The organism is Campylobacter sp. RKI_CA19_01116 (assembly GCF_025771405.1).
GTDB lineage: Bacteria > Campylobacterota > Campylobacteria > Campylobacterales > Campylobacteraceae > Campylobacter_D.
Genome location: NZ_JAKMQF010000005.1, coordinates 55,170 through 111,575, shown reverse-complemented (window position 1 = coordinate 111,575; position 56,406 = coordinate 55,170). Strand labels below are relative to the sequence as shown.

Here is a 56,406-nt window from a genome sequence, read left to right as displayed (position 1 = left end):
TTAGTAGAAATTTTTAAAAAATTCATACAAGTTTCAAAACTCCCTCATAGTGTATTTTTTGGGCCAGCAGGTTGTGGGAAGACTTCTTTTGCAAGAGCGATAGCGTATGAGTATAAACTAGATTTTTATGAGTTTGATGGAGGGAATTTTAAACTTGAAGAGCTTAGAAAAATACTAAGTAATTATGAAAATTCTTTATATAAACCTTTGATATTTATCGATGAGGTGCATAGGCTTTCAAAAACCCAACAAGAAATGCTTTTAATCCCTTTGGAAAATCAAAAATGCCTTTTCATAGGCGCAAGCACTGAAAACCCTTACTTTACTTTAACTTCAGGCATAAGAAGCAGAAGTATGCTTTTTGAATTTAAAGGTTTAGAGTATAAAGACTTAGAAAAACTTGCCACAAAGGTACAAGAAAAACTCCAATGTAAAATCGATGATGATGCCAAAGACTTTTTAATCACTTCTAGTGCAAATGATGCAAGAAGCTTTTTAAATTTATGCGAGTTTGCTTTGGCTTTAGATAGCACTCATATCACGCTTGAAACTTTGAAAAAATTAAGAGCAAATGTTTTAAGTGATGGCACTTCAAGTAAAGATACACACTATAGACTAGCTAGTTCTATGATAAAAAGCTTAAGAGGAAGTGATGTAGATGCGAGTTTGTATTATCTTGCGAGGTTGATTGATGGGGGTGAAAGTGCGGATTTCATCGCTAGAAGATTAGTAATATTTGCAAGTGAAGATATCTCAAATGCAAACCCACAAGCACTTAATCTAGCCACAAGCACACTCATAGCAGTAAAAAACATAGGCTATCCTGAAGCTAGGATCATCTTAGCTCAATGTGTGGTATTTTTAGCAAGTTCGCCCAAGTCAAACTCAAGCTATCTTGCTATAAATGAAGCGCTAAATTATGTGCAAAACAATCCTGCGTTAAAAATACTTCCTTATCTTGATAATAACAACCCTCAAAGAAAAAACTACCTTTATCCACATGATTTTGGTGGCTGGGTTAAGCAAAGATACCTAGAAAAAGATTTGAAATTTTATCATAGTAAAGGCATAGGTTTTGAAGCGCAGCTAGACTTATGGCTAAATGATATGAAAAAAGTTAAAAAGTGATTTTAAGCACAATGTAAAAATATTTTTATATAATTTTCATTTTTTGGTTCCGTAGCTCAGTTGGTAGAGCACCACCTTGACATGGTGGTGGTCGTTGGTTCAAGTCCAATCGGAGCCACCATTTTTTATTTCTTGCGATTAATTCACTACATATATTTTAGCAAATTCGTAAATTCTTGAATTTCTTTTTCTTGATCTAAGATGATTTTTTTCGCAATATCAGTGATAGTTTTATCTTTAGAGTAAAATAAAATTTGTTTTGAAGCATCTACTGCACCTTGATGATGTGCTATCATCGCTTCTAAAAAGTCTTTATTGATGTTTTTGCTTTCTTTAACCGAGCTCATTAAAATCATCATTTTTTGCATTAACTCTTTTTCTTCTTGAACGAATTTTTTATAAGTTTCTTCATCAATTTGAGTTTTTGTATAAAGATTTTTATCTAGAATTTCTTGAAATTCTTGGATTTCTTTTTCTTGAGCTTTGATGATATTTTGAGCGATTTTTTTCATCTCTTCACTTTTTGTATGTTCTAACAAAATCTTAGATGAGTCAATAGCACCTTGATGATGTGGGATCATATTAGCTAAAAAATCTCTTTCTATGTCATTGCTTTGTACTAAAGGATTTTTCATCATAGGTTCATGCATACTCATCATGATTTGTGATGAAATACTTCCAGAAGCTCCATGATGAGCATGATGAGAATTTGCAGCAAATAAAGCACTTGCTAAAACTAAACTTGAAACTATAGTTTTTATTTTCATTTTTTTCCTTAAATTTTTAATTTAAAATCAAAAATATATAAAAATATCACAAACTAAAATTAACAAAAAAATTCAATTTTTTTTTGTTATAATTTATTTAAAAATACACAAGGATGGAAAATGCTTAGAGAACTACTTGAGATAAAAAAAGAAATGGAACCTATAATTCATGATTGTTCAGTAAAAATTCAAGTAGCCGCAAGAGAAGTAATCGTAAGAAAAAGAGAATATGAAATTTATGGGCCTATGATAGATAGAGTATATCTTGATAATGCCATTTATATTAAAATTTTTGGTAGTGGGCGTGATACAAAAAGCACTAAAGTAGATATTAAAAACGGCTTATATATGGTGTATGTAGCTCCTGATAAACCAACTAATCAAGAAATCATGAATAAACTAAAAATCGCATTTGAAAGTATAGATAATAAATTCATTTCAAGAATTTTAGAACTCAATAGAAGAATGAAAGAAGTGATTAATAAAACCCAAGCAACCCTAGCAAAAGCATCAAATATGAATGTTTTAATAGAAACTAATCTAGGCGAAGCAAGTGCTGCACATAAGTTTGTAATAACCATCAAATACCTAAAAGATAATCAAAAATTAGAATTAAAAAATTCAAAATCTGCAGGTAGCTTTAGAGATACCAAAAATCACATCAATCTAGTAGTAGAAAAAAGTACTGATTCAGCTGTATGTGAAAAACTTTTACATGATGTTGAAATTTATTTTATAGGAAATGGAAAATAAAATTACTTTTTCACTCTCAAATTTGCTAAATGCGTCAAAGCCACTGCGATAGCATCTGTGATATCGAGTGGCTTAATATCTTTTGAAATTCCAAGCAATCTTTTCACCATAAAAGCTACTTGTTCTTTAGTAGCTTTTGCTTTACCTGTTACGGTTTTTTTTACTTGCAAAGGTGTGTATTCTGCAAATTCTCCATGGGTTTGTAAGATTTTTAAACTCAAAGCTCCACGAAATTGTGCTAGTTTTAAAACCGTTTTTGGATTATAAGCAAAAAATATATCTTCTATAGCTACCTCATCAAATTGATACTTTTTAAAGATTAAATCAAGTCCTTCGCATAACTCTGTGATTTGATACTGTAAATCATTGGGTTTGATTTTGATAAGCCCTGCTTCTATGAGTTGATTTTTATTATTAATCCTTTCTACAATAGCGTATCCACAATACCTAGAACCAGGATCTATCCCTAAAACTTTCAAACTTTTCACCTTTTTATTCACATAGATGTGAAATTTAAATTTTTATGTGAATAATTTTAACCATTTTTTATAAAAAATAAGCTAGAATTTTAAGTTTTACATCATAATTTATAAGAAAAATAATGAATATAAAAGATTTTTTACTTGAGTTTAAAACTGAAATTAGCAATAACGAATATAATACTTACATTTCTCACTTACAATTTAGTGAAAAATTAAGTAAAAATAATATCTTAGTATTTATAGCACCAAATCATTTTTTGGCTAAATTTATACAAACAAAATACGCACAAAAACTAGCTTATTTTTATGAAGTAAAAACAGGAATTAATCCTCAAGTTAAAATCATCACAAATGATCAAAAGATAGAAAAAAAACATTTTTCTACAGATATTTCACAGATTAAATTTCAAAGCACTATTTTAAATCCTTCTTTTACTTTTGAAAGTTTTGTTGTAGGAGATTCTAATCAATTTGCCTATGCAACTTGCAAAGCCATTACCGATAAAAGCAAACTTGGAAAATTATACAATCCTATCTTTATCTATGGCCCCACAGGACTTGGAAAAACTCACTTGCTCCAAGCTGTAGGAAATGTATGTTTAGATAATGGATATAAAGTTATTTATGCTACAAGTGATAATTTTATCAATGATTTTACCATGCATTTAAATAACAAAACTATGAATAAATTCCATGAAAAATACAAAAATTGCGATGTTTTACTCATCGATGATGTGCAGTTTTTAGGTAAAACAGATAAAATTCAAGAGGAATTTTTCTTTACTTTTAATGAAATCAAAGAAAAATTTGGACAAATCATCATGACAAGTGATAATCCTCCAAATATGCTAAAAGGTATAACAGAACGCCTAAAAAGTCGCTTTGCAAACGGGATCATCGCAGATATCACTCCACCTCAACTTGATACAAAAATCGCAATTATCAAAAAAAAATGTGAATTTAATGCTATTTATCTCAAACCTGAAGTTATAAGCTACATCGCTACTTCAATGGGAGATAATATCCGAGAAATAGAAGGCATGATTACAAATTTAAATGCTCAAGCAAGGCTTTTTAACCAAGAAATCACTTTAGAAATTGTTAAAAGCTTTATGAAAGATCACATTAAAGAAACAAAAGAAAATATTAGTGTTGAAGACATACTTGCTGATGTTTCAAAAAGCTATAATCTTAAACCTAATGATATAAAATCAAACAAAAAAACACAAAATATCGTTATGGCAAGAAGGGTTGTGATATTTTTAGCAAGAGAACTTACGACTATGTCTATGCCTCAACTTGCTAGATTTTTTAATATGAAAGATCACACCGCCATTTCACATAATATTAAAAAAATCCAAGAACTAATGAGTGAAAATGAAAACTTAAAAGCCATAGTAGAAGAATTAAGAAATAAAATTTTGACAAAAATAAAAAGCACCCTGTGAATAAAAGTGAAAAACAAAAAATTTTATTCTATAAGTAAAATTTCTATAAAAAAAGACTTTTAAAAAGCATTTCACATTTTCACATTGCCTATTATTATGATAAAATAAATTTAAAAAATAAAGGAAGTAAAAATGAAAATTAGCATTAACAAAAACACTTTAGAATCTGCCATAGTTTTAACTAATTCTTATGTAGATAAAAAAGACTCAAGCAATATCGCTTCTCACTTACTTTTTGAAGTAGTTGAAGATAAATTAATCATAAGAGCAAGTGATTATGAAATAGGTATTAATTATAAAATCAAAAAAATCAAAGTTGAAAGTGCAGGTTTTGCAACTGCTAATGCTAAAAGTATTTTAGATATTATTAAAAGTTTAAATAATGAAGATGTAGTCTTAGAAACTATAGAAAATTTCCTTTTTATTAGACAAAAAGGAACTAAATATAAACTTCCTATGTTTAATTATGAAGATTTCCCAAATTTCCCAAGTACTGAAGGAAAAGATAAATTTGATATTGATTCAAGTGATTTAAGTAGATCTTTGAAAAAAATCCTACCTGCGGTTGATACAAATAATCCAAAGTATTCTTTAAATGGTGCTTTACTTGATATAAAAACTACTCACATTAGTTTCGTAGGAACAGATACAAAACGCTTAGCAGTTTTCACACTTAATAAAACAAATGAAAAAGAATTTAACCTTTGCATTCCTAAAAAAGCTATTTTAGAAATGCAAAAAATCTTTTTTGAAAAAATTGAAATTTATTATGATGAAAATATATTAATTGCAAAAAATGATAATTTTGAGTTTTTTACAAAACTTATCAATGATAAATTCCCTGATTATGAAAGAGTAATTCCAAAAAATATCACAAAAGAATTTATTTTTAAAACTGAAGAATTTATGGATGCATTGAAAAAAATCAATGTAATTACTGAAAAAATGAAATTAAATTTCCATAAAGATAAACTTGTATTTGAAGGTATCAGTTTAGATAATATGGAAGCAAAAACTGAACTTGAAATGGAACTTAATATAGATGAAGAATTTAATCTTTGCATTAAAAATAAATTCATCACTGACTTTTTAAATTCTATTGAAAGTGAAACATTCAAACTTAGCATAAATGAACCTCATATGGCATTCTTAGTTTCAAGTGAAGAATTAAAAACTGTAATTATGCCAGTTATTTTATAAGGAAAATAAATGCAAGAAAATCAAAATTACGGCGCAGGAAATATTAAAGTTTTAAAAGGCTTAGAAGCTGTTAGAAAACGCCCTGGTATGTATATAGGTGATACCAATATAGGCGGTCTTCATCATATGATTTATGAAGTAGTAGATAATTCTATCGATGAAGCTATGGCAGGTTTTTGTGATACGATTAATGTAGAAATTACCACAGAAGGTTCTTGTATAGTAAGTGATAATGGTAGAGGGATCCCTGTGGGAATTCACCCTACTGAAAATATCCCTACTTTAACTGTAGTTTTAACCGTACTTCATGCAGGTGGAAAATTTGATAAAGATACTTATAAAGTTTCAGGTGGTTTACACGGGGTTGGTGTGAGCGTTGTAAATGCTTTATCAAAAAAATTAGTTGCTACAGTACATAGAGATGGAGAAATTTACAGACAAGAATTTTCAGAAGGTAAAGTTACAAGTAATTTTGAAACCATAGGTAAAAGTAAAAAAACAGGAACAATCATAGAATTTTGGCCAGATGATCAAATTTTTGAAGTGACTGATTTTGATTATGAAATTTTAGCTAAAAGATTTCGTGAACTTGCATATTTAAATCCAAAAATTACTATAAATTTTAAAGATAATCGTATAGGAAAAGCAGAAAGCTTTCATTTTGAAGGTGGTATAAGTCAGTTTGTTACAGATTTAAATAAAAAACAAGCTTTAACTAAGGCTATATTTTTCAATGTAGATGAAGAAGATGTAAATGTTGAAGTAGCATTGCTTTATAATGATAGTTACAGTGAAAATTTACTTTCTTTTGTAAATAATATCAAAACTCCAGATGGTGGAACGCACGAAGCAGGTTTTAGAATGGGCTTAACTCGTGTTATAAGTAATTACATTGAAGCAAATGCTAGTGCTAGAGAGAAAGACTCTAAAATCACAGGTGATGATGTAAGAGAAGGTTTGATAGCGGTTGTAAGTGTTAAAGTACCTGAACCGCAATTTGAAGGACAAACTAAAGGAAAATTAGGTTCAAGCTATGTTAGACCTATAGTTTCTAAGGCTTCTTTTGAGTATTTGACAAAATACTTTGAAGAAAATCCTATCGAAGCAAAAGCTATCATGAATAAAGCTTTAATGGCAGCTCGTGGTAGAGAAGCAGCTAAAAAAGCTAGAGAGCTAACAAGAAAAAAAGAAAGTTCAAGTGTAGGGACTTTGCCAGGAAAATTAGCTGATTGTCAAAGTAAAGATCCAAGTGAAAGCGAAATTTATTTAGTTGAGGGTGATAGTGCAGGAGGTTCTGCAAAACAAGGTAGAGAAAGAACTTTCCAAGCGATTTTACCTTTAAGAGGTAAAATACTCAATGTTGAAAAAGCAAGACTTGATAAAATTTTAAAAAGTGAACAAATTCAAAATATGATCACAGCTTTTGGTTGTGGGATCGGCGATGAGTTTGATATAGAAAAATTAAGATATCATAAAATCATTATCATGACTGATGCTGATGTGGATGGTTCTCACATACAAACTTTGCTTTTGACATTTTTCTTCCGCTTTATGAATGATCTTGTAACAAATGGACATATTTATTTAGCTCAACCACCTTTATACCGCTATAAAAAAGGCCAGAAAAAAGAAATTTATCTAAAAGATGAAAAAGCTTTAAATGATTATTTGATTGAAACAGGTATAGAGAGTTCTACTTATGAGGGTATAGGATTAAATGATTTAAAAGATTTTCTAAAAATCGTTGCAGCTTATAGAAGTGTTTTAAAAGAATTAGAAAAAAGATTTAATGTGATTTCAGTGATTAGATATTTGATAGAAAATCCTGATTTGATAAAAGCTTCTAATGAAGAATTATTTAAAGTCATAAAAGAATTTTTGGAAAAACAAAATCATAATATCTTAAATTCATATATCAATGAAAATGAAATTCGTGTTTATGTGCAAACTGAAAATGGTTTAGAAGAGCTTATCATCAATGATGATTTATTTGCTAATCCTTTATATGAAGAGGCAAATTATATTTATCAAAAAATCAAAGATAGAGATTTAAAATTTGATAAAGATATTTTAGAAATTTTAGATGAAGTTGAAAAAAATGCTAAAAAAGGTGCTTATATACAACGCTATAAAGGTCTTGGTGAGATGAATCCTGAACAACTTTGGGAAACAACTATGGATCCAAGTAATCGTCGTTTGTTAAAGATCACCATAGAAGATGCTCAAAGAGCAAATGATACTTTCAACCTTTTCATGGGTGATGATGTAGAACCACGCCGTGAGTACATACAAGCTCATGCTAAAGATGTTAAGCATTTAGATGTTTAATTTTTAAAATGAAAACTTTTTTACAAAATATCCCAAAAGTAGAATTACACTTACACATTGAAGGCTCATTAGAGCCTAAAATGATGTTTGAATTAGCTAAAAGAAATAATATTGTTTTAAAATATAAAAGCGAAGATGAGATAAAAAAAGCTTATGATTTTTCAAATTTACAAGATTTTTTAGATATATATTATCAAGGTGCAAATGTCTTACAAACCAAGCAAGATTTTTATGATTTAACCTTTGCTTATATGAAAAAGTGTAAAGAACAAAATGTAGTTCATACTGAAATTTTCTTTGATCCTCAAACTCATACTACTAGAAATATAGCTTTAAAAGATGTTATAGAAGGAATTTGGCAAGCTTTACAAAAAGCAAAAGAAGAATTTGGAATTTCAAGTTTTTTAATCGCTTGTATTTTAAGGCATTTAAGTGAGGATGAGGGTTTAAAAACTTTAGATGAGCTTTGTTTATATAAAGATAAGATCAAAGCCATAGGACTTGATAGTTCTGAAATCAATAATCCTCCTTTTAAATTTAAAAATTTATTTCAAAAAGCCAAAGAAGAAGGCTTTTTATTAGTTATGCATGCGGGTGAAGAAGGAAGTAGTGAGTATATCAAACAAGCTTTAGATCTTGGTGTAAGTAGAATAGATCATGGTGTAAGATGTGAAGAAGATTTAGAGCTTGTAAAACAATTAGCAAAAAGTCAAATTCCACTAACAATGTGTCCTTTATCAAATATAAAATTAAAAGTTTTTCAAAATATGCAAGAACATAATATTTTAAAACTTTTAAGACAAAATCTTTGTGTTTGTGTAAATTCAGATGATCCTGCGTATTTTGGTGGATATATCTTAGAAAATTTTATAGCCTTAGATGAAACTTTTAAGCTTAGTAAAGATGAGGTTAAAAAACTTTGTATTAATGCTATTAATGCTTCTTTTTTACAAAAAACAGAGAAAGAAAAAATTAAAAATTTAATAAAAGAACAAAATTAATTTATAAGGATAAAAAATGAGATATGGCGAAAAAGAAATTAAAGAATTTAGTGTAGAAAATATGGAAGTTTGGCCAAATGATGCTAAAAATGATTATGTAATTAAAATCACTTTGCCTGAATTTATGTGTTGTTGTCCACGTAGTGGATATCCTGATTTTGCTACGATTTACTTAGAATATATTCCAAATAAATTAGTAGTAGAACTTAAAGCAATCAAACTTTATATTAATACCTTTATGTATAGAAATGTTTCACATGAAGCAAGTATTAATGAAATTTACAATACTTTAAAAGAAAAACTTGATCCAAAATGGATAAAAGTAGTAGGTGATTTTAACCCTCGTGGTAATGTGCATACTGTGATTGAATGCAGATCTGATTTAGTAGTACCACAAAATTAAATTTTTATTAAAATTAAAAAGATATATTTAATCTTGTTTTAAGGAGCAAAATATGAGATTAAAATTATTTAGTCTAGTTGCAAGTGTTGCTTTGGTTTCAAATTTAGCTTTAGCAGATGAAAATTCAGGTTTACTTTTAGGTATTGATGCAGGATGGTTTCATACTAAGGTAAAATCTGATCTTGAACATACTAAAAATAACAAAAAATTTAATGGTGATTTAGAAGGTGATATTCCTGTTTTTGGTTTAAGAGTTGGTTATCGTTTTAGTGAAAATCATAGATTTTATGGTGCTTATAATTATTCAAGTGAATTTAGTGATGTAATCAATACTACAAGATTAAAAATTGATGGAGAATTTACCACACATAAGTTTTTACTTGGTTATGATTTTACTCCAAAAATTTTTGAAAAAACAAGAGCAGTTTTAGGTGTATATGGTGGTTATGCAAGAACAGATATGACTTTAAAAACAAGCTTTTTATCTTTATCTCAAGATTTTGATGGTTATACGTATGGAGCAAAAATCGGTGCTTTATATGAGTTAAATCAAGCAAACGAAATTGAGTTTGGTTTTAAAGCTGAACAAAGTCATTATAATACAAGAAATTTTAGTACTGCTAATTCATCAAACTTTTACGATCCTAAACAAACAAATTATGGTTTATATCTAGGATATACTTATAAATTTTAAGGAGAATATATGCCAAAAGATGCAAATGGAACTGAGCTTAATGCAGGTGATAGTGTAAGTGTTGTGAAAGATTTGAAAGTAAAAGGTGCAAGCACTACTTTAAAGCGTGGCACGACTATAAAAAATATTAAACTTACAAACAAAGACACCGAAATTGAAGCTAAAGTAGATAAATTTGGTGTGATTGTTTTAAAAACTGAATTTCTTAAAAAAATATAGTAAAAATTCCCAATCAATCTTGGGAATTTTCTTCTTGATAAACACAATGTTTAAAAATAAATTGATGTTCCTCAGGCAAATTTTCAAATAAAGCATTTGCGAGTTGTCTTATCTCCCAAAGGGCTGATTTTGAGCTTCTTAGAGTGATAAAATTTTGCAAACTTCTTGCATTAATCGTTAAAGTTAATTCTGTTTTATAGCTTTCTGGTAAGCAGTATTTTGCTATATCTAAGCTAATGCTATTTTGCAAAATCAAACGCAAATTTTCTAAAGCTTTAATACTTGCATTATCCACTACTTCATTTCCAGTTAATACCAAGTATCTTTTAGCATTTTCAAAGTCATTTTCTTTAAATTCACTTTCATTTCTTAGTTCTTTTAAAGTATATCTTGTGCTTTTTACACTAGGACTAGTGTGGCGGTGTCTTGCAACTTCTTGTAAGCATGCTCTTGAAATACCTTGTATATAAAAAGTATAGTTTAAATGCTCTAAGGTTGAAGCATGTTTGAATTTATTTCCCACACGATCTATTAATTCTTTATCTTTTTCGCCACCACAATCGCCTTTGTCAAAACTTTGCCAACATGTTCTTGTCGCATGAGAGCATACAGAAAGTGGAGTATGGTTTAATAATGTGATTTTCATCGAAAAATTCCTTCAAAAATAATTGAATTTTACACAAATGTTTATAAAAATAAAATTTTTTATTCGTTATAATTTCAAAAAAAGAAATTAAGGTTATTTTATGAAATTAAAACAAACTAAGTATATTTTTGTAACCGGTGGTGTTTTAAGCTCATTAGGAAAAGGTATAGCAGCAGCTTCTATAGCTACGATTTTGAAAAATTCAGGTTTAAAAGTAAGTATTTTAAAAGCAGATCCTTATATCAACGTAGATCCTGGTACGATGAGTCCTTTAGAGCATGGAGAGGTGTTTGTTACAGATGATGGAGCTGAGACAGATTTAGATTTAGGACATTATGAGAGATTTTTAAATGAGAGCTTATCTCAGGATAATAACTTCACAACAGGTAGAGTTTATCAAAGTGTTATAGAAAAAGAAAGAAGAGGAGATTACTTAGGAAAAACTATACAAGTAATCCCTCATATAGTTGATGAGATAAAAGATCGCATTAAAAAAGCTGGAGTTGATAAAGATATTTTAATCGTTGAAATAGGTGGTACAGTAGGAGATATAGAAGGTTTACCATTTTTAGAAGCCATTAGAGCTTTAAAGCTTGAAGTAGGTAAATATAATGCTATTAATATTCACTTAACTTTAGTGCCATTTATCAAAGCAGCAGGAGAACTTAAAACAAAACCAACTCAACATAGTGTGGGAGAATTACGCCGTATAGGTATAAGCCCTGATATGATCATTTGTAGAAGTGAAAAATCTTTAGATAGAGAGTTAAAAGACAAAATTGCAATTTCATGTGGAGTTGAAAAAAACTGCGTTATAGAAAGTGTGGATGCAGCTAGTATTTATCAAATTCCACTAAATTTCTTAAAACAAGATATTTTAAACTCTATTGCAAGTTTATTAGATCTTCAAAATTTAAAGCCAAATATGAATGAATGGGATTCTTTAGTAAAAAGAGTCATCGCTCCAAGTAATGAACTTAGCATTGCTTTTGTAGGAAAATATGTAGATTTAAAAGAAAGCTATAAAAGTTTAACAGAAGCCATTATCCATGCAGGTGCAGCACTTGATGCGAGAGTAAATTTAAAATGGATCGATAGTGAAAAATTAGAAAATGCAAATATCGAAGAAAGTTTTAAAGATGTAAGTGGGATTTTAGTAGCAGGTGGTTTTGGTTACCGCGGGGTAGAAGGAAAAATCAAAGCCATACAATATGCAAGAGAAAATAAAATTCCATTTTTAGGAATTTGTTTGGGTATGCAACTTTCTTTAGTGGAATTTGCACGTAATGTTTTAAAACTTGAAGATGCAAATTCTCATGAGTTTAATCCAAATTGTAAAAATCCTATCATCTTTTTGATTGATGAATTTATTGACGCAAGTGGGGAAAAGCAAATTAGAACAAGTAAAACTCCACTTGGTGGAACTATGCGTCTTGGGGCTTATGAGTGTCATATCAAGCCAAATACACTTTTAAGTAAGGTTTATGATAATCAAAAAAGCGTAAAAGAACGCCACCGCCACCGTTATGAAGCCAATCCAAAATACAAAGAAATGTTTGAGAAAAATGGGCTTATTATAAGTGGGGAAAATGAAGGTTTAGTTGAGGCTGTGGAACTTAAAGATCATCCATTTTTCTTAGCAGTGCAGTTTCACCCTGAATTTACTTCACGCTTAGTTAGGGTTAATCCGGCTATTTTTTCTTTTATCAAGGCATCTTTAACAAATCATGCTAAATAAAGCCAAAATAAAAGAAATTTTACACCAGCGTTTTATCAATGATACACATGTAAAGCTTTGTGATTTACCTATGCCATCTTGTTTAAAAGATGTCTATAAGGGTGCTTTACGTATTAAAGAAGCGATTGAAAAAAATCAAAAGCTTGCTATTGTTGGAGATTATGATGTAGATGGGGTGATTTCTTGTGTGATTTTATCTGAATTTTTTGATGATATCGGATATGACTATGTGGTAAAAATTCCAAATCGTTTTAAAGATGGATATGGTCTAAATGAAGAAATCATCAATGAACTTAATGGGGTAGATTTAATCATCACTGTAGATAATGGTATAGCAGCTTTTGATGCAGCAGAGCTTTGTTTGCAAAAAGGAATTGATTTAATCATTACTGATCATCATATGCCTCCAGCTACTTTACCAAAAGCTTATGCGATCATTAATCCTAAACAACAAGATTGTGATTTTCCTGATATTGAAATTTGTGGGGCTCAAGTGGCTTGGTATTTAGTCGCTGCTATAAAAGAAGTATGTAAGATTAATTATAATATGTGTAAATTTATAGAGCTTTTATCTATCGCAATTATCGCAGATATGATGGAGCTTAGAGATTTAAATAGAGCCTTAGTCAGAAAAGGTATAGAGTGTATTAATGATTCAAAACGAGTGGCATTTAAAGCGATTAAGCAGTATTTTGGTAAGGATAAATTTGAACTTGACAATATCAGCTTTTTAATCGCACCTTTGATTAATAGTGCAGGTAGAATGGATGATGCGATTATTTCTTATAAATTTTTACATTCTAAAAATATTGATGAGGTTATGGGTTATTTAGAACAAATCATTACTTATAATAATAGCCGTAAAGATGAAGAACGTGAGCTTTTTAAGCAGTGTTTAGAACAAGTTGATGAAAATGATCCTGTGATTATTGTCAATGGCCAAAATTGGCATGAGGGTGTTTTGGGTATAGTTGCAAGTCGTTTAGCAAAGCATTTTAACAAGCCTGCCTTTGTTTTTTCAGAATGTGAGCAAAAGGCTAAAGCTAGCGTTAGAAGCGTGGGTAGGATAGATATTTTAAATGTTATAGAACAAGCTAAAGAATTTGTTTTAAGCTATGGCGGGCATAAAGGTGCAGCTGGAGTTTTAGTAGAGCTTGAAAAATTTGGTGTTTTTAAAAGTAGGCTTTATGAAATTTGTCAAAATATCCCTAAAGATGACTTTTATAATGCTGATGAGGTTTTAGGTAGTATTGATCCAAATGAAGTTGATTTTGAACTTTTAGAGATATTAGAATTTTTTGAGCCTTTTGGGCATAAAAATCCAAGGCCATATTTTAAATTTGACAAGCTTTTTGTAAAAAATAAAAGAAAGCTAGGTAAAGATGAAAATCATATGAAGCTTATTTTAACTCAAGGAAATAAAACTCTAGAAGCTTTATTTTTTAATTTTGACTATGAGCCAGAACTTGGAGAAAGCATTGATCTTATAGCTAGTGTTTCTAAAAATAATTTTAGAGGATTAATCACCCCACAACTTACTATAAAAGAAATTCTTAGATAATTCATTAACTTAGCTACATAGTTTTTATTTATAAATTTGCTATAGTATAAGTAATATAAAGGAGTAAAATGTTAAAAAAAATTTTATTATTAGTAGTATTTTTTAATTTTACTTTTGCTTTTGATACCAAAATTTTTATAGGCGATACTTATATACCTGAAGATTTTTATAAGTACGATAAAGACTTTAAAACTGCAGCTAGAAAGTACAATATACCGACGGCTTTACTCAAAGCCATAGCTTTAACAGAAAATGCAGCTTATAAGCATAATATCACTAGTAAAAATAAAAATCAAACAAGAGATTATGGCTTAATGCAAATTAATAGCATTCATTTAAAACGCTATGGGATTAGTGAGAGTGAGATTGTAAAAGCTAGTGTAAATATTGACATAGCCGCAAGATTACTTCATGAGATTATACAAAAACATGGCTTTAGTTGGAATGCCATTGGAAGGTATCATTCAGCAAATGATAAATATAAAAATATTTGGCTTGATAAAGTGATGAAAAATTTAGTTGCTATAGTTTTAAAAGATAGTAAAGATCTTTTTATAATGGAAAAATTCAGAGCTTTTAAACTTGCTTCTCTTTTGATAAATGTGGATAAAAAACAATATAGAATTTTATTAGCAAGTAATAATTAAAACAAGAAATTATAAATTTTCTTGTTTTAAAGCTTCTGCTTGGTAATAAGCGATTAATGGCTCGATGATCTCATCAAAAAGACCACCTTCTAAAATCGCATCAAGTCTATATAAAGTAAGATTTATTCTATGATCGCTAATTCTATTTTGAGGGAAATTATAAGTGCGTATGCGCTCACTTCTATCGCCACTTCCAACTTGTGATTTTCTTGCCTCGCTTTCTTTTGCTAAGCGTTCTTGTTCTTGCATTTCAAAAAGTCTTGCTTTTAAGACTTTCATAGCACTTTCTTTGTTTTTATGCTGGCTTTTACCATCTTGATTTACCACAACTATACCTGTTGGAATATGAGTAATTCTTACAGCACTATCTGTGGTATTAACGCTTTGTCCTCCATGGCCACTACTACGCATTACATCGATTTTTAAATCATTTGGATTGATTTGAATTTCAACATCATCAACTTCTGGCATAATAGCCACTGTAATAGCTGAAGTATGAACTCTACCTTGAGATTCTGTTTCAGGTACTCTTTGAACTCTGTGCGTTCCACCTTCGTATTTTAATCTTGAATAAGCTCCATTTCCTTTGATGAGAATGATAATTTCTTTAAATCCCCCTACACTACCCTCACTAGAACTTACGATTTCGTATTTGTAATCACGATTTTCAGCATAGCGTATGTAGGCTTTTACTAAGTCCCCAACAAATAAAGAAGCTTCATCTCCTCCTGTTCCAGCACGAATTTCTAAAAATATATTTTTATCATCGTTTGGATCTTTAGGCAATAAAAGAATTTTTAATTCTTCTTCAAGTTGTGGCTTTAAGACTTCGAGATTTTTAAGCTCTTCTTTTGCAAGCTCCCCTAGTTCCGCATCAGATAAAAGAATTTTATTTTCTTCGATTTCATCTAAAGTTTTAAGGTATTCTTTTGCTTTTTCTACTATGGGTTCTAAATTCTTTTGCTCTTTAGATAGAGCTGTCATTTTAGAAATATCATTAGAGATATTAACATCGCTAAGAAGAGTATTTAGCTCATCAAAGCGTGTTAAAAAAGGTTTGAGTTTATCAGCTAACATTAAAAATTATGCTAATTTATTTACCAATAATGCTAATCTACTCACACGGCGTGATGCAGTTTGTTTTTTCAAAAATCCACGGCTTACCATAGCGTGAATACTTTTATTAGCTACTTTTAGTGCATTTTGTGCAGCTTCTTTGTCATTGTTTGCTGCTGCTTCGCGAACCGCTTTTGTAATGTTTTTTAATCTTGTTCTATAAAATCTATTTCTTTCAGTTCTTTTGATAGTTTGTCTTGCTCTTTTTTCAGCAGATTTATGGTTTGCCATAATTTTCCTTTTTTATATAAATTAAATTGCTAATTATACAAGATTAAAATTAAAATTTAATTAATTTAAGTAATTTTAAAGTATCAATTAATCATATTCATGGCTTTTACTATGCAAGATTTTTGATCTTGACATTGATTTTCTAATTTTTCCGCAAGAGTTTCTTCATGTGTGACTGCAATAAAAACCATAATTGCACTAAAAAGAGTAGTTAGAATTTTCATTAATTTTTCCTTTTTTAAATATTTTGAAAAATTATAAAAATTCTTTGTGGAAATAATGTGAATTTAATATTTTATATTATTTGTCTTTAAAAAATCGCGTAGTTTTTCGTACTCACCATTTTCCAAATAACGATATTTTCCTGCTTTTAACATACCAAGATCTAATGCTCCAAAAGCTACTCTTTTAAGATCCATCACTTCTAAATCAAAATGCCCAAAAAAGCGTCTTAGTTCTCTATTTTTACCTTCATTAATGATTACTTTTAGCTTTGTATAGCCACCACTTGAGCCAAAAATTTCAAAGCCTAAAAATGGAGCAAAACTCATTGAGGTTATTTTAGTTTTAGCATGAGCTCCTTTTTTTTCATTTTGAATTTCTAAGCCATTTTGCATTGCTTCGATAACATTTTTATCTATATTACCTTTTACTTTTAGGTAATATTCTCTTTCTAAATCACTATGCATAAGCGCATCTGCTATCACAGGTGAATCAGTTAACAAAAGCAATCCCTCGCTTGCAAAGTCAAGCCTTCCCACACTAAGCCAAGTGCTAAATTGTTTTGGCAGGGTATGATAGATGGTTTTTCTACCTCTATCATCTTTTTTACTAACTATTTCACCTTTTTGTTTGTGATAAATAATGACTGAAAATTGTGTTTTTTTATGGAGTTTTTTACCATTGATAAAAACTTTATCTTCAGCATTTACACTATCACTTAGTAAGGCTGTTTTTTTATTGATTTTTACTAAGCCTTGCTTGATTAGCTCATCAGCCTCACGGCGAGAATATTTGCTATTGTGTGAGATGAATTTATTAATTCTCATAATTTTTCTTTACATTACAAAAATAGTTGGTACTATGGTTGGATATTTTTTGATTTTTCTAAAAATATGTTTTCTTAGTACTTGTCTAATTTGAGCTTCTAAAACTTTTGGATTATCTAAAATTTCATCTTTTACATTTGGGAAAAATTGACTTAAAACATCACTCATTTCTTTTGAGAATGCTCCATCTTGTTTATCAGCTACCAAGCCATAGCTAAATACTCTTGGTTTATTAATTAGTGTTTTGCTTGCTTTATCAAGCTGGGCGATGATGACAACTATACCGCTATCTGCTAGTTTTTGTCTATCAATTACCACATCATCTGCGATTTGTTTGTTGATTTGATTGTCTACAAAGACTTTTCCTGTTTTAACTGTTTTAACGCGTTTGATGTATTTTTGGCAAAGCTCTACTTGATCCCCATCACTCATTAAGTAAATATTTCTTTCAGGTATACCACATTTTAGAGCAGTTTCTTTGTGTTTATTGATATGATTATACTCTCCATGCACTGGTAAGAAAAATTTAGGTTTTACCAAAGTTAGCATGAGTTTTTGCTCTTCTATACTAGCATGTCCGCTTACATGGATTTCGCTAAATTCTTGATAAGCTACTTTAGCCCCTGCTTTTAAAAGAAAATCAAGCACAGCAGAAACATTTGCTTCATTGCCTGGTATTGCTTTAGCTGAAATGATAACTTGATCGCTAGGTTTGATTTTGATAAATTTATGCTCATCTGTAGCCATTCTATATAAAGCACTCATGGTCTCACCTTGACTTCCTGTGGTAACAATTAGCACTTCGTTGTCTTTGTATTTGCTTACTTCATCAGCGTCAATGAAAATTTTTCTATCAAGTTTGATATAGCCAAGTTCCATAGTGGTATAGAGATTTCTTTCCATAGAACGCCCTATAACACATACTTTTCTGCCGTATTTTAAACCATAGCTAATAGCTTGATATACGCGGTGGATATTAGAACTAAAGGTGCTCATGATCACCCTGCCTTTAGTTTTAGCAAAAATTTGATCAAAAGTAGGACCTACGGAGCTTTCACTTTTTGTATAACCTTCTTTATATGAGTTTGTACTATCACTTAAAAGACAAAGCACACCTTCTTCGCCATATTGAGCTAAACGACTTAAATCCGTTGGATAGCCATCAATTGGTGTTTGATCTATTTTAAAATCGCCAGTGTGTATGATGGTTCCTGCTTTAGTTTTAATAGCCAAAGCACAAGCATCGATGATAGAGTGGGTTATGTGAATCCATTCTAAGTTAAATTCACCTATTTCATAAATTTGTCTTTTTGTTATAGGTCTAAACCATTTACGCTCAGATTTTAAACCATGTTCTTCAAATTTATTTGAAATCATGCCTAGTGCCAAAGGTGTTGCGTAGATAGGAAATTGAAATTCTTTGAAAAAATACGGCACAGCACCGATGTGATCTTCATGAGCATGAGTGATGATGATAGCACGAATTTTATTTTTAATTTTTCTTACATAGTCAAAATCAGGTATGATAATATCTACTCCATGCATGGTTCCATCTGGAAAACTCATGCCTATATCAACGATAATCGCATCGTTGTTGGTTTCAAAAACAGTAATATTTCCACCGATTTCTCCAAGTCCACCCAAAGGTGTAATACGAATTTTATGTTCGCTTGAGTTGTTGTGTTTTAAAGGGTGGAGTCTTAGCTCGTGCATGATTTTATTAGCTTCTATACTTTTGGCAAGTTCTATTTGCCATTCTTCATTGCCACTTAATTTAGAAGGTAAATTTCTATTTTTTTTCTTTTTCTTTTTTTCTTCACTAGCTTCAGTTTGAGTATTTTCTATTTTTGTCCCGTTTTTAGTTTCACTATTTTGATCTTGATTTTGTGAATCTTTTTTTCTTTTGTTTCTGAATTTATTAAATCTTTTAGTTTTGTTTTGCTCTTGAGTTTTGTTTTCTTCGCTCATAGTCATCCTTTAAATAGTCATAAATTTTAAGGTATGAATCAACGCTAATTTCATGAGCTCTTGAGGTAGAAGAGATATCTAGTGCTTCAAATGCTTTTAAAATTTTTTCTTTTTTATTTTTAAAATTAGATAAGAGTTGTTTTCTAGGATTTTGAAAACAAGCTCTAAGAAATTCTTTAAAAGCTTCTATATTTTCGCATTTTTGCTGATAATGAGTAGTTTTTATTAACTTCATTACAGCTGAAGTAACTTTTGGTGGAGGATTAAAGCTTTGTGGTTGTATATCAAAAAGCATTTGTCTTTGGCATATCAATGCACAAAGCACCCCTAAAGCCGAAAAATTACTTTCTTTTTCATTTGCACAAAATTTCTGTGCCACTTCTTTTTGCACCATTACTATAAGCCCAAGACAATTTTGATCTTCTAGGGCTTTTAAAATCAAATTTGTAGCAATATAATATGGTAAATTTGCTACCAAAAAGTACTCTTTATCGCTTAAACTTCCTTGATCAAAAGCATCACTTGCATTTTGATGAATAAGCTCAAAATTTCCACCTTCAATCTCATTTTGAAATTTTTTATTTAAAATAGGAATCAAATCTTTATCAATCTCATAAGCTCTAATATGAGCTTGTGAGATTTTCAAAAGTTCTTGCGTTAAATCACCTAAGCCAGGCCCAATCTCAACTATATTTTTAGTATCTTTGGGTATGGCTTGGATGATTTTATCTACCACGCTTTTATCACATAAAAAATTTTGTCCAAAATGTTTTTTTGCTTTTATCATAAATTTATTTTATCTAAAAAATATTAATTATAGCATTATTTTAAGCGCTAATTAGATAAAATTTGAATTATTTTTTATAAAGGTTAATTTTTGAAAAATCTTATAGTATGTGCAGGAGGAAATGAGGATTTTAAATTTGCACAAAGTATAGGCATAGGTTTAGTTAATTCTGCTTTTTCTCTAGGTAAAATTTTAAGTCAAATAAAAGCAGATAGAGTGATTTTTATAGGTACATGTGGAATTTACCAAGAAGGAAAAATTTTAGATATTTATGAAAGTTCTAACGCAGCGAATTTAGAATACGCAGATTTATTTGATAGTTTTTATACGCCTATAGCAAATGAGATTAGATTAAATGTTTCACATGAAACTATGATTAATTCTTCAAATTATATTTGTAAAGATGAAAATATTGCCCAAGAATTTTTTAAAAAGGGTGTACATATAGAAAATATGGAAGCATACGCAGTGCTTTCTTGTGCAAAAATGCAAGGGATAGAAGGAATTTGTTATTTATGTGCGACAAATTTTTGTAATGAATTTGCACATGAGGATTTTTTAAAAAATCACCAAAAAGCAAAAGAATTATTAAAAGATTTTTTGTTAGATAAAAAACTTATATAGGAAAAAAATTGAGTGAATTAAAAAATATATTAGACTTTACTAAAGAAGAATTAGAAAATTTAGTCCAACCAAAATTTAGAGCAAAGCAAATTTTTGAATGGGTGTATAAAAAATATGCAGATGATTTTTTACAAATGTCATCTTTGCCAAAAGATTTTAGAGTGTACTTGCAAGAAAATTTTCATTTTTCACCTCTAAAATGTGTGAAAGATGAAAAAAGCAAAGATGGTAGTATAAAATATCTTTTTGAGCTTTTAGATGGTAAAAAAATAGAAGCTGTTTTGCTACCAATGAAAGAAGAACTTGTAGATGAAAATGGAAAAATCATCAAACATGCAAGATATACTATTTGTGTTTCCTCTCAAGTAGGGTGTAAAAGTGGGTGTAGTTTTTGTCTTACTGCTAAAGGCGGTTTGAAAAGAAATTTAAGCGCAGGAGAAATAGTAGGACAAATTTTGTGGATTAAAAAACATAACAACATACCTTATGAAAGAAGGGTTAATATAGTCTATATGGGAATGGGTGAGCCTTTGGATAATCTTAAAAATGTTTCTAAAGCAGTTAAAATTTTAGCCGATAATGATGCCTTAGCGATAAGCCCTAGAAGACAAACTATAAGTACAAGTGGTTTAGCAAAACAGATCAAAGAACTTGGCGAGATGAATTTGGGCGTGCTTTTGGCTATTTCGCTCCATGCTGTAAATGATGAGCTTAGAAGTGAATTAATGCCTATTAATAAAGCTTATAATATAGCAAGTATTATGGAAGCAGTGAGAAATTTTCCTATAGATCAGCGTAAAAGAGTAATGTTTGAATACCTTTTAATTGATGGGATAAATGACAAAATAGAACATGCAAAAGAACTAGTCAAGCTTTTAAATGGTATAAAAGCTAAAGTGAATTTAATACTTTTTAATCCACATGAAGGAAGTTTATATAAAAGACCAAGTGTTGAAAATGCGGTTAAATTTCAAGATTATTTAAGTGCCAAAGGTGTTACTTGTACGATAAGAGAAAGTAAGGGACTTGATATTTCAGCTGCATGCGGACAGCTTAAAGAAAGGCAGAATAAACAATGACTTTTTTAGATATAGCTCAGCTTATTTTTATAAGTATAGTGGTGATCATAGGACTTGGTGGGATTATTTATGTATTAAAAAATGAAAACAAGAATGATTAGTTTGGTTAGTTTTAGTCTTTTATATATTGTTCTATTTTAATTATAGTTTGATTTATTATCTCATCAAAGTTTTTTTCATTTAAATCATCTATAAAAACATAATTTTTATCGTAGGTAGACCATAATATACTGTCTTTTTTTGTATATAATCCTATAGTTGGAATTTTTAGATTGCTTGCTATATGTATAGTACCTGTTGAAGGGCTTATTAGACATTCTGTTTTCGAAATAATTTCTACTAAATTTAAAAGGTCATCATCGTTTTTAAATATAAAAATTTTATTTAAAAGTTCTTTATCAAATTTTTGAATTTGAACTATGAAATTATCATGAACTTTGTCATATGTTGGAACAACTATATTAATGTTTTTAGTATTTAAAATTTTTTTTATCATCTTTAAATAAAAAATTATACTATTCTTATTAAATTGACTTATTGCAAAAGGATTTATTGTTATAAATTTTTTTATTTTATATTCTTTTAAAAAATTATTTACTAAATCTTTGTTTGATTGTTTTGTTGTTAAAGTTACATTAAATTCTAAGCTTTTTATTTTTTTGTCAAATATTTCTGGATTAATCTTTCTAGCGTAATAGAGATTTATATTTTCTATATTTTCATTTTTAATTTTTTTTAATAAACTAATCCATACAACCTTGCATTTTAAGCAACAAAATATAGTTTTAAATTTAGATTTTATTATAATATTTTTTACATTTGTTTTTTTTAGTATTTTGATTATATGTTTTGTTGAAATGTAACTTATAAGATAGTCTAATTTATATTTGTTTATCATCTCTATAATGTTTTCTTCATTTATTATTTCTATTTTATCTACAAAATTAAATTCTAAAATATTTTTTAGATAAGGATTTGTAATAAATACTGTAATTTTGGCTTTATAAAGATGTTTTATAGCATAGAGCATTTTAAGAGATAATATATTATCTCCTATTTGAGTAGAACAAAAATATCCTACATTAAAATTTTTATTTTTCATGTTTTTCCTGCATTTTCAAAAATTCACCTTTTATATCTTTTTGAGATTGTATCAAAAATTTTTGATTTTTATATGTAAATTCTAAGCTAAAAGAGTGTAAAAGCAGTCTTTTAGCACCTGTGATTTGAGCTCTTTCGATATCACTCATTTTTCCATCAAGTATTTGCTCTATTTGTGTTTTTTCTAAACCATATAAAGGTTCACCTAAAATTTTATGTTTCACATGAAACAAATGTAGTCTTATTTGGTGTTGTCTTCCTGTTAGAGGTTTAGCTAAAATTAAACTGGCATCTAAATTTTCAAAATATTCCAAAGTGTAAAATTGCGTTAAAGCTTCTTTGCCATTTTCACAAATTTGCATCCTAGTTTTGACTACATCATAGTCTTTAGCTAAATTCATGCTTTTATCTACTATAAATTCTTTTTCAGTTTTTCCTTTTACTAGAGCAAGATAGCTTTTTTGCACTAATCTTTTTTCAAACATAGTTTTTAACTCAATTTGTGCATTTTTATGTTTTGCTATGAGTAAAAGTCCGCTTGTTTCTTTATCTAGTCTATGAGCCACGCAAGCTTTTTCACCCCATAAATGCCAAATTTCATCACAAAGACTATAAGCACAATTGCGCCCATTAGGATGAGTTAGCACTCCACTTGGTTTTTCTACGATGACAAAATCTTCATTTTCAAAAACTATTTCTAATCCTTTGGGGTTATTTTCATATACGATTAATTCTACTAAACCATTTAAAAATTTATTTTTTTCTTCTACCAAATTTCCATCACAAAATAGTCTTTTTTTATCAATGAGTTTTTGTGCTTCACGCATAGAGATTTTTAACTCATCCATAAGTAGTCTAAATGCCTTTTTTCCATTATTTGCTAGTTTCTTTTTTATATATGCCATTTAATAACTTTCTTAGGTAATTTATAATAAAATTCAAACTATTTTTTTTCATAAAAATTATATAAAAAAAGGTCTTGAAAATGGTTGAAAGATATAGTAGAGAAATCATGGCTAAAAAATGGGACATGCAAGCAAAATATGATGCATGGTTAAAAGTGGAATTAGCTGCTGTGAAAGCGTGGAATAAACTTGGTCTTATTAAAGATGATGATTGTGAAAAAATTATAAAAAATGCAAAATTTGATATAGCAAGAATAGATGAGATAGAAAAAACTACCAAACATGATGTTATTGCTTTTTTAACTAGTGTAAGTGAAAGTTTAGGCGAGGAAAGTCGTTTTGTGCATTATGCGATGACAAGTTCAGATTGTATTGATACTGCAGTTGCTTTGCAGATTAAAGATAGTTTAGAACTAATCTTGCAAGATTTAGATCAAGTTTTAGCAGCGATTAAAACAAGAGCGTATGAGCATAAAAACACCTTAATGGTAGGAAGAAGTCATGGAATTCATGGAGAGCCTATAACTTTTGGCTTAGTTTTGGCTATTTGGTATGATTCGCTAGTTCATGCAAAAGATTTAATCATTCATGCAAAAGAAGTGATTAGCTATGGAAAAATCAGCGGTGCTATGGGAAATTTTGCTCATGCTCCGCTTGAATTTGAAGAAGAAGTTTGTAAAAACTTAGATTTAAAGCCAGCACCAGTTTCAAACCAAGTTATACAAAGAGATCGTTACGCACAAGTTATCTCGGCTTTAGCTATTTTAGCTTCAAGTTGTGAGCAAATCGCTGTTGCTATCCGCCATTTTCAAAGAACAGAAGTATATGAAGCTGAAGAATACTTTTCTCAAGGACAAAAAGGAAGTTCAGCTATGCCTCATAAAAGAAATCCTGTTTTGAGTGAAAATATCACCGGTCTTTGTAGGATGATAAGAGCTTATGTAACACCTGCTTTAGAAAATGTAGCATTGTGGCACGAAAGAGATATATCACATTCTAGCGTAGAAAGATTTGTATTACCTGATGCTTTTATCACGACTGATTTTATGCTTTCAAGATTATGTGGTGTGATAGAAAAGCTTTTGGTGTATCCAGAAAATATGATGAAAAATTTAAATTTAACCGGAGGACTTGTATTCTCTCAAAGAGTGTTGCTTGAACTTCCATTTAAAGGTATAAGTAGAGAAGAAGCTTACAAGATCGTTCAAAGAAATGCTATGAAAGTTTGGGCTGATTTACAAAATGGCAAGCCTGCGTTAAATGAAAAAGGCGAGAGTCTGTTTTTGCTAGCTTTATTAGCTGATGAGGATTTGAAAAAATCTTTAAGTGAAGCAGATATTAGAAATTGCTTTGATTATAACTACTATACCAAAAATGTAGATAAAATTTTTGCAAGAACTTTTAAATAATAAACTAGGGGTTGTGAGTGAAAGTATTAAAAAGAAATGGTAGAACTGAAGAATTGGATGTTTCCAAGATTAAAAAATATACCACCGATGCAGTGGCAAATTTAGAAAATGTTAGCCAAAGTGAGCTTGAAGTAGATGCAAAAATTCAATTTCGTGATGGCATAACAACAGAAGAAATCCAACAAACTCTCATAAAAACAGCAGTAGATAAAATAGATATTGATAGACCTAATTGGACCTTTGTTGCTGCAAGATTATTTTTATATGATTTGTATAAAAAAGTAAGTGGTTATAGTGGTTATAAACATTTAAGAGAATACCTTGAAAAAGGTGAAAAAGAAGGTAGGATTTTAATCGGCTTAAAAGAAAAATACGATTTAGATGATCTTAATGCTTATATCAAGCCAGAACGCGATTTGCAATTTACTTATCTTGGTATAAAAACTTTATATGATAGATATTTGATTAAAGATTCTAAGGGTATGCCTATAGAATTACCACAACAAATGTTTATGGCTATTGCGATGTTTTTAGCGCAAAATGAGTTAGATTCTCAAACTTGGGCTAAGAAATTTTATGATTTAATCTCAACTTTTGAAGTAATGCTTGCAACTCCAACCCTTTCAAATGCAAGAACCACAAGACATCAATTAAGTTCATGTTATATAGGAAGCACGCCTGATAATATAGAAGGGATTTTTGATTCTTATCAAGAAATGGCACTTTTATCTAAATTTGGTGGTGGTATAGGCTGGGATTGGTCTAAGGTGCGTGCTATGGGCGGAAGCATAGATGGGCATAAAAACGCAGCAGGTGGGATCATACCATTTTTAAAAATTACCAATGATATAGCAGTAGCTGTTGATCAACTTGGTACTAGAAAAGGTGCAATTGCTGTATATATTGAACCTTGGCATATGGATATTAATGACTTTTTAGATTTGCGTAAAAACTCAGGTGAAGAAAGAAGAAGAGCACATGAACTTTTCCCTGCTTTGTGGATTAATGATTTATTCATGAAAAGAGTAAGAGCAAATGATAAATGGACGCTTTTTGATCCTGCTGATACGGCAAGTTTATGCGATTTATACGGTGAAGAATTTGAGAAAAAATACGAAGAATTTGAAAAAGATGAAAGCATAGCTAAAGAAATTATAGATGCAAAAGAGCTTTGGAAAAAAATACTTTTATCTTATTTTGAAACAGGTATGCCATTTTTATGTTTTAAAGATAGTGCAAACAAAACAAATCCAAATTCTCACGCAGGGATTATAAGAAGTTCAAATTTATGCACAGAAATTTTTCAAAATACAGATCCAAACTATTATCAAATTAAAATCGTATTTGATGATAAAACAGAACTTCATTTAGATGAGGATGAAGAGCTTACAATAGATGGAGGATATAAAAAGCTTGCTAAAAAAGTTTCTACTTTAGATAGTATCAATGGTAAAAAAGTCTATATAGTAGAAAAATACAAAAACGAAGGAAAAACCGCAGTTTGTAATCTTGCAAGTATAAATTTAAGTAAAATCAATACCAAAGAAGATATTCAAAGAGTAGTGCCAACAGCTATAAGAATGCTTGATAATGTGATTGATTTAAATTTTTATCCTCATGTAAAGGTTAAAAATACCAATTTAAAATCACGCGCTATAGGGCTTGGTGTAATGGGTGAAGCGCAAATGGTGGCTGAAGCTCAAATTTATTGGGGTTCTAATGAGCATTTTGAAAAAATTGACCATATTATGGAAATGATTAGTTATGAGGCTATTTTAGCTAGCTCAAATTTAGCCTTAGAAAAAGGAAGTTATCCTGACTTTGAAGGATCAAACTGGAGTAAAGGTATAGTGCCAATTGATGTAGCAAATGAAAATGCTAAAAAACTTACCGCAAGTGAAGGTTTGTTTGATCAAAGCGAGTGTGATTGGGAAAAATTAAGAGAAAAACTAAAAAGAGATGGCATAAGAAATGGTTATTTAATGGCTATAGCACCAACTTCTTCTATTTCTATTTTAGTGGGTACTACTCAAACAATTGAGCCTGTATATAAAAGAAAATGGTTTGAGCAAAACTTAAGCGGTATGATACCAACTGTAGTACCAAATTTAAGTGCTAATACTTGGCAGTATTACACTCCTGCTTATGAGCTTGATCAAAAAATCTTAGTAAAAGCAGCAGCGATTCGTGGTAAATGGATTGATCAAGGTCAGTCTTTAAATATCTTTGTTTCTTTAGATAAAGCAAGCGGTGGATATTTAAATGAAATTTATCAACTTGCTTGGGAATTAGGTGTTAAATCAACTTATTATCTAAGAAGCGAAAGTCCTGATAGTCAAAAAGTAAATGATGATGTGGTTGATAGAACTATAGAATGTGAAGGTTGTCAATAAAAATGGAGAAGCAAAATGCATACAAAAAACTCACTACCGGAGCTTACGCTTAGGGGTATAATACTAGGAAGTATTTTAACGATTATTTTTACCGCCTCAAATGTATATTTGGGGCTCAAAGTTGGTCTTACTTTTTCTACTTCTATTCCTGCTGTTGTGATCGCAATGGCTGTTTTAAAAATCTTTAAAGACTCTAATATTTTAGAAAATAATATGGTTCAAACTCAAGTTTCAGCTGCAGGTACGCTTTCGGCTGTGATTTTTGTTATACCAGGTCTTTTTATGTGTGGATATTGGTTTGAATTTCCACTTTGGCTTACTTTTATGCTCTGTCTTTGTGGAGGTGGATTAGGCGTGCTTTTTACTATACCTTTGCGTAGAGCTATGGTGGTAGAGAGTAAATTAGCTTATCCTGAAGGAAGAGCTGCTGCTGAAATTTTAAAAGTGGCCAATAAAGATCAAGCTGATAAAAAAGGAAAAGTAGGCTTAAAAGAAATCACACTTGGCGTGGCTTTTGCTTCTGTGATAAGTCTTTTTTCAAGCGGTTTTAAACTACTTTCAAGTGGAAGCAGTTTTGCATTCATTTGGCAAAAAATGACTTTTGGTTTTTCTATGGGTTATTCAGTGGCACTTTTGGGTGCTGGATACTTAGTAGGTATAGCCGGAGGTGTTGCATTGCTTGCGGGTATGGTGCTTGCTTGGATGGTTTTTGTGCCATATTTTTCTGCTAAAGAAAGTTTTGATGTGAGTTTAAGTGCGCTTGATATAGCTAATCAAATTTGGGCTCAAAAAGTACGCTTAATAGGTACAGGAGCTATTGCTATAGCAGCATTATGGACTTTAATAGAGCTTGCAAAGCCTGTTTATGATGGCATGAAAAATATGCTTAAAAAAACCTCATTAAACCTCTCACAAGATCCTAAAGATATGGATTTATCTTTAAAAGCTATGCTAGGTTTATTTGTGCTTATGTGTATAGGTTTGTTTATTTCATTTTATGCTTTTGTGGCTGATTCAAATTTAGCAAGTGGTTATCAAATTCTTTTTGCTTTGGTAGGAACTTTAGTAGCTATTTTCATAGGCTTTTTTGTAGCTTCTGCTTGTGGATATATGGCAGGTTTGGTGGGTTCATCATCTTCTCCTATTTCGGGTATAGGACTTATTGGGATTATGATTTCTTCTTTGATTATTTTGCTTTTGGGTTATCAAGTAGATTTATTTAGCGATCCTTTGATGTCTAAATTTGCTATTGCTTTTGCTATATTTACTACTAGTGTTATTTTGGCAACTGCTGCTATTTCTAATGATAATTTACAAGATTTAAAAACTGGCTATTTAGTGGGTGCAACTCCTTGGAAACAGCAAGTTTCTTTGATTATAGGTTGTGTGTTTGGAGCTTTGGCTATCGCTCCTGTGTTAAATTTGTTATATCAAGCTTATGGTTTTGTGGGTGCAATGCCAAGAGAAGGAATGGATGAGGCAAATGCACTTGCTGCACCACAAGCAAATTTGATGAGTACTATTGCACAAGGCATTTTTAACGCTAATATCGATTGGAGTTATATTATAGCGGGAGCTTTTGTGGGCGTTGGTATAATTATCGTCGATCGTTTGTTAAGAAAGAAAAATATGTCTTTGCCACCTTTAGCTGTGGGTATAGGTATATATTTACCACCTGCTGTTAATATGCCTTTGTTTATAGGTGGATTATTGGCATATTTAATTAAAAAACGTTTGGAGCAAAGATATGCTAAAAATGCTCATAAAAAAGAACTTATTCAAGAGCATGAGCAAAAAGGAACCTTATTTGCCTCTGGTTTGATAGTGGGTGAGAGTTTGTTTGGAGTGTTAATAGCTGGTTTAACTGTGCTTTCTATTAGTAGAGGTGGGGCTGAAGATCCACTTGCTATTGTAACTTCATTTAAAGACGATGGGATTATAGGTTTTGTAGTTTTTGTAGCGATCATGCTAATTTTTGCAAGAAGAGTACTTAAAAAATGAATTTAGATTATTATTATGCTTTGATTTTAGGAATCATTGAGGGTTTGACAGAATTTTTACCTGTTTCATCTACAGGGCATATGATTTTAGGTGCTGAAATTTTGGGTTTAAATATAGATGATTTTTGGAGAAGTTTTTTCATCATCATTCAGCTTGGTTCTATACTAGCGGTGATTTTTATTTTCAAAGATAAACTAACTCAAAAACTTGATATTTGGTTAAAACTTGCTGTGGGCTTTTTGCCCGCAGGTGGGGTGGGTTTTATAGCATATAAGTTTTTAAAAGAAATATTTAATGGCTATACCGTGGCTACTATGCTAATCATTGGTGGGATTATTTTTATCATTATAGAACTTAAACATAGAAAAAAAGACTATACAATTCACTCTTTAGATGAGGTAAGTTATAAGCAAGCTTTTTTGATAGGTTTAACTCAAGCTCTTGCTATCATACCAGGTACTTCAAGAAGTGGAGCAAGTATTATAGGTGGCTTATTGCTTGGGCTTGATCGTAAAGTGGCTTCTGAATTTTCATTTTTACTTGCAATTCCTACCATGATTATTGCAACAGCTTATAGCATTTATAAAGAACCACAGGTTTTAAGTAATATGAATAATTTCGTTCCTTTAGCCATAGGTTTTGTAACAGCTTTTATAGTGGCTTTTGTGGTAATTAAAATATTTTTAAAATTAATTAGCAAGATAAACTTTATACCTTTTGGAATTTATAGGATAATTTTAGGTTTTGTATTTTTATACCTTTTTATGAGTGGTGCTTTAGATATATCAAGAACGGGTGTTTGAAATATAAAAATATCCTTTATTTAAAAAAAGTTTAAGTTTTTCATAGCTAAAATTAGTCTTATATTTTAATTTAAGCTCACAAGGTTAGTGAGTGTTAAGGGTAGAAATGACAAAAGATATAATTGCATATGCAAATAATGAAGCTTTGGTAGATACTCAAAGTTTTAACAATGATACAAATTTAACTCCGATTTATTTTGATAACTCTAAAGAAAGTTTAGAAGTTATCCGCCACTCTTGTGCGCATTTAATGGCTCAAGCGATTAAAAGTTTATATCCAGAGGCTAAATTTTTCGTAGGACCTGTGATAGAAGATGGGTTTTATTATGATTTTAGGGTTGATAGTAAGATTTCAGAAGAAGACTTAAGCAAAATCGAAAAGAAAATGAAAGAACTAGCAGAAGCAAAGCTAGACATCATAAAATACGAACTTTCAAAGACTGAGGTTAAAGAAAAATTTGCTAATGATGATTTAAAACAAGAAGTTTTACTAAGAATTCCTGATGGAAAAGTAAGTATTTATAAGCAAGGCGAATTTGAAGATTTATGCCGTGGGCCTCATGTGCCAAATACTAGATATTTAAGATTTTTCAAGCTTACTCGTGTAGCTGGTGCGTATTTGGGTGGCGATGAAAAAAGAGAAATGCTCACAAGAATTTATGGTACTGCTTTTGCAGATAAAGAAAGTTTAAATGAATACTTAAAAATCATTGAAGAAGCTAAAAAAAGAGATCATAGAAAACTTGGTAATGAAATGAAGCTTTTTGCCTTTGATGATGAAATAGGCGGTGGGCTTCCTATATGGCTTAGCAATGGTGCAAAATTAAGAAGCAAATTAGAGCATTTGCTATATAAAGCACATAGATTAAGAGGTTATGAGCCTGTACGTGGGCCTGAGCTTTTAAAAGCTGATGCGTGGAAAATCAGCGGACATTATGCAAACTATAAAGAAAATATGTATTTTACGCAAATTGATGAGCAAGAATATGGCATTAAGCCGATGAATTGTGTAGGACATATTAAAATTTATCAAAGTGATGTTAGAAGTTATCGTGATTTACCTTTGAAATTTTTTGAATACGGTGTGGTACACCGCCATGAAAAAAGTGGAGTTTTACACGGGCTTTTTAGAGTAAGAGAATTCACTCAAGATGATGCACATATTTTTTGTATGCCAAGTCAGATAAAAGAACAAGTTTTAGAAATTCTAAGCTTTGTTGATACTTTGATGAAGGCTTTTGAGTTTGATTATGAAATGGAAATTTCAACACGCCCAGTAAAAGCAATAGGCGATGATGAAATTTGGGACATAGCTACAAAGGCTTTAAAAGAAGCTTTAGATGAACAAGGTTTAAAATATGGCATTGATGAGGGTGGTGGAGCTTTCTATGGTCCAAAAATCGATATTAAAATTACCGATGCGCTAAAAAGAAAATGGCAGTGTGGAACTATACAAGTAGATTTTAACTTACCAAGCCGTTTTAAACTCGAATACACAGATGCAGATAATGAGAAAAAACAACCTGTAATGCTTCACCGTGCTATTTTGGGTTCTTTTGAAAGATTTATAGGAATTTTAGTAGAGCATTGTGCGGGTGAGTTGCCATTTTTTATAGCACCAACTCAAGTAGCTATAGTGCCTATTTCGCAAAATCATCATGATTATGCAAAAGAAATAGCAAGAAAACTTTTAGAACTTGGCATTGATAGTGAAGTGTATAATAAAAATGAAAGCTTAAATAAAAAAATCCGCACCGCCGAAAAAGCACATGTGCCTATGATACTTGTTTTAGGTGATGAAGAAGTAGCAAACAAAAGTGTGGCTTTAAGAGATAGAAGAGCAAAAGAGCAAAAAACAATGACTTTAGATGAATTTATAACCCTAACAAAGGAGAAATTAAGTGAGGTACGCTTTTGAGTAAAGAAAAAGAAGTATTGCTAAATGAAGAAATTCAAGCAGATGAGATCAGATGTATAGGTGATGATGGCAAGGTTTATGGCATTATTAGTAGTGATGAAGCGCTAGATATAGCAAATAGACTAGGGCTTGATTTGGTGATGATAGCCCCCGAAGCCAAACCACCTGTATGTAAGATAATGGATTATGGAAAATTCCGTTATCAACAAGAAAAGAAACAAAAAGAAGCAAAGAAAAAACAAAAAGTTATTGATATAAAAGAAATCAAACTTTCTGTGAAAATCGCTCAAAATGACATTAATTATAAGGTCAAACATGCAAGTGAGTTTTTAGAGCAAGGCAAGCATGTTAAATTTAGAGTGTTTTTAAAAGGTCGTGAGATGGGCTCTCCTGAAGCAGGGGTGGCGTTGCTTGAAAAAATTTGGCAAATGGTTGAAGATATAGCAGATAGAGACAAAGAGCCTTTACTCGAAGGACGCTATGTAAATATGCTAGTAACTCCTAAAAAGAAAAAATAATCACAAGCCTTTCTAAGGCTTGTATTTTAAACTTATGCTAGAAGAAAATCCACAATTTTTAAAAGAACAAATCATAACTTACCTTGGTAATAAAAGATCCTTGCTTGATTTTTTAAATCAAGGCTTTAAATTCGCACAAAATGAGCTTAAAAAAGACAAATTTAGTTTTTGTGATGTATTCAGTGGCTCTGGGGTAGTTTCGCGTTTTGTGAGGCCTTATGCGAGTTTTATCATGGCAAATGATTTGGAAGATTATTCTAAAATCATCAATGAGTGTTATTTAAGCAATCAAAATGCACAATTTTTACAAGAATTACAAAAATATTATAATTTTTTAATTTCTGATTTAAAACTCAAAAAAGGCTTTATAAGTAAGCTTTATGCGCCAAATGATGATGAACATATCCAAAAGAATGAAAGAGTTTTTTACACGCTTAAAAACGCTATGTATTTAGACTCTATGCGAGAAAAAATTTCAAGCCTGCCAAGTAATATACAAAAATACTTCATCGCACCGCTTATCTATGAAGCAAGTGTACATGCAAACACAAGCGGGGTTTTTAAGGGCTTTTATAAAGATAAAAATGGCATTGGTAAATTTGGAGGAAATGGAGCAAATGCGCTTAGTCGTATAAAAGGCGATATAGCTTTAAAAATGCCTATTTTTTCAAATTTTACTTGTGAGTATGAGGTTTTTCAAAAAGACGCAAATATTTTAGCTAAAGAGCTTGATAGCTTTGATATGGCGTATTTAGATCCACCTTATAATCAACACCCTTATGGGTCAAATTATTTTATGTTAAATTTAATTGCTAATTACAAAAAGCCAAAGGAAATTTCAAAGGTTTCTGGCATACCAAAAGACTGGAACCGCAGTGCTTTTAACAAAGAAAAAAAAGCCGAAGATGCTTTGTTTGATTTGATAAATGATTTAAAAGCCAAGATTGTATTGCTTTCTTATAATTGTGAGGGTTTTGTAAAAAAAGAAAATTTCACAAAAAGACTTCAAAGTCTTGGAGAATGCTTTGTGCTTGAGCAAAAGTATAATGCCTTTAGAGCTAGTAGAAACCTTTCTAAACGCTCTATGCATATACAAGAACAACTTTATATATTAAAAAAGAAGAATTAGAATTTAATTTTTCTAAAGCATAGTTGTAGTAAAATGATAGCTTTCTTTTATGAAAAAATTTATCCAAAGGATACACATGCCAAAAATGAAAAGCGTTAAAAGTGCTGTTAAACGCTTCAAAGTAGGTAAAAATAAAATCAAAAGAGGTGCTGCTTATAGAAGCCATATTTTGACTAAAAAACCTGCTAAAAGAATGCGTGATCTTCGCACTTCTAAGTATGTTCACTCAACCAATGTTAAAGCGGTTGAAAAAATGTTAGGAATTTAAGCTCGCTTAAATTTAGTTTTTGACGAAAGTCATTCAAACTCCCCTTATTTTAAAGGGCAAGATTCGTTTAACGAACGCCAATTTGTGAAAGGATAAATATGGCAAGAGTAAAAACAGGTGTTGTAAGACGCCGCAGACATAAAAAAGTTTTAAAACTTGCGCGTGGTTTTTATAGTGGTCGCCGCAAACACTTTAGAAAAGCTAAAGAACAATTAGAAAGAAGTTTGGTTTATGCGTATCGTGATAGACGTCGCAAAAAACGTGATTTCCGTCGTCTTTGGATAGTACGTATCAATGCAGCTTGCAGACTAAATGATATTAGTTATTCAAGATTTATAAATGGTCTTAAAAAAGCAGGCATTGAGCTTGATAGAAAAATCTTAGCTGATTTAGCGATGAATGACGCAGCTGCTTTTGCTAAAATAGCAGATGCTGCTAAAAAAGCACTTTAATCTTATGACAAGGCTTTTTATAAGCCTTGTTTTTCTCTTTACTCTCTTTTTAAATCCTCTTTTTGCAAAAGATATTTTACTTTTTAAAGTTTATGATGAAAAAGCATTTAAAGATATAAATTTAAGCCATTATCTCATGAGCGAAAAACTCGATGGCGTAAGAGGGCTTTGGAGTGGTAAGTCTATGCAAACAAGAGCAGGAAATGCCATAAAACTCCCTTTATTTTTCACAAAAAACTTTCCTAAATTTGAGTTAGATGGAGAACTTTGGATAAAAAGAGCTTCTTTTGAAGAAATTTCATCTTTAATACGCCAAGAAAATCCTGATGAAAAACTTTGGCAAAAAGTAAGCTATAGTGTCTTTGATGTGCCAAATGCTTGCGAGGAATTTAAACTTGATCCTTGTACTTTAGAAGCAAGATTAGAAGTTTTAAAAAAGTATTTGGTTAAAAATCCAAATGATTTTATAAAAATCATCCTACAAATTCGCATTAAAGATAAAAATCATTTAAAGCAGTTTTACCAAGATATCATTTCGCATAAAGGCGAGGGCGTGATCATAAGATTAAACAACGCACCTTATGAAAAGAAAAGATCAAACAATGCTTTTAAGCTAAAACCTTTTGATGATACAGAATGTGTTGTAAAAAAGCATTTTGAAGGTAAAGGAAAATTTGAAGGTAAAATGGGATCTTTGCTTTGTGAAGCAGTGATTGAGGGTAAAAAAGTAAGTTTTAAGATAGGCTCGGGATTTAAAGAAAGTGATCGCTTAAACCCTCCGCCAGTTGGTGTCATCATCACTTTTAAATACAATGGCTTAACCAAAAATGGCAAGCCAAAATTTGCTAGTTTTTTAAGAGTACATGAAAGTAGTACTTTGCGATAAGCCCGCAAAGTATGTTAAATTTTCTTTATAAAAACTCTAAAACAAAGATAAAACACAAAAGCTATACAAGCGCTAGCTATGATACAAGCTCCACTTGCAAGATTATAATAAAAACTCACAAAAAGCCCTATCACGCAAAAACTTATGCTCAAAAGCGTAGAGATGATCATCATTTGCCCAAGCTTTTTAGAAAAGCTCTCAGCGATAAATGCAGGTATGCTAAGCAAAGCTATCACAAGTATAAGTCCTACTACTTTGATACTTATAACGATACAAAAAGCCATCATTGCGATTAAAAGATAGTGAAAAAGATTGGTTTTAACCCCTCTTAAGCTTGCAAATTCTTTATCAAAGCTTAGAATTTCAAATTGACGATAAAAAAGCAATACTAAAATGATAAAAATCACATCAATCACTGCAAATAAAACTATATCTTGCGTAGGTACAGACAAAATACTACCAAACAAATACCCCATTAAATCTCCATTATAACCAGGGGTTAAGTCTATGAGTATGATACCAACAGCCATTCCAAAAGCCCATATAACACCGACTATATTGTCACTTCTAAAAGGATATTTTTGTACTAAAAACGCTACAAGCAAGGCTAAAAAAAGAGTAAATAAACTCGTACTAACAAGTACTGGCAAACCAAAATAAAATGCTATACCTATACCCCCAAAAGCCCCATGTGTAATACCTCCTGCCATAGAACTTAAGCGGTTGATCATGATCAAAGTCCCCATAATCCCACAAGCAATGCTAGTTAAAAATGCTGCTAGAAAGGCATTTTGTATAAAAGAGCTAGATAAAAGTTCAAGCATGGTTTTTTCCTTCACAGCAACACTGCTCCAAGCTAAGCTCCACATCACAAAAATGCGTGTGATTTTGGCTTAAATGTGCTAGTAAATGTGCCTTTTTTTCAGGGGTATTTTCATGCAAGAATAATTCTTTATTTAAATATGCGATTTTATTTGCATAAGCTAAGCTTACATTTAAATCATGGCATATTACTATCACGCCAACTCCACTTTCGTGTAATTTTTTCAAAAGCTCAAAAATCTGCACCGAGCCTTTGGTATCTATACTTGCAGTAGGCTCATCAAGGATTAAAAGTTTGCATTCGCTTGCTAGGGCTCTTGCTATATAAACTCTTTGTCTTTGACCTCCGCTTAGTTCGTTGATTTTTTTATCCCAAAAATTTCTCATACCTACTTTTTCTAAAGCTAGCAAGGCTTGTTCTTGATCTTTTTTGGTATAAAAACCAAAGAATTTTTTATCCACCCTTCCCATCATCACCACTTCTAGCACGCGCACTGGAAAGTTTGGATTAGCTAAAGTATTTTGTGGGACATAGCCTATATCTTTTAAACTCAAGTTTTCAAAGTTTATATTTTTATGACTATTTAGCAAGCCTAGTATGAGTTTTAAAAGTGTAGATTTACCCCCACCATTTGGCCCTACTATGGCTAAAAAGTCTTTGCTTTCATAGTTTAGGTTGATATTTTTTAAAACCTCATCTTGATTATATGAAAAGTTTAAATTTTTAATATTGATTTTTATCATTGTAAAACGCTTGCTATATTTTTTGCATCTTTTAAAAGCTCATTTTTATAATCACTTGGCAAATGATCAAGTTCTATGATTTTAAGATTATAATTACTCGCCATAGCTTTAATGGTATTGTTATTAGCTCCTTTTGGTACAAAAATAGCTTTTATTTGCTCTTTTTGTATGAGTTTTGCAAGCTTGGCTAAGTCTTTTGGTTTAGGTTCTTTTCCTTCTATTTCAACAGGAATTTGGCTTAGATGATATCTTTTGGCAAAATACCCCCAAGATGGATGATAGACTAGAAAATGCTTGTTTTTTACATTTTTAAATAAAGCTTGTATTTGTAAATTTAATGCATCCATTTCTTTTAAGAAATTTTCTAAATTTTGCTCATAAAATGCTTTATTTTGTGGGTATTGTTCTATAAGTGCTAAAGTGATATTTTTAGCATGAGTTTTTGCTAAAAGTGGATCAAGCCATGTGTGAGGGTCATCTCCATGATGATGGTGTCCTTCATGTGCATGTTCTTGCAAAGGTATAAAATCAATGCCATTTTGAGTAGAGATGATTTTGGTATTTTTGAGATTATCTTTAAGTTTTAAAATCCAAATTTTTTCAAATTCTAAATTTGCTGTGAAGTAAATATCGCTTTTTTCAAGTTTTAAAATACCACTTGGTTTAAATTCGAAAGTATGCTCATTTGCATTAGGTGGTATGACTATATTAATATCTAAAGTATCTTTGGCAATTTGCTTTACAAAGTAAGCTTGTGGAGCTATACTAACACTTACCAAATCTTTGGCATATATACTTAAAAATGAAATCAAACACAAAAACAATACACGCATAATTTTCCTTTCTAAAAACAAAAAAATATTATACTATATTAGAAAAAATAAGGAGTGAAGATGAATTTATGGAATAAAAAAGCAAAAAGCTACGCAAGGTATAATCCTAGTTTAAACGAAATTCAAAAAGCTACTTTCGCAAAACTTGGATCTTTACAAGATAAAAGCGTGGTAGATATAGGCTGTGGGAGTGGTGTTTGGACTTTGCATTTAGCACAAAAAGCAAAAAGTGTTTTAGGTATAGACAGCTCTAGTGCTATGCTTGAAATTTTACAAGAAGATGCAAAAACTCATGCTATATCAAATGTAATAACCCTAAATTTAGACTTTGAAAACTTTTATAAAAACAATAATACAAATTTTGACTTAGCTTTTTTGAGTATGTCGCCTGCTTTGCAAAATGAAAAAGACTATAAAGATTTTTTAAGCTTAGCTTCTAAAAAGGTGTATTTAGGCTGGGCAAGTAGGCGTAAAAGTAGCTTTTTAGATCCTATATTTGAGCGTTTTAACACGCATTTTAAAGGTTTTTACGAAGAGGATTTGCAAGGTTTTTTAAATGCGCAAAATATCCCTTATGAAAGTGAAGTTTTTAACGAAACTAGAGTGGTAAAAAGAGATAAGGAAAGTGCAATAGAAAATGCCTTGTGGCATTTGAGTATGAATGGTGTTAATGCAAACAAACAAGAGTTAGAAAGCTTTGTAAAAGATGAGGTAGAAGAGCTTATAGAAGCTAAGATAAAACTTCTGATTATTAATTAAATTTCAAGGCTAAATAACCTTGAAATTTAAAGTTTTTCCTGCCATAAATGGCACTACATCGCCGTATTTTTGCGCTACTTGCCATTCTTGTTTTTCTAAAGTGATGATTTTATCTTTTTCAAATTCAAAATTATGGATTTTGCAAGCATTATCTGAAATAAATTTTTGTAAATTTGCTTCATTTGAGTGTTTTTCAAAAAGTTCAGCCAACACAGGTAAAATCACCGGCGCACTAAATACGCCAGCTGCACACCCACAGCATTCTTTAGTATGCAAAGGATGAGGTGCGCTATCGCTTCCAAACATAGCCTTTTCATAGCCGCTAAAAGCAAGCTCGCATAAAGCGTCTTTGTCTTCATAACGTTTTGCAATAGGTTTGCAAAATAAATGCGGATCCATCTTACCGCCCACTACATCATCAAGCGTTATTATCAAATGGTGTAAAGTGATAGTTGCGTATAAATTTTCATAATCTTTTAACAAATCACACAAAATTTTAGTGGTAATATGCTCCATTACGATTTTTAATTTTGGAAAGTTTTTAGCTAATTTTTCATAGATTTTAGCAAAATTTGCTTCTCTATCCATTACAAAATCATTTGTTTCTCCATGCACTAGCAAAGGCAGTCCAAGCTCACTCATAGCATTTAATGTGGGTTTTAACTTTTCTATATCAAAGCTTGAAATTCCATTATCTGAGTTGGTAGTGATACCTGCAGGATAAAGTTTTATGGCAAAAAGCTCATCTTTAGCTTTTTCTAAAAATTTCTCATCATAGTCTTTAAAAAATAAAGTCATCAAAGGCGTAAAATCTTCATTTTTACATGCTTTTAAAATGCGTTCTTTGTAAGATTTTAATGCATTTATTTCGGTAAGCGGGGTGATTAAATTTGGCATGATAACCCCTGCTTTAAAGTCTTTTGCGCTAAATGGAGCTACAAGTTCAAGCATGCTTTCATCGCGTAAATGTAAATGCATATCCAAAGGGTTTTTAAGTGTCATTTTATCTCCTATTTGAGCTTATATAAGCCGTTTTTGAGCTTTTCAAGCAAAGCTTTTTCTTCTAAAAATTTAAAAGTAGAAATGATGGTAGGTTTGCTGATGTTTAGTTGTTTAGAAAGCTCTTCTATGCTTGCAAAGACAAAACCATCATCATCAGCATGAAGGGCTAAAAATTCTAAAATTTCAAAGCGTTTTTTACCAAATATTTTTGCACATAGTGTTTTTACTTTATCATCCATTCTCTAACCAAATCAAAAAGAATAAAACTCCAAGTAATTATAGCTAAAACCACGCTAAAAAACACCCCAGCGCTCGCACAATCTTTTGCCTTTTTAGCTAAGATGTGAAATTCGCTCGTACAAAGATCCACGCAAGCTTCTATAGCAGAATTTAGCGCTTCTACGATTAAAATTAGTACCAAAACAAATACAAGCACAAAATGCTCTAAAAAACTCACAGGTAAAAATAAGCTTGCAAAAATCAAAGGTAAAATAATGGCAAATTCTATCCTAAAAGCCATTTCATCTTGGAGTAAAAATTTAATTCCACTAAAGGCATAGCTTGTATTTTTAAATAAAGAATATTTTGGCTTCATTAAGGATTTTCCTTTAAATTTTTGCTAAATATATCATAATTTGCCTCATATTCTTTGCTATTTACACCAAAATACCCCAGTAAGCTTGAAAAAAGATTATCTTGAGAAAGTTTATAGTCTTTTTTGCTTTGTAAATCTTGGCTTAATTTGCTATCTTTACTCCAAAATATCATCGGTATATGCTTTTGATCTTTTGGTGCTATTAAATAAGGCATACCATGAAGATAAATTCCATTTTCACCTAAACTCTCCCCATGATCTGATAAATAAAGTAAAGAAGCTTCTTTGGTAGGATTTTGCTTAAGCATATCTATAAGGCTTTTTATAATAAAGTCTGTATAAAGTAAAGTATTATCATAGGTGTTGATGATTTGTTCGTGTGAGCAGGTATTTAGCTCATTTGTATCACATGTTGGCATAAATTTTTTAAATGCATTTGGATAGCGTTTATAATAAGTTGGCCCATGTGAGCCTTGTAAATGTACAACGATGATTTTATTTGAATTTGTATTTTCAAGTTCTTGCTTTACAAGTTCAAGTAAGCTCTCATCATAATCTTTTGCAATGAGTTTGTGTTTTATACGATCGCAATTTCCTTTACAGCCCCCTGAGTTATTACCAAACCAAACACTTTGTATTCCAACCTTTTGCAAGATATCTAAAACATTTTCTTCGTATAATCCATCTTCAAAATTTACTCTTTTGTGTCTTGAAAACATACAAGGCAAACTTCTTGCAGTAGCCGTTCCACATGAGCTTACATCGCTAAAATATACTAAATTTGGTTCATTTTTGGTATAAAAATTAGTATCATTTGTGCTGTATCCACCTAAAGAATAATTACTCGCTCTAGCAGTTTCACCTATGACTAAAATCATAAGCTTAGTTGTATTGGTATCTTTTAAACTTGCATCATTTGAAATGATAGTTAGTTCTTTTTTACCTGCTAGTTTTTTCTTTGTAAATTCTATGCTTGAGTATATTGGGTAAAATGGCAAATTATACATTCTAACGATATTGTGTGATCTTAAAAAAGGCAAAAGTGTTTTTGAACTAAGAGCTACTAAAGCAAAGCAAAATACCAAAGAAGTCAAAAATAATACACTTTTTTTGAAAAAATATCTTTGATAATCAATCTTAGTAAAAATCACAAGCAAACTAGGAAAAATCACAAAGACTAAAATATACAAAGCAAAGGAAAAATTAAAATAAGAAAAAAATTCCCTATTGTCTGTTTCAATGACATTTTGTATCATATGATCATCGATTAAAACCCCATAATTGCTAACAAAATAACTACAAATAGCACAAGTACTAAGTAAAAATATGCTTAAAATTTTGGTGATATAGGGAAAATATACTAAAGATAAAACGCTCAAAACCAAGAAAAAATAAATTCCAAAAAACACACTAAAAAGCATAGTGTTTTGATCTATCTTTTCATATACAAACTCAAACAACGGGAAATTAAACGCCATGATAAAAATCGTATTAAGCAGGGTAAATTTTGTCCATGAAAGTTTTAGGTGCATTTTTTTCCTTTGGAATAAAATAAAAACTTAGTCTATTTGAATAAAATTAATAAATCGCATATAAAATAGCAACAAAAGAAGATTGGTAAAGGTATTTTATGAAATTATTATCATGGAATGTAAATGGCCTAAGGGCAATTTGTGATAAAAACGCACTGGATTGGATTGAAAAAGAAGAAATCGATTTTATAGGTTTTCAAGAAATCAAAGCACACGAGGATAAATTTCCAAAAAGAATTTATGAATATCCTTTTAAACATATGTATTCAAATAGTGCTAAAAGAGCAGGGTATTCTGGTGTAATGAGTTTGTGTAATTTTGATAGTGAAGTCAAAAAATGTGAATTTTTTGATGATGATGAGGGTAGGGTTTTAGAACATAGTTTCAAAAATGTAGTTTTGTTTAATATCTACTTTCCAAATGGTCAAAAAGATGAAGAGCGTTTAAACTTTAAAATGAAATTTTATAATGATTTTTTAGTGTATTTAGATAAGCTTTTAAAAGAAGGAAAAGAAATCATAATATGTGGAGATGTAAATACTGCTCATCGTGAGATAGACTTAACTCATCCAAAAGCTAATGAAAAAACTTCAGGCTTTTTACCGATTGAGCGTGCATGGATAGATGATTTATTAAAATTAGGCTTTATAGATACTTTTAGACATATAAATGGTGATATTAAAGAAAAGTATTCGTGGTGGAGCTATAGAATGAAAGCAAGAGAAAGAAATGTGGGCTGGAGGATTGATTATTTTTTCATTTCTAATGGCTTGAAAGATAAGCTCAAAAATGCCTTTATAAGAGATGATATTTTTGGTTCAGACCATGCTCCTGTAGGGATAGAAATAGATATTTAAGGCATTTTTTGATGTCTTAAATAATTATTAAGTAAAAATTGCTATAATTTTGTCTTCAAACTGCAAATTGGCCCATTCGTCTAGCGGTTAGGACATCGCCCTTTCACGGCGGTAACACGAGTTCGAGTCTCGTATGGGTCACCACTCTATATTTTTCTCCACAATATTATTTTTTTCATTTTTTATCAAAATTCATCTATTTATTTATAATTATTTATTATTTTGTAAATATATATTTATATTAAGTTAATTTTAAATTAATAATTATTAATATTCAAAATCTTTTGTTTAATTTCATTAAATTTATATTGACTTCACACTTGTTTTTTAAAATATACAAAAAGGAGGGACAAAATGTATAAAGTTAAAAACAAAAATGAGTTGATGAATTTGGTGCACAATGAAAGAATTTCTCTAAGAGATATTGATGTTTCTTTGATAGAAGATTTTTCATTCGTTTTTTATTGTTCTACTAGAAAAGATTTTTTGGGTATTGAGCGTTGGGATGTATCTAAGGCTAAAGATATGTCTTATATGTTTTATTGTTGTGAAAGTTTTAATGCAGACTTATCACGCTGGGATGTTTCAAATGTCGAAAATATGGCAAGTATGTTTTTTAACTGCAAAAATTTCAACAAAGACTTATCAAGATGGAATACACAAAATTTAAAAGATATGTCTTACATGTTTTTTAATTGTGTTAAATTTAATCATTCTTTATTGCACTGGAAAACCTCTAATGTAATCAGAATGGCACATTGTTTTGAAAACTGCCATGCGTATGAGCATAATGTGGCAAGCTGGGATGTGCAAAATGTAATTACTATGGCCTATCTTTTCCATAATTGTAAAAATTTTCACCACGAGCTAGATGAGTGGAATATCCAAAGAGATTGTAATACTGATAAAATGTTTGGAAATCGTGGTATTGATAAACTTTATGCTGTAAAAGGTGTGGAGTTAAAATAATCAAATTCACACATTTTTTGTGTGAATTTTTCTTTTATTTCTTTAAGTTTTTCATCAAGTTTTTGTACTAAACTTATCTTTTAAAAGTGCTATTTTATAGTGCTTAGAGATTATTTTTTAGGAAAATTTCCATGAGAATAAAATTTATTATAAAAAGAGATAAAAGCCAAGTTGCATTTGATATTTTTAAAATCAAAAATGCTATTTTCAAAGCCAATATAAATTCCACAGATGAAAAATTAAATAATGATTTTTTAGATAAGCTTTGCGATGAGGTTGTAGCTTTACTGGATGAAAAACACATACAAGTAGAACAAATTCAAGATAAAGTTGAAGAAGTTTTAATCAAAAATGCCTTAGTCAATACTGCAAAATCTTATATTTTATATCGCCAAAAAAGAACACAAATTCGCAATGGTAGCTATGATTTGCTAAGTTTGTATGATGATTTAACTTTTAAAGATTCTAAAGAAGCTGACTTAAAAAGAGAAAATGCAAATATTAATTCAGATAGCGCTATGGGTATGATGTTAAAATATGGCTCAGAAGGCGCAAAATACTATGTAGATGAGTGTATTTTACCAAAACATATCGCAAATGCACACAAAAACGGCGATATACACATACATGATAAAGACTTTTATATGCTAACACAAACTTGCTGTCAAATAGACTTATTAAAGCTTTTTGAAAATGGTTTTAGCACAGGACATGGAAGCTTGCGTGAGCCAAATGATATCAGATCTTATGCTTCTTTAGCTTGCATTGCCTTGCAGGCTAATCAAAATGAAATGCATGGAGGCCAGTCTATACCCAATTTTGATTTTGCTATGGCAAAAGGCGTGGCAAAGACTTTTCAAAAAGAGTATAAAAAGGCTATAAATGCTTTTTTTGAAATAAAATTAGAACAAAGTTTAGATGAGCAATGCTTTAAAAATGCTAATTTTCAAGCTTCAAGCGAAAAAGAATGCTTCAAAGAGCTTTTAAGGCTTGATTTAAATAGTGATGAGAATTTTTTAAAGCAAGCAAATACTTATGCTTATAAAAGAGCATTAAAGCAAACCCAAGATGCGACTTTTCAAGCTATGGAGGCTTTAGTGCATAATCTTAATACTATGAACTCAAGAGCAGGAGCTCAAGTGCCTTTTAGCACGCTAAATTATGGCACCGATACATCTTTTGAAGGGCAAATGGTGATAGAAAATTTACTAAAAGCCACGATGAAAGGCTTAGGAAATGGCGAAACACCGATTTTCCCTGTGCAAATTTTTAAAGTAAAAGAGGGTGTTAATTATAATGAAAAAGACCCAAACTATAAGCTTTTTAAACTTGCTATAGAATGTGCTTCTAAAAGACTTTTTCCAAATTTTAGCTTTTTAGATGCAAGTTTTAATGTAAAATATTATAAAAAGGGCGATTATAATAGTGAAGTGGCTTATATGGGTTGTAGAACTAGGGTTATGGCAAATGTTTATGATGAGAGCAAAGAAATCACAAGCGGTAGGGGAAATTTAAGCTTTACCAGTATAAATCTTGTGCGTTTAGCCATAGAAGCCAAAGGAAATTTAGAGCTTTTTTATTCACTTTTAAAAGAAAAATTAGAACTTGTGTATGAGCAATTACTTCATAGATATAAAATTCAAAGTCTAAAAAAGGTTAAGAATTTCCCATTTTTAATGGGCGAGGGAATTTGGATAGATTCAGATACTTTAAAAGAAAATGATAGCGTAGAAAAAGTTATCGCACATGGGACTTTGGCTATAGGTTATATAGGACTTTGTGAGAGTTTAATAGCTTTGATAGGTTCTCATCATGGACAAAGCCAAGAAGCAAGAGAACTTGGCTTACAAATCGTGCGTTTTATGCGTGAATTTGTCGATGAAAAAGCACTCAAAGATAAGCTTAATTTTTCACTCATAGCTACCCCGGCTGAGGGTTTAAGTGGAAGATTTTTAAAGCTAGATCAAAAAAAATACGGCATTTTAAAAGGCATAACTGATAAAGATTTTTATACCAATTCTTTTCATGTTCCTGTAGATTTTCCTATTAGCATATATGAAAAAATTCAAATAGAAGCCCCATATCATGAGCTAAATAATGGTGGGCATATTACTTATGTGGAATTAAACGGCGATGTGAGTAAGAATTTAGAAAGTTTTGAACGCATTATAAAATGTATGAAAGAAAGCAATATAGGCTATGGCTCGATCAATTTCCCACTAGATAGGGATCCAGTGTGTGGTTATAGTGGTGTGATAGATGAGTTTTGTCCAAAGTGCCATAGAAAAGAAGATGATGTTAAATTTGAACGCATAAGAAGAATCACGGGTTATTTAGTAGGAACGCTTGATCGTTTTAATGACGCTAAAAAAGCTGAAGTTCATGCAAGAATTAAACACGATTTTTCTTAGATTAGCTGGTGTTATAAAAGAATCCATAGTCGATGGCTATGGTTTGCGTTATGTGATTTTTACTCAAGGTTGCCCTCATCATTGCAAAGGCTGTCATAACCCACAAACGCACGATTTTAACAAAGGATATTTGCAAGATTTAGCGAGTTTATATGATGAGATTTGTAAAAATCCTTTGCTTCAAGGTGTTACTTTTAGTGGTGGAGAGCCTTTTATGCAAGCAAAAAATTTAAGCATTCTAGCAAAACACATTAAGACTTTAGGGCTTGATCTTATCATATATACAGGCTTTACTTATGAAGAGTTGTTGCAAGAAAAATCAAAAAAAGAATTACTTATCTTAGCTGATATTTTGGTAGATGGGAAGTTTATTTTAGAGCAAAAAGACTTATCTTTAAAATTTAAAGGTAGTAAAAACCAACGCATTATCGATGTAGCAAAAAGCTTAGAGCAAGGCAAAGTAATACTTTTTGAAAAATAAAGACTCATTTAGTCTTTTTTAATTTAACTATGTTAGAATGTTATAAAATTTAAAAAAGGAGAACAATATGTTTGAATTAAGAAAACTACCTTATGAAGCAGACGCTTTTGGAGACTTTTTAAGTGCAGAAACTTTTGCATTTCATCATGGCAAACACCACCAAACTTATGTAAATAACCTAAACAATCTTATCAAAGATACTGAATTTGCGGGAAAAGATTTAGTTTATATCATACAAAACTCAAATGGTGGAGTTTTTAACAACGCTGCTCAAGTGTATAATCATGACTTTTATTTTGATTGCATTAAGCCAAAAACATGCTGTGGCTGTGGCTGTTCTTTGAGTGCTGAGTTTAAAGCAGCAGTTGAAAAAGACTTTGGCTCTATGGAAAATTTAAAAGAAGAGTTTATTAAAGGAGCTACAGGGGTATTTGGTTCTGGTTGGTTTTGGTTAGTTTATAACACTCAAAATCAAAAATTAGAACTAGTAGCTACAAGCAATGCTGCTACACCTATTACTGAAGGTAAAGTTCCGCTTTTAGTAGTTGATGTATGGGAGCATGCTTACTATGTAGATCACCGCAATGCGCGCCCTGCGTATTTAGAAAAATTCTACGCGCACATTAACTGGGAATTTGTAGCAAAAGCTTATGAATGGGCTATTAAAGAAGGCATGAACTCAGTAAGCTTCTATGCAAACGAACTTCACCCTGTAAAATAATCAAGTTTTTTTAAGAAAAACCCCGTAAAATAAACTAAATACAAAAATTAGGAGGTTTTATGGAGGTTTTTCTTTCTGTCGTGGCTACTTTATTTTGTGTATTTTTAGTAGCCTATTTTATTCTTAAAAAATACAATCCTATCTTTACTTTTTTTCTCTCAGGTATTATTATCTTAATCATCATTTCTTTAGCAACTGGTGAGTCTGTGCTAAAACAAAGCTTAGGAAATCCTGTTTTTGATGTCTTTGGCTTTGTAACTCAAACTTTTAAGACAAATTTAGCTGGTGTGGGGCTTATTATAATGTCTGTTGCAGGTTTTGCAGCTTATATGAAGCACATTAATGCTTCGGCAAAGTTAGCTTTTGTAGCAAATAAACCACTAGGCAAGATTAAAAATAAATACCTAGTTTTAAGTGGAACTTTTGTAGTGGGTATGGCTTTAAAAATAGTTATTTCAAGTTACACAGGATTGTTACTTTTATTGCTTGCTTCGATTTATCCTGTTTTAATCGCCATAGGAATTCGTCCTATCACTGCTGTATCGGTTTTGTCATTAATTGCACTTGATTATGGTCCTAAAGATGGAAATTCTATAAATTTAGCAGATATGGTAGGCATTGAAAATGTTGTTGCTATGTTTTTTGAATACCAAATTTATCCTGTTATAGCTTATGTTGTTGTGATAGCTTTGCTTATTCCATTTTATTATAGTTATATGGATAAAAAAGACTTAGCAAAAGGCGTTGTGGATAATATCGAACATATGGAAATAAAAAACCCAAATTGTCCTTTATTTTATATTTTCTTGCCTTGGCTTCCTATAGTGTTTTTATTTGGTGCTTATTTTGCAAATTTATATGGATATAAAGTGAAGCTAGATGTGGTGAGTGCCAATTTTTTAAGTATAAGTTTGGTTTTTATTTTAGAGTATGTTAGACATAAAGATGCAAAAAAACTTGCAGATGATTTGATGGTGATACTAAAAGCCATGGCAGAAATTTTTGTAAGTGTTGTTTGTATTATCATTGCAGCTTCTATTTTTGCAGAAGGTATTAAAGCGTTAAAAGGTATAGAACATTTAGCCTTAGCAGTTTCTTCTATGGGAGCTTCTGCTGTGTTGCTTACTATTATAGTTTTAAGCTTTATTGTGTATTTTGCAAGTGTGATTATGGGTAGTGGGATTGCTGCTTTTAATGCTTTTGGAAGACTTGCTCCAGATATTGCTCAAAAACTAGGGATTAATCCTATCTCACTAGCTTTGCCACTTGAGATTGCTTCTTGTTTGGGGCGTGCTGCCTCGCCAATATCGGGTGGAATTTTAGCCTTAGCAGGCTTTGCAAAATTAGATCCTATAGCCATTGTTAAAAGATCTACTCCTATGTTGCTTGTAGGAATGGCTTTAAATATCCTAATAGCTTGGTATTTTGCATAAATTTAGAGTGATGGCTTTTAAGCTATCACTCTAAAACAACCCCTTCATTTAATACAACTTCGCCTATTACATAAGCATCTGAGCTTTCTAAAACTTTTCCTACATTAGATGGATCTACCACCATAACTAAACCCACACCCATATTAAAGCTTCTATACATTTCAGCCTCTTCTACACTTTGGCCTATTTGGTAAAAAATTTCAGGAGTTTTTAGATGATGTTTTCTGATGATTGCACCTATTCCTCTTGGGAAAACTCTAGGTAAATTTTCTACTAAACCACCACCTGTTATATGAGCTAGTGCATTGATGAATGGTTTTAATTTTAAAAAGTCTTTTACGTAAATTCTTGTAGGTTCAAGTAAAATATCGATTAAATTTTTACCCTCTATTTTATCATCAAACTTAAGCTTTTGTGCTTCAAATAGTACTTTTCTAGCTAAAGAATATCCATTAGAATGAAGCCCGCTACTAGGTAGAGCTAGTAAAATATCTCCATTTTTTACAAAATTTCTTCTATCGATTTCATCTTTTTCGGCCATACCCACTGAAAAACCTGCTAAGTCAAAATCATTGCTATGATACATTCCAGGCATTTCAGCAGTTTCTCCGCCTATTAAGGCACAATTTGCTTTTTTACAACCATTAGCAATTCCTGCTACGACTTTTTTAGCTACTTCTACATCTAATTTTGCAGTTGCATAATAGTCTAAAAAAAACAAAGGCGTAGCAAAATTGCAAATTAAATCATTCACACACATTGCTACTAAGTCCTCGCCTATGGTGTCAAATTTTTGACTATCAATAGCAAGACGCAACTTCGTTCCCACTCCATCAGTTGCTGCTAGCATAACAGGATTTTTAAAACCACTTGGCATAGCAAAAGCACCCGAAAAAGAGCCTATGCCACCTAAAACATTTTCATTAAAAGTTTCTTTTACTAAAGGCTTGATTGCTTCTACAAAAGCATTGCCATTGTCTATACTTACGCCCGCATCTTCATAGCTTATATTCATTTATCTTCCTTTAAGAATTTAAAAGGTATTTTAACTAAAAATGTTTTAAGGCTAAATTATGCAAAATGCTTATTTTGTAACTTCAAGTATAGCGGGTGGAAAGTCAAGCTTTATAAAAATAGTTCAAAATTTGGGTTTTGATACTTTAAGCGCAGATGTGATAGCTCATGAGCTTTTAAATGAAAATGCAAATTCCATAGCTAAGCTTTTTGATAACGATGATTTAATCATAGCAGGAAAAATAGATAGAAAAAAACTTGGAACTATTGTATTTAATGACTTAAATGCTAAAAAAAAGCTAGAAGATTTTTTACATCCTAAAATCAAAGAAGTTATTTTACAAAAAGCTCAAATTTTAGATAAAAAAAACAAGGCTTTTTTTATAGAACTGCCTTTATTTTTTGAAAATAATCACTATCAAAATTTAGGAAAAAGTATATTAATTTATGTTCCAAAAGAACTTTTACTTCAAAGATTAATGCAAAGAGATAATTTAGATAAAAACGAAGCCTTAAAAAGAATTAATTTACAACTTGATATAGAAGAAAAACTAAAAAAAGCAGATTTTGTGATAAAAAATACCTCAGGTTATGAAAATTTTGAGAAAAATGTGCTAAATTTTTTAAAACACACTTTAAAGGTTGAAAAATGAAATTTTACAAGTACTGTGCTAGCGGGAATGATTTTGTGGTGTTTGCAGATAGTGAAAAAAAAGATCGTAGCGAATTAGCTAAAATTCTTTGTAATCGTTATGAAGGCATAGGTGCTGATGGGCTTATAGTAGTTGTGCCTCATGATAGATATGATTTTGAATGGGAATTTTATAATTGTGATGGGAGCAAGGCAAGTATGTGCGGTAATGGCTCACGCGCAGCAGCTCATTTTGCTCATCATTATTTGAAAAAATCTCAATATTTAAATTTCTTAACCGGCGCAGGACTTATAAAATCTTTTGTTGATGATGATATAGTTGAAATTAAACTTAGCGGGGTAAAGGATATTAAAGAAGCTTTTGAGTATAAAGGTAGAATTTGGCAAGGCTGTAATACTGGTGTTCCGCATATAGTAACCTTTGTTGATGATTTAAACGAATTTGATGTAAATTTATGCAAAGAAGTGCGTAAAAGATACAATGCAAATGTTAACTTTGCCAAAGTAGAAGATGATGAATTTATAAGAGTTAGAACTTATGAACGTGGAGTAGAAGATGAGACTTTAGCTTGTGGTACGGGTATGGGGGCTTGTTTTTATCTAGCGTATTTAAATCAAGAGGTAAAAGATGATATTTTGGTAAAGCCAAAAAGTAATGAAAGTTTGTATTTTAGATTAGAAGAAGATCAAATATTTTTTAGAGGAAAGGTAAAGTGCTGTTTTGAAGCTGATTATAATTTTACTTAGTAGTGTTTTATTTTTAAAAGCTGAATTTATAGCAGGTTTTGATGAGCAATATTATGCTTTAAGTATAAAAGAAAAGCGTGAGGTTTTTATCAAAAAAATCAATGCTTTATTGGATATTTCTTTTAAAGAGATAGAAAAGGAAAAAGAATTTATAGAATTTTTCTTTAAAGAAGCTATAAAGAATAATTTTAGAAAGCTAAATACTAATGCTGTGCAAAAACTATGGTCTTTGAAAGAAAAATACCGTGTTAAAAATTTATATGATCACAAAGAATATCAAATGCGTGTCCAAAAGGTTCCAAAGTCTTTAGCTATAGCTCAAGCTATTATTGAAAGTGCAACTGGTACAAGTCGCTTTGCTAAAGAGGCAAATAATTTATTTGGAGAATGGACTTGGGGTGAAAAAGGTTTAGTGCCAAAGGAAAGAGGCGAGGGTAAAACTCACAAAATTCGTATATTTGATAGCTTGCAAGAAAGTGTGGATTCATACTTGCTTAATTTAAATCGCCACGATGCTTATAAGGAATTTAGAGCTTGGCGGTGGGATGCTATAAATCAAAATGAAAAACTTGATGGTAAAGAAGCGGCAAGTCATTTAGAAAAATATTCAGAGATTAAAAGTAATTACACTAAGCTTATTTTATCTATCATCGAGCAATATAAGCTTGATGAGTTAGATTAATTACCCAAGGCCCACTCATCAAAAGGTAAAATCATCACGCGCACCCCCTCAATGAAAAACTCATCTCTTTGTGAAAGCGTGATGATATAAATAGTCGAAAGTGCAAGTTGATTTTTACTAAGGATTTTTTTGACTTTTAAGCTAAGTAAATCTTTATCTTTAAAGGGTGAGCATAAAAATGCATTTTTAAGACTTGGTAAGTAAAAATCAAAATGCTTAGTATAAAAAATTTCTTGTTTAAATTTAAACAACTCACTTAAAATTAAATTTTCAAACAAAGTACTAAAGTCTTTTTGTATGCTTAGAGAATTTTTTAGTGAAAAGTCCCAAAAATATACTTTTTTTAAATTCTTTTCAAGATTTTTTACAAAATACAAAGTGTAGTTTGATTCTAGTTTTTCTATACTTTTATATAAGGTATCTTTGGAAATTTTTATACTGTTTTTTAGAGTTTTTAATAACTCATTAACGCTAAATTCACTTCCAAGTTCTAAGGCGATTTGTTTGAGTATAGTAAGCTCTAATGGGGTATAAAAGCTTTTTAAGTACGATGAGTTTGTGTTAAAGTTGTGATTTAAAATCACATTGCGCCCTGTGTGTAAAAAATAACTTACCATGGTTTTAGTGTCAACATATTTTTTGTTTAGGCTTAAAAATTCTTCAAAATCTAAATAATCTAAATGAAGTTCTTCAAACTGATCTAAGCAAAAATTACTATCACAAACGCTTATTATGATTTGCAAATTAAGATGTTTTAAACTAGCAAAGTCAAAATCATGAGTAAAGTTACAAAGTGCTAAAAATTTAATTTGCGGATTATAAGTTAAAAACGAATTTAAATTTATTAAAGCACTTGCTTGAAATTTTAAATCATCACAATCAATAAAGAGTATATTTTCACTTTTATACAAAGATAAAAAATTTAAAATCAAATTTTTCTTACCACTTGCAAAACCACCTTTTATGATGATGTTTTTATGGGTTTGGATTTGAATTTTTCTTTCATCAAATTTTTGAAATTTTGGGTAATTATCGTAAAAAAATTGTAGTGATTTCATAGATTTCTTTATACTAAATGGTGGAGCATAGCGGGTTCGAACCGCTGACCCCAACGCTGCCAGCGTTGTGCTCTCCCAGCTGAGCTAATGCCCCTTTAGATTTTGAAATCATACTATATTTTTTCTTAGATTTTCTTAATGCATAAAAAATCTTGTAAAATTTATAAAATTTAATTTTTATCCTTTTTAAAAGGAAAATAATTAAAAAAAATGCATAAATTTCTTGACATAGCAAAGTATGTTTTTATATAATCTCAACATCATTTTATATGGTGGTTAGATTCTTATGGGTCTAACGAGTTCTTTACAAAGGAAAAAATATGGAAAGAATCAGGCTTAAGCTAAAAGCTTATGACCACAGAGTTCTAGATCGCACAGTTGCAGCAATTGTAGAAGCTGTTAAAAGAACAGGTGCTGACATCAGAGGTCCAGTGCCAATGCCTACAAAAATCAAAAGATACACAGTTTTGAAATCTCCACACATCAATAAAGATTCACGCGAACAATTTGAGATGAGAATTCATGCTCGTATGCTTGATATTGTAGCAGCTACTCCAGATACAGTAGATTCACTCACTAAGCTTGACTTGGCTCCAGAGGTCAATGTTGAAGTAAGAGCTATGGGTAAATAAGGATAGAATATGGAATACATTGTAGAAAAAATTGGTATGAGTAGAACAATCAGCACACCAAGCATTCCTGTAACCTTACTTAAACTTGTTCAAACTAAAGTATGTGAAGTAGAAAATGGAAAAGCTTTGGTTGCTTATGTAAAAGGCAAAGCAAATAATAAATGCATTGCGGGTCAGCAAAAAAAATACAATCTTTCAGCTGAATATAATAGATTTGCTTCTTTAGAAGTAGCAAACACAGAAGCAGGTGATATTGATCTTAATCCTTTAAAAGAAGCTTCTATCTTAAAAGTAAGCTTTAATTCTAAAGGTAGAGGTTATAGTGGGGTTGTTAAAAGACACGGATTTGCCGGAGGTCCTGCAAGTCACGGTTCAAGATTCCACAGACGTCACGGATCAATCGGTAACCGCGAATGGCCAGGTCGTGTTCAACCAGGTATGAAAATGGCAGGTCATTATGGTAATGTAAAAGTTACTGTTAAAAATGAAGTAGTTTCATTTGATGAAGAAAATGGCATCTTAGTAGTAAAAGGTGCAGTACCAGGATTTAATGGTGCTATGGGTAAAATAAGGATTGCAAAATGAGTAAAGTAACTGTTTTAAATGATAAATTTGAAAAAGCTAGTGAACTCGATCTTCCAGCAAAATATGCAGAAGTTAATCCTCACAACCTTTATTTATATGTAAAATCTTATCTTGCTAGCCTTAGAGCAAACACAGCTCATACTAAAGGTAGAAGCGATGTAAGCGGTGGTGGTAAAAAACCATGGAGACAAAAAGGTCGTGGTGGTGCAAGAGCAGGTTCAACAAGAACGAATGTTTGGGTTGGTGGTGCTGTGGCATTTGGTCCTACAAACAATCGTAACTATTTCCAAAAAGTTAATAAAAAACAAAAACGCTTAGCGCTTGAAAGAGCATTGGCTGATAAAGCACAAAACAATGCATTATTCTCAGTAGATAGTTTAAGCATTGAAAGCGGTAAAACAAAAGATGCAAATGCAGTTATTAAAAAGCTTGGTTTAAAAGATGCTTTAATTGTAAAAGATTTACTAGATGAAAAAACACTTCTTGCTTTTAGAAACTTAGCAAATTGCTATGTAGTTGATATTAGCGAAGTAAATGCTTATTTAGTATCTGTATTTAATGCTGTTATCATTGAAAAAGCAGCGCTTGAATCTATCGTAAAAGAGGGTTAAAATGGCAGATATTACTGATATAAAAACAATTCTTTACACTGAAAAAAGCTTAAACCTTCAAGAGCAAGGTGTTGTAGTTATTCAAACTTCTCCAAAAATGACTAAAAATGGTCTAAAAGAAGTTTTAAGAGAATATTTTGGTGTAACTCCAGTAAGAATTAATTCTTTAAAAATGGATGGAAAAGTAAAGCGTTTTAGAGGTCGTGAAGGTCAAAGAAATAGCTTTAAAAAATTCTATGTTAAGCTACCAGAAGGTGTGAGCTTAGAAAGTTCGGAGGCATAAGATGGCAATTAAAACTTATAAACCATATACTCCAAGTAGAAGATATATCACAGGTGTAAGCTCTGATGATATCACAGCAAAAGCTAGTGTGCGTTCATTACTTGTAAAACTTCCAGCTCATGCAGGTCGTAACAATAATGGTAGAATCACAAGCCGTCATAAAGAAGCAGGTGCTAAAAAACTTTACAGAATTATAGATTTTAAAAGAAGAAAATTTGGTATTGAAGGTAAAGTTGAAGCAATCGAGTATGATCCATACAGAAATTGTCGTATTGCATTAATCTCTTATAGAGATGGTGAAAAAAGATACATCTTGCAACCAAAAGGTTTAAGTGTTGGCGATGTTGTTTGTGCTGCTGAAAGCGGACTTGACATTAAACCAGGTAATGCAATGAAATTAAGAAATATCCCAGTGGGTACTATCGTACACAATATCGAGTTAAAACCAGGCAAAGGCGGTCAAATGATCCGTTCAGCAGGTGCTTATGCTCAATTAATGGGTAAAGAAGAAAAATACGTTATCTTAAGACTTGCAAGTGGTGAAATGAGACAAGTTTTAGCTGAATGTATGGCAAGTATCGGTGAAGTTGGTAATGAAGAATGGTCAAACGTGACTATTGGTAAAGCTGGTAGAAATCGCCATAGAGGTATTCGTCCTCAAACAAGAGGTTCTGCGATGAACCCAGTTGATCACCCGCACGGTGGGGGTGAAGGTAAGAAAAATTCAGGCCGTCATCCAGTTACTCCATGGGGTAAACCAACTAAAGGTGCTAAAACTCGCCGTAAAAAAGCTAGCGATAAGCTAATAATTTCAAGAAGAAAAGGAAAGTAAGATGGCTAGGTCACTAAAAAAAGGTCCTTTTGTTGATGACCATGTAATGAAAAAAGTCATCGCTGCTAAAAAAGCTAACGATGGTAAGCCAATTAAAACTTGGTCTAGACGCAGCACTATTATACCTGATATGATAGGTTTAACTTTTAATGTTCATAATGGAAAAAGCTTTATCCCAGTATATGTTACTGAAAATCATATCGGTTACAAATTAGGTGAATTTGCACCTACTAGAACATTCAAGGGTCACAAAGGCTCTGTTCAGAAAAAAATAGGTAAGTAAGGGAGATTTATGAGTAGAGCGTTAATTAAATTCATAAGATTATCTCCAACTAAAGCGAGATTGATTGCTAGAGAAGTTCAAGGTATGAATGCAGAGCTTGCATTAGCTAGTTTGAAATTTATGCCAAATAAAGGTGCTAAATTTATAGCAAATGCTATTTCAAGTGCTGTAGCAAATGGCGGATTTGAAGCAAATGAAGTTGTTGTTTCAAGTTGT

At 30.9% G+C, this 56,406-nt stretch carries 62 protein-coding genes and 3 tRNA genes (2 of these 65 running past the window's edge); 44 read left to right on the top strand and 21 right to left on the bottom strand.

What is annotated here, in order from left to right; translation table 11 throughout:
* Positions 1–1,128: the 3' portion of a replication-associated recombination protein A gene (locus L8U41_RS05415; protein WP_126341179.1), read on the top strand. The gene continues 63 nt to the left of window position 1, outside the view; only the last 1,128 of its 1,191 coding nucleotides appear in the window; the start codon falls outside the window, past its left edge; its stop codon occupies positions 1,126–1,128.
* 45 nt (positions 1,129–1,173) lie between these two features.
* A tRNA-Val gene (locus L8U41_RS05410) sits at positions 1,174–1,249 on the top strand.
* Between the two features lie 25 nt (positions 1,250–1,274).
* Here the strand turns inward: L8U41_RS05410 and L8U41_RS05405 are convergent.
* Positions 1,275–1,895 carry a DUF305 domain-containing protein gene (locus L8U41_RS05405; protein ID WP_214115518.1) on the bottom strand — a complete coding sequence of 207 codons (621 nt, stop codon included), beginning with the start codon at positions 1,893–1,895 and terminating at the stop codon, positions 1,275–1,277.
* Between the two features lie 120 nt (positions 1,896–2,015).
* Here L8U41_RS05405 and L8U41_RS05400 point away from each other — a divergent pair, with 120 nt between their 5' ends.
* Entirely contained in the window at positions 2,016–2,648 is a 633-nt protein-coding gene (locus L8U41_RS05400; protein WP_263682817.1) for a hypothetical protein, read from the top strand.
* Positions 2,649–2,650: 2 nt separating this feature from the next.
* Here L8U41_RS05400 and ruvC read toward each other — a convergent pair whose 3' ends face one another.
* Positions 2,651–3,127, bottom strand: a complete 477-nt coding sequence (gene ruvC, locus L8U41_RS05395) for a crossover junction endodeoxyribonuclease RuvC (protein ID WP_263728008.1) — start codon at positions 3,125–3,127, stop codon at positions 2,651–2,653.
* Positions 3,128–3,249: 122 nt separating this feature from the next.
* Here ruvC and dnaA point away from each other — a divergent pair, with 122 nt between their 5' ends.
* The 7 genes from dnaA (at position 3,250) to L8U41_RS05360 (ending at position 10,423) form a co-directional block, all read left to right on the top strand.
* The gene (dnaA, locus tag L8U41_RS05390; RefSeq protein WP_263728007.1) at positions 3,250–4,578 is read left to right on the top strand and encodes a chromosomal replication initiator protein DnaA; all 1,329 of its coding nucleotides are present in this window, start codon (positions 3,250–3,252) and stop codon (positions 4,576–4,578) included.
* Between the two features lie 132 nt (positions 4,579–4,710).
* Entirely contained in the window at positions 4,711–5,778 is a 1,068-nt protein-coding gene (gene dnaN, locus L8U41_RS05385) for a DNA polymerase III subunit beta (RefSeq protein ID WP_263728006.1), read from the top strand.
* A gap of 9 nt (positions 5,779–5,787) precedes the next feature.
* A complete protein-coding gene (gyrB, locus tag L8U41_RS05380) occupies positions 5,788–8,106 on the top strand; it encodes a DNA topoisomerase (ATP-hydrolyzing) subunit B (protein WP_263675400.1) in 2,319 nt (772 codons plus the stop codon).
* Between the two features lie 8 nt (positions 8,107–8,114).
* Positions 8,115–9,107, top strand: coding sequence for an adenosine deaminase (locus L8U41_RS05375; protein WP_263728005.1), 993 nt, complete (start codon positions 8,115–8,117; stop codon positions 9,105–9,107).
* A gap of 16 nt (positions 9,108–9,123) precedes the next feature.
* Positions 9,124–9,510 carry a preQ(1) synthase gene (gene queF, locus L8U41_RS05370; protein WP_039617048.1) on the top strand — a complete coding sequence of 129 codons (387 nt, stop codon included), beginning with the start codon at positions 9,124–9,126 and terminating at the stop codon, positions 9,508–9,510.
* A gap of 52 nt (positions 9,511–9,562) precedes the next feature.
* Positions 9,563–10,204 (top strand): porin family protein, encoded by a 642-nt coding sequence (locus L8U41_RS05365; protein ID WP_263728004.1) that lies wholly within the window; start codon positions 9,563–9,565, stop codon positions 10,202–10,204.
* Between the two features lie 9 nt (positions 10,205–10,213).
* A complete protein-coding gene (locus L8U41_RS05360; RefSeq protein WP_039617052.1) occupies positions 10,214–10,423 on the top strand; it encodes an alkylphosphonate utilization protein in 210 nt (69 codons plus the stop codon).
* 13 nt (positions 10,424–10,436) lie between these two features.
* Here L8U41_RS05360 and thyX read toward each other — a convergent pair whose 3' ends face one another.
* The gene (gene thyX / locus L8U41_RS05355) at positions 10,437–11,069 is read right to left on the bottom strand and encodes an FAD-dependent thymidylate synthase (protein WP_039617054.1); all 633 of its coding nucleotides are present in this window, start codon (positions 11,067–11,069) and stop codon (positions 10,437–10,439) included.
* A 100-nt stretch (positions 11,070–11,169) separates the two neighbouring features.
* Here thyX and L8U41_RS05350 point away from each other — a divergent pair, with 100 nt between their 5' ends.
* The 3 genes from L8U41_RS05350 (at position 11,170) to L8U41_RS05340 (ending at position 15,015) form a co-directional block, all read left to right on the top strand.
* Positions 11,170–12,807 carry a CTP synthase gene (locus tag L8U41_RS05350; RefSeq protein WP_087699096.1) on the top strand — a complete coding sequence of 546 codons (1,638 nt, stop codon included), beginning with the start codon at positions 11,170–11,172 and terminating at the stop codon, positions 12,805–12,807.
* Positions 12,797–14,368: a single-stranded-DNA-specific exonuclease RecJ gene (gene recJ / locus L8U41_RS05345; RefSeq protein ID WP_263728003.1), complete on the top strand. Its 1,572-nt coding sequence runs from the start codon at positions 12,797–12,799 to the stop codon at positions 14,366–14,368. Before L8U41_RS05350 ends, recJ begins: the two co-directional genes overlap by 11 nt.
* 68 nt (positions 14,369–14,436) lie before the next feature.
* Positions 14,437–15,015 carry a lytic transglycosylase domain-containing protein gene (locus L8U41_RS05340; protein WP_263728002.1) on the top strand — a complete coding sequence of 193 codons (579 nt, stop codon included), beginning with the start codon at positions 14,437–14,439 and terminating at the stop codon, positions 15,013–15,015.
* A 9-nt stretch (positions 15,016–15,024) separates the two neighbouring features.
* On the opposite strand, the gene prfA is transcribed toward L8U41_RS05340, so the two are convergent.
* The 6 genes from prfA to rsmA all read right to left on the bottom strand — a co-directional run bounded on the left by prfA (position 15,025) and on the right by rsmA (position 20,166).
* On the bottom strand, positions 15,025–16,092 hold the full coding sequence (gene prfA / locus L8U41_RS05335; RefSeq protein WP_263728001.1) for a peptide chain release factor 1: 1,068 nt from the start codon (positions 16,090–16,092) through the stop codon (positions 15,025–15,027).
* 6 nt (positions 16,093–16,098) lie between these two features.
* Positions 16,099–16,362, bottom strand: coding sequence for a 30S ribosomal protein S20 (gene rpsT / locus L8U41_RS05330; RefSeq protein WP_039617063.1), 264 nt, complete (start codon positions 16,360–16,362; stop codon positions 16,099–16,101).
* An 83-nt stretch (positions 16,363–16,445) separates the two neighbouring features.
* Entirely contained in the window at positions 16,446–16,586 is a 141-nt protein-coding gene (locus L8U41_RS05325) for a hypothetical protein (RefSeq protein ID WP_187153653.1), read from the bottom strand.
* A 63-nt stretch (positions 16,587–16,649) separates the two neighbouring features.
* Positions 16,650–17,411: a pseudouridine synthase gene (locus L8U41_RS05320; RefSeq protein WP_263679295.1), complete on the bottom strand. Its 762-nt coding sequence runs from the start codon at positions 17,409–17,411 to the stop codon at positions 16,650–16,652.
* Positions 17,412–17,420: 9 nt separating this feature from the next.
* Positions 17,421–19,379 (bottom strand): ribonuclease J, encoded by a 1,959-nt coding sequence (locus L8U41_RS05315; RefSeq protein ID WP_412175026.1) that lies wholly within the window; start codon positions 19,377–19,379, stop codon positions 17,421–17,423.
* A complete protein-coding gene (gene rsmA, locus L8U41_RS05310) occupies positions 19,339–20,166 on the bottom strand; it encodes a 16S rRNA (adenine(1518)-N(6)/adenine(1519)-N(6))-dimethyltransferase RsmA (RefSeq protein ID WP_263727999.1) in 828 nt (275 codons plus the stop codon). Before rsmA ends, L8U41_RS05315 begins: the two co-directional genes overlap by 41 nt.
* Before the next feature lie 90 nt (positions 20,167–20,256).
* On the opposite strand from rsmA, the gene L8U41_RS05305 reads away from it, so the two are divergent.
* Genes L8U41_RS05305 through L8U41_RS05295 form a run of 3 tightly spaced genes read left to right on the top strand, consistent with a single transcriptional unit; the run spans position 20,257 to position 21,970 of the window.
* The gene (locus L8U41_RS05305) at positions 20,257–20,790 is read left to right on the top strand and encodes a purine-nucleoside phosphorylase (RefSeq protein WP_263727998.1); all 534 of its coding nucleotides are present in this window, start codon (positions 20,257–20,259) and stop codon (positions 20,788–20,790) included.
* 8 nt (positions 20,791–20,798) lie between these two features.
* Positions 20,799–21,869 carry a 23S rRNA (adenine(2503)-C(2))-methyltransferase RlmN gene (gene rlmN, locus L8U41_RS05300; RefSeq protein WP_263727997.1) on the top strand — a complete coding sequence of 357 codons (1,071 nt, stop codon included), beginning with the start codon at positions 20,799–20,801 and terminating at the stop codon, positions 21,867–21,869.
* Positions 21,866–21,970 (top strand): hypothetical protein, encoded by a 105-nt coding sequence (locus tag L8U41_RS05295; RefSeq protein WP_263660408.1) that lies wholly within the window; start codon positions 21,866–21,868, stop codon positions 21,968–21,970. Before rlmN ends, L8U41_RS05295 begins: the two co-directional genes overlap by 4 nt.
* Before the next feature lie 11 nt (positions 21,971–21,981).
* Here the strand turns inward: L8U41_RS05295 and L8U41_RS05290 are convergent, their stop codons facing one another.
* Together L8U41_RS05290 and L8U41_RS05285 are read right to left on the bottom strand one after the other, a co-directional pair.
* Positions 21,982–22,971 carry a glycosyltransferase family 9 protein gene (locus tag L8U41_RS05290; protein WP_263706999.1) on the bottom strand — a complete coding sequence of 330 codons (990 nt, stop codon included), beginning with the start codon at positions 22,969–22,971 and terminating at the stop codon, positions 21,982–21,984.
* Positions 22,961–23,875, bottom strand: coding sequence for an RluA family pseudouridine synthase (locus L8U41_RS05285; protein WP_263727996.1), 915 nt, complete (start codon positions 23,873–23,875; stop codon positions 22,961–22,963). Before L8U41_RS05285 ends, L8U41_RS05290 begins: the two co-directional genes overlap by 11 nt.
* 80 nt (positions 23,876–23,955) lie before the next feature.
* On the opposite strand from L8U41_RS05285, the gene purB reads away from it, so the two are divergent.
* From purB to L8U41_RS05235, 10 genes are all read left to right on the top strand, one after another.
* Complete coding sequence (gene purB, locus L8U41_RS05280) at positions 23,956–25,284, top strand: adenylosuccinate lyase (RefSeq protein ID WP_039667804.1); 1,329 nt, start codon at positions 23,956–23,958, stop codon at positions 25,282–25,284.
* Between the two features lie 17 nt (positions 25,285–25,301).
* Positions 25,302–27,677 carry a ribonucleoside-diphosphate reductase subunit alpha gene (locus L8U41_RS05275; protein ID WP_263727995.1) on the top strand — a complete coding sequence of 792 codons (2,376 nt, stop codon included), beginning with the start codon at positions 25,302–25,304 and terminating at the stop codon, positions 27,675–27,677.
* A 15-nt stretch (positions 27,678–27,692) separates the two neighbouring features.
* Positions 27,693–29,678: an OPT family oligopeptide transporter gene (locus L8U41_RS05270; protein WP_263727994.1), complete on the top strand. Its 1,986-nt coding sequence runs from the start codon at positions 27,693–27,695 to the stop codon at positions 29,676–29,678.
* Positions 29,675–30,481: an undecaprenyl-diphosphate phosphatase gene (locus L8U41_RS05265; protein WP_263727993.1), complete on the top strand. Its 807-nt coding sequence runs from the start codon at positions 29,675–29,677 to the stop codon at positions 30,479–30,481. The genes L8U41_RS05270 and L8U41_RS05265 overlap by 4 nt, the downstream gene beginning before the upstream one ends.
* Positions 30,482–30,587: 106 nt before the next feature.
* Entirely contained in the window at positions 30,588–32,399 is a 1,812-nt protein-coding gene (gene thrS, locus L8U41_RS05260; protein WP_263727992.1) for a threonine--tRNA ligase, read from the top strand.
* Positions 32,396–32,917, top strand: a complete 522-nt coding sequence (gene infC / locus L8U41_RS05255; RefSeq protein WP_039617082.1) for a translation initiation factor IF-3 — start codon at positions 32,396–32,398, stop codon at positions 32,915–32,917. Before thrS ends, infC begins: the two co-directional genes overlap by 4 nt.
* 34 nt (positions 32,918–32,951) lie before the next feature.
* Complete coding sequence (locus L8U41_RS05250) at positions 32,952–34,046, top strand: DNA adenine methylase (protein ID WP_263727991.1); 1,095 nt, start codon at positions 32,952–32,954, stop codon at positions 34,044–34,046.
* A gap of 76 nt (positions 34,047–34,122) precedes the next feature.
* Entirely contained in the window at positions 34,123–34,314 is a 192-nt protein-coding gene (gene rpmI / locus L8U41_RS05245) for a 50S ribosomal protein L35 (RefSeq protein WP_039617094.1), read from the top strand.
* A gap of 98 nt (positions 34,315–34,412) precedes the next feature.
* Complete coding sequence (rplT, locus tag L8U41_RS05240) at positions 34,413–34,766, top strand: 50S ribosomal protein L20 (RefSeq protein ID WP_039617097.1); 354 nt, start codon at positions 34,413–34,415, stop codon at positions 34,764–34,766.
* A gap of 4 nt (positions 34,767–34,770) precedes the next feature.
* Positions 34,771–35,652, top strand: coding sequence for a DNA ligase (locus tag L8U41_RS05235; protein WP_263727990.1), 882 nt, complete (start codon positions 34,771–34,773; stop codon positions 35,650–35,652).
* A 14-nt stretch (positions 35,653–35,666) separates the two neighbouring features.
* On the opposite strand, the gene L8U41_RS05230 is transcribed toward L8U41_RS05235, so the two are convergent.
* From L8U41_RS05230 to L8U41_RS05220, 3 genes are read right to left on the bottom strand one after another with little or no spacing between them, the layout of a single operon-like run.
* A complete protein-coding gene (locus tag L8U41_RS05230) occupies positions 35,667–36,476 on the bottom strand; it encodes a metal ABC transporter permease (protein WP_263693830.1) in 810 nt (269 codons plus the stop codon).
* Positions 36,469–37,218: a metal ABC transporter ATP-binding protein gene (locus L8U41_RS05225; protein WP_039627659.1), complete on the bottom strand. Its 750-nt coding sequence runs from the start codon at positions 37,216–37,218 to the stop codon at positions 36,469–36,471. The genes L8U41_RS05230 and L8U41_RS05225 overlap by 8 nt, the downstream gene beginning before the upstream one ends.
* Complete coding sequence (locus L8U41_RS05220; protein ID WP_263680354.1) at positions 37,215–38,051, bottom strand: metal ABC transporter solute-binding protein, Zn/Mn family; 837 nt, start codon at positions 38,049–38,051, stop codon at positions 37,215–37,217. Before L8U41_RS05220 ends, L8U41_RS05225 begins: the two co-directional genes overlap by 4 nt.
* Positions 38,052–38,111: 60 nt before the next feature.
* Here L8U41_RS05220 and L8U41_RS05215 point away from each other — a divergent pair, with 60 nt between their 5' ends.
* On the top strand, positions 38,112–38,810 hold the full coding sequence (locus tag L8U41_RS05215) for a class I SAM-dependent methyltransferase (protein ID WP_263727989.1): 699 nt from the start codon (positions 38,112–38,114) through the stop codon (positions 38,808–38,810).
* 9 nt (positions 38,811–38,819) lie between these two features.
* Here L8U41_RS05215 and pyrC read toward each other — a convergent pair whose 3' ends face one another.
* The 4 genes from pyrC to L8U41_RS05195 are packed head-to-tail and all read right to left on the bottom strand — an operon-like array spanning position 38,820 to position 41,939.
* Positions 38,820–39,812 (bottom strand): dihydroorotase, encoded by a 993-nt coding sequence (gene pyrC, locus L8U41_RS05210; RefSeq protein WP_263727988.1) that lies wholly within the window; start codon positions 39,810–39,812, stop codon positions 38,820–38,822.
* Between the two features lie 8 nt (positions 39,813–39,820).
* Positions 39,821–40,051 (bottom strand): helix-turn-helix domain-containing protein, encoded by a 231-nt coding sequence (locus L8U41_RS05205; protein WP_263727987.1) that lies wholly within the window; start codon positions 40,049–40,051, stop codon positions 39,821–39,823.
* Complete coding sequence (locus tag L8U41_RS05200; RefSeq protein ID WP_263727986.1) at positions 40,036–40,407, bottom strand: diacylglycerol kinase; 372 nt, start codon at positions 40,405–40,407, stop codon at positions 40,036–40,038. Before L8U41_RS05200 ends, L8U41_RS05205 begins: the two co-directional genes overlap by 16 nt.
* Positions 40,407–41,939, bottom strand: a complete 1,533-nt coding sequence (locus L8U41_RS05195) for a phosphoethanolamine transferase (protein ID WP_263727985.1) — start codon at positions 41,937–41,939, stop codon at positions 40,407–40,409. Before L8U41_RS05195 ends, L8U41_RS05200 begins: the two co-directional genes overlap by 1 nt.
* Before the next feature lie 98 nt (positions 41,940–42,037).
* Here L8U41_RS05195 and L8U41_RS05190 point away from each other — a divergent pair, with 98 nt between their 5' ends.
* The 7 genes from L8U41_RS05190 to dcuC all read left to right on the top strand — a co-directional run bounded on the left by L8U41_RS05190 (position 42,038) and on the right by dcuC (position 48,811).
* Positions 42,038–42,796, top strand: coding sequence for an exodeoxyribonuclease III (locus tag L8U41_RS05190; protein ID WP_039640473.1), 759 nt, complete (start codon positions 42,038–42,040; stop codon positions 42,794–42,796).
* A 69-nt stretch (positions 42,797–42,865) separates the two neighbouring features.
* Positions 42,866–42,940 (top strand) — tRNA-Glu (locus tag L8U41_RS05185).
* A 210-nt stretch (positions 42,941–43,150) separates the two neighbouring features.
* Complete coding sequence (locus L8U41_RS05180) at positions 43,151–43,765, top strand: BspA family leucine-rich repeat surface protein (protein WP_263702415.1); 615 nt, start codon at positions 43,151–43,153, stop codon at positions 43,763–43,765.
* Positions 43,766–43,896: 131 nt separating this feature from the next.
* Positions 43,897–46,176, top strand: a complete 2,280-nt coding sequence (locus L8U41_RS05175) for an anaerobic ribonucleoside triphosphate reductase (RefSeq protein ID WP_263727984.1) — start codon at positions 43,897–43,899, stop codon at positions 46,174–46,176.
* On the top strand, positions 46,148–46,657 hold the full coding sequence (gene nrdG / locus L8U41_RS05170; RefSeq protein WP_263727983.1) for an anaerobic ribonucleoside-triphosphate reductase activating protein: 510 nt from the start codon (positions 46,148–46,150) through the stop codon (positions 46,655–46,657). The genes L8U41_RS05175 and nrdG overlap by 29 nt, the downstream gene beginning before the upstream one ends.
* A gap of 67 nt (positions 46,658–46,724) precedes the next feature.
* The gene (gene sodB / locus L8U41_RS05165; protein WP_263706970.1) at positions 46,725–47,378 is read left to right on the top strand and encodes a superoxide dismutase [Fe]; all 654 of its coding nucleotides are present in this window, start codon (positions 46,725–46,727) and stop codon (positions 47,376–47,378) included.
* A gap of 59 nt (positions 47,379–47,437) precedes the next feature.
* Positions 47,438–48,811 (top strand): C4-dicarboxylate transporter DcuC, encoded by a 1,374-nt coding sequence (dcuC, locus tag L8U41_RS05160; protein WP_263663713.1) that lies wholly within the window; start codon positions 47,438–47,440, stop codon positions 48,809–48,811.
* Between the two features lie 25 nt (positions 48,812–48,836).
* On the opposite strand, the gene purM is transcribed toward dcuC, so the two are convergent.
* Positions 48,837–49,826, bottom strand: a complete 990-nt coding sequence (purM, locus tag L8U41_RS05155) for a phosphoribosylformylglycinamidine cyclo-ligase (protein WP_070255708.1) — start codon at positions 49,824–49,826, stop codon at positions 48,837–48,839.
* A gap of 58 nt (positions 49,827–49,884) precedes the next feature.
* On the opposite strand from purM, the gene coaE reads away from it, so the two are divergent.
* The 3 genes from coaE to L8U41_RS05140 are packed head-to-tail and all read left to right on the top strand — an operon-like array spanning position 49,885 to position 51,906.
* Positions 49,885–50,478, top strand: a complete 594-nt coding sequence (gene coaE, locus L8U41_RS05150) for a dephospho-CoA kinase (protein WP_263702419.1) — start codon at positions 49,885–49,887, stop codon at positions 50,476–50,478.
* Positions 50,475–51,224 (top strand): diaminopimelate epimerase, encoded by a 750-nt coding sequence (dapF, locus tag L8U41_RS05145; RefSeq protein WP_263679251.1) that lies wholly within the window; start codon positions 50,475–50,477, stop codon positions 51,222–51,224. Before coaE ends, dapF begins: the two co-directional genes overlap by 4 nt.
* A complete protein-coding gene (locus L8U41_RS05140; protein ID WP_263702420.1) occupies positions 51,199–51,906 on the top strand; it encodes a glucosaminidase domain-containing protein in 708 nt (235 codons plus the stop codon). The genes dapF and L8U41_RS05140 overlap by 26 nt, the downstream gene beginning before the upstream one ends.
* Here the strand turns inward: L8U41_RS05140 and L8U41_RS05135 are convergent.
* Both L8U41_RS05135 and L8U41_RS05130 read right to left on the bottom strand, forming a co-directional pair.
* Complete coding sequence (locus L8U41_RS05135) at positions 51,903–52,964, bottom strand: ATP-binding protein (RefSeq protein WP_263702421.1); 1,062 nt, start codon at positions 52,962–52,964, stop codon at positions 51,903–51,905. The genes L8U41_RS05140 and L8U41_RS05135 overlap by 4 nt on opposite strands.
* An 18-nt stretch (positions 52,965–52,982) precedes the next feature.
* Positions 52,983–53,058 (bottom strand) — tRNA-Ala (locus L8U41_RS05130).
* Positions 53,059–53,284: 226 nt separating this feature from the next.
* On the opposite strand from L8U41_RS05130, the gene rpsJ reads away from it, so the two are divergent.
* The 7 genes in view from rpsJ to rplV are tightly spaced (at most 9 nt apart) and all read left to right on the top strand, a layout consistent with a single transcriptional unit that may run on beyond the window.
* Positions 53,285–53,596 (top strand): 30S ribosomal protein S10, encoded by a 312-nt coding sequence (gene rpsJ, locus L8U41_RS05125; RefSeq protein WP_012660810.1) that lies wholly within the window; start codon positions 53,285–53,287, stop codon positions 53,594–53,596.
* Positions 53,597–53,605: 9 nt separating this feature from the next.
* Entirely contained in the window at positions 53,606–54,181 is a 576-nt protein-coding gene (gene rplC / locus L8U41_RS05120) for a 50S ribosomal protein L3 (protein WP_012660811.1), read from the top strand.
* Complete coding sequence (gene rplD, locus L8U41_RS05115) at positions 54,178–54,792, top strand: 50S ribosomal protein L4 (protein ID WP_039617137.1); 615 nt, start codon at positions 54,178–54,180, stop codon at positions 54,790–54,792. The genes rplC and rplD overlap by 4 nt, the downstream gene beginning before the upstream one ends.
* A 1-nt stretch (position 54,793) precedes the next feature.
* On the top strand, positions 54,794–55,075 hold the full coding sequence (locus tag L8U41_RS05110) for a 50S ribosomal protein L23 (RefSeq protein ID WP_039617139.1): 282 nt from the start codon (positions 54,794–54,796) through the stop codon (positions 55,073–55,075).
* A gap of 1 nt (position 55,076) precedes the next feature.
* A complete protein-coding gene (gene rplB / locus L8U41_RS05105; protein ID WP_039617141.1) occupies positions 55,077–55,907 on the top strand; it encodes a 50S ribosomal protein L2 in 831 nt (276 codons plus the stop codon).
* 1 nt (position 55,908) lies between these two features.
* On the top strand, positions 55,909–56,190 hold the full coding sequence (gene rpsS / locus L8U41_RS05100) for a 30S ribosomal protein S19 (protein ID WP_039617142.1): 282 nt from the start codon (positions 55,909–55,911) through the stop codon (positions 56,188–56,190).
* Positions 56,191–56,199: 9 nt separating this feature from the next.
* Positions 56,200–56,406, top strand: the 5' portion of a protein-coding gene (rplV, locus tag L8U41_RS05095; RefSeq protein ID WP_039617143.1) for a 50S ribosomal protein L22. The gene runs 168 nt beyond the window's last position; 207 of the gene's 375 nt are visible here — the first part of the coding sequence; it begins with the start codon at positions 56,200–56,202; its stop codon lies beyond the right edge, outside the window.

What these genes read in the sequence shown, in the direction of transcription:
- L8U41_RS05405 (WP_214115518.1), bottom strand. Translation starts at nt 1,895, where the DNA reads ATGAAAATAAAAACTATAGTTTCAAGTTTAGTTTTAGCAAGTGCTTTA.
- L8U41_RS05400 (WP_263682817.1), top strand. Translation starts at nt 2,016, where the DNA reads ATGCTTAGAGAACTACTTGAGATAAAAAAAGAAATGGAACCTATAATT.
- dnaA (WP_263728007.1), top strand. Translation starts at nt 3,250, where the DNA reads ATGAATATAAAAGATTTTTTACTTGAGTTTAAAACTGAAATTAGCAAT.
- dnaN (WP_263728006.1), top strand. Translation starts at nt 4,711, where the DNA reads ATGAAAATTAGCATTAACAAAAACACTTTAGAATCTGCCATAGTTTTA.
- gyrB (WP_263675400.1), top strand. Translation starts at nt 5,788, where the DNA reads ATGCAAGAAAATCAAAATTACGGCGCAGGAAATATTAAAGTTTTAAAA.
- L8U41_RS05375 (WP_263728005.1), top strand. Translation starts at nt 8,115, where the DNA reads ATGAAAACTTTTTTACAAAATATCCCAAAAGTAGAATTACACTTACAC.
- queF (WP_039617048.1), top strand. Translation starts at nt 9,124, where the DNA reads ATGAGATATGGCGAAAAAGAAATTAAAGAATTTAGTGTAGAAAATATG.
- L8U41_RS05365 (WP_263728004.1), top strand. Translation starts at nt 9,563, where the DNA reads ATGAGATTAAAATTATTTAGTCTAGTTGCAAGTGTTGCTTTGGTTTCA.
- L8U41_RS05360 (WP_039617052.1), top strand. Translation starts at nt 10,214, where the DNA reads ATGCCAAAAGATGCAAATGGAACTGAGCTTAATGCAGGTGATAGTGTA.
- thyX (WP_039617054.1), bottom strand. Translation starts at nt 11,069, where the DNA reads ATGAAAATCACATTATTAAACCATACTCCACTTTCTGTATGCTCTCAT.
- L8U41_RS05350 (WP_087699096.1), top strand. Translation starts at nt 11,170, where the DNA reads ATGAAATTAAAACAAACTAAGTATATTTTTGTAACCGGTGGTGTTTTA.
- recJ (WP_263728003.1), top strand. Translation starts at nt 12,797, where the DNA reads ATGCTAAATAAAGCCAAAATAAAAGAAATTTTACACCAGCGTTTTATC.
- L8U41_RS05340 (WP_263728002.1), top strand. Translation starts at nt 14,437, where the DNA reads ATGTTAAAAAAAATTTTATTATTAGTAGTATTTTTTAATTTTACTTTT.
- prfA (WP_263728001.1), bottom strand. Translation starts at nt 16,092, where the DNA reads ATGTTAGCTGATAAACTCAAACCTTTTTTAACACGCTTTGATGAGCTA.
- rpsT (WP_039617063.1), bottom strand. Translation starts at nt 16,362, where the DNA reads ATGGCAAACCATAAATCTGCTGAAAAAAGAGCAAGACAAACTATCAAA.
- L8U41_RS05325 (WP_187153653.1), bottom strand. Translation starts at nt 16,586, where the DNA reads ATGAAAATTCTAACTACTCTTTTTAGTGCAATTATGGTTTTTATTGCA.
- L8U41_RS05320 (WP_263679295.1), bottom strand. Translation starts at nt 17,411, where the DNA reads ATGAGAATTAATAAATTCATCTCACACAATAGCAAATATTCTCGCCGT.
- L8U41_RS05315 (WP_412175026.1), bottom strand. Translation starts at nt 19,379, where the DNA reads ATGAGCGAAGAAAACAAAACTCAAGAGCAAAACAAAACTAAAAGATTT.
- rsmA (WP_263727999.1), bottom strand. Translation starts at nt 20,166, where the DNA reads ATGATAAAAGCAAAAAAACATTTTGGACAAAATTTTTTATGTGATAAA.
- L8U41_RS05295 (WP_263660408.1), top strand. Translation starts at nt 21,866, where the DNA reads ATGACTTTTTTAGATATAGCTCAGCTTATTTTTATAAGTATAGTGGTG.
- L8U41_RS05290 (WP_263706999.1), bottom strand. Translation starts at nt 22,971, where the DNA reads ATGAAAAATAAAAATTTTAATGTAGGATATTTTTGTTCTACTCAAATA.
- L8U41_RS05285 (WP_263727996.1), bottom strand. Translation starts at nt 23,875, where the DNA reads ATGGCATATATAAAAAAGAAACTAGCAAATAATGGAAAAAAGGCATTT.
- purB (WP_039667804.1), top strand. Translation starts at nt 23,956, where the DNA reads ATGGTTGAAAGATATAGTAGAGAAATCATGGCTAAAAAATGGGACATG.
- L8U41_RS05270 (WP_263727994.1), top strand. Translation starts at nt 27,693, where the DNA reads ATGCATACAAAAAACTCACTACCGGAGCTTACGCTTAGGGGTATAATA.
- L8U41_RS05265 (WP_263727993.1), top strand. Translation starts at nt 29,675, where the DNA reads ATGAATTTAGATTATTATTATGCTTTGATTTTAGGAATCATTGAGGGT.
- thrS (WP_263727992.1), top strand. Translation starts at nt 30,588, where the DNA reads ATGACAAAAGATATAATTGCATATGCAAATAATGAAGCTTTGGTAGAT.
- L8U41_RS05250 (WP_263727991.1), top strand. Translation starts at nt 32,952, where the DNA reads ATGCTAGAAGAAAATCCACAATTTTTAAAAGAACAAATCATAACTTAC.
- rpmI (WP_039617094.1), top strand. Translation starts at nt 34,123, where the DNA reads ATGCCAAAAATGAAAAGCGTTAAAAGTGCTGTTAAACGCTTCAAAGTA.
- rplT (WP_039617097.1), top strand. Translation starts at nt 34,413, where the DNA reads ATGGCAAGAGTAAAAACAGGTGTTGTAAGACGCCGCAGACATAAAAAA.
- L8U41_RS05235 (WP_263727990.1), top strand. Translation starts at nt 34,771, where the DNA reads ATGACAAGGCTTTTTATAAGCCTTGTTTTTCTCTTTACTCTCTTTTTA.
- L8U41_RS05230 (WP_263693830.1), bottom strand. Translation starts at nt 36,476, where the DNA reads ATGCTTGAACTTTTATCTAGCTCTTTTATACAAAATGCCTTTCTAGCA.
- L8U41_RS05225 (WP_039627659.1), bottom strand. Translation starts at nt 37,218, where the DNA reads ATGATAAAAATCAATATTAAAAATTTAAACTTTTCATATAATCAAGAT.
- L8U41_RS05220 (WP_263680354.1), bottom strand. Translation starts at nt 38,051, where the DNA reads ATGCGTGTATTGTTTTTGTGTTTGATTTCATTTTTAAGTATATATGCC.
- L8U41_RS05215 (WP_263727989.1), top strand. Translation starts at nt 38,112, where the DNA reads ATGAATTTATGGAATAAAAAAGCAAAAAGCTACGCAAGGTATAATCCT.
- pyrC (WP_263727988.1), bottom strand. Translation starts at nt 39,812, where the DNA reads ATGACACTTAAAAACCCTTTGGATATGCATTTACATTTACGCGATGAA.
- L8U41_RS05205 (WP_263727987.1), bottom strand. Translation starts at nt 40,051, where the DNA reads ATGGATGATAAAGTAAAAACACTATGTGCAAAAATATTTGGTAAAAAA.
- L8U41_RS05200 (WP_263727986.1), bottom strand. Translation starts at nt 40,407, where the DNA reads ATGAAGCCAAAATATTCTTTATTTAAAAATACAAGCTATGCCTTTAGT.
- L8U41_RS05195 (WP_263727985.1), bottom strand. Translation starts at nt 41,939, where the DNA reads ATGCACCTAAAACTTTCATGGACAAAATTTACCCTGCTTAATACGATT.
- L8U41_RS05190 (WP_039640473.1), top strand. Translation starts at nt 42,038, where the DNA reads ATGAAATTATTATCATGGAATGTAAATGGCCTAAGGGCAATTTGTGAT.
- L8U41_RS05180 (WP_263702415.1), top strand. Translation starts at nt 43,151, where the DNA reads ATGTATAAAGTTAAAAACAAAAATGAGTTGATGAATTTGGTGCACAAT.
- L8U41_RS05175 (WP_263727984.1), top strand. Translation starts at nt 43,897, where the DNA reads ATGAGAATAAAATTTATTATAAAAAGAGATAAAAGCCAAGTTGCATTT.
- nrdG (WP_263727983.1), top strand. Translation starts at nt 46,148, where the DNA reads ATGCAAGAATTAAACACGATTTTTCTTAGATTAGCTGGTGTTATAAAA.
- sodB (WP_263706970.1), top strand. Translation starts at nt 46,725, where the DNA reads ATGTTTGAATTAAGAAAACTACCTTATGAAGCAGACGCTTTTGGAGAC.
- dcuC (WP_263663713.1), top strand. Translation starts at nt 47,438, where the DNA reads ATGGAGGTTTTTCTTTCTGTCGTGGCTACTTTATTTTGTGTATTTTTA.
- purM (WP_070255708.1), bottom strand. Translation starts at nt 49,826, where the DNA reads ATGAATATAAGCTATGAAGATGCGGGCGTAAGTATAGACAATGGCAAT.
- coaE (WP_263702419.1), top strand. Translation starts at nt 49,885, where the DNA reads ATGCAAAATGCTTATTTTGTAACTTCAAGTATAGCGGGTGGAAAGTCA.
- dapF (WP_263679251.1), top strand. Translation starts at nt 50,475, where the DNA reads ATGAAATTTTACAAGTACTGTGCTAGCGGGAATGATTTTGTGGTGTTT.
- L8U41_RS05135 (WP_263702421.1), bottom strand. Translation starts at nt 52,964, where the DNA reads ATGAAATCACTACAATTTTTTTACGATAATTACCCAAAATTTCAAAAA.
- rpsJ (WP_012660810.1), top strand. Translation starts at nt 53,285, where the DNA reads ATGGAAAGAATCAGGCTTAAGCTAAAAGCTTATGACCACAGAGTTCTA.
- rplC (WP_012660811.1), top strand. Translation starts at nt 53,606, where the DNA reads ATGGAATACATTGTAGAAAAAATTGGTATGAGTAGAACAATCAGCACA.
- rplD (WP_039617137.1), top strand. Translation starts at nt 54,178, where the DNA reads ATGAGTAAAGTAACTGTTTTAAATGATAAATTTGAAAAAGCTAGTGAA.
- L8U41_RS05110 (WP_039617139.1), top strand. Translation starts at nt 54,794, where the DNA reads ATGGCAGATATTACTGATATAAAAACAATTCTTTACACTGAAAAAAGC.
- rplB (WP_039617141.1), top strand. Translation starts at nt 55,077, where the DNA reads ATGGCAATTAAAACTTATAAACCATATACTCCAAGTAGAAGATATATC.
- rpsS (WP_039617142.1), top strand. Translation starts at nt 55,909, where the DNA reads ATGGCTAGGTCACTAAAAAAAGGTCCTTTTGTTGATGACCATGTAATG.